The sequence below is a fragment of the Roseovarius sp. TE539 genome (genome assembly GCF_003298505.1).
In the GTDB taxonomy this organism is placed as follows: Bacteria; Pseudomonadota; Alphaproteobacteria; order Rhodobacterales; family Rhodobacteraceae; genus Roseovarius.
This window is the reverse complement of record NZ_QNGB01000003.1, coordinates 1-57,671: the sequence shown is the minus strand read 5'-3', so window position 1 is coordinate 57,671 and position 57,671 is coordinate 1. Positions and strand designations below refer to the sequence as shown.

Sequence of the window (57,671 nt, the reverse complement as noted above, 5' to 3'; positions counted from 1 at the left end):
GCCGCCAGGGTAGCCGCGGATCCGGCCGCCACCATCCAGCCCAGAACCTTGGGCGCGCGCAGCTTGTCGATCCACTGAAGCTGAAGCGACTGGTTGACCGTCTCGTAATAATGAAAGCCGATGGAACTGAGCATGGTGATTGTCAGGATACCGGCAAGCGAGGGGAACTGCGCGGTCAGCGCAGTTGCCACCCCCAGCAGGACCAGCGAGACGAGGCCGAGGACCTGCTCATGCATGAAGATGATGACCGCGATCACACCAACCGCCAGGAAGCCGGGAATTTCCCGCACCGTATGCAGCCAGCCGATATCCGAACCATCGAAGCCCGCCACCTCGATGACGAAGTTGTTTAGCAGAGCCGACCAAGTGGCGAAGGCAACAGGCATCGCCGCCGCCATCAGGAAGAGAAGCGTAACCGGCCGCCGCCAGAACGGCAGATCACGCGCATTGGCCAAGGGGAAAGTCCGGGTCATGCCCTTCCTTACGCCCAGCATACGGGAATGGCGAGGGTCTGATCTGGATCAATGACGCGGCCAACCCGTCGTGCAAGAAGGCCAACCGGCAAGGAAAGGCGGCTCATGGACCTTTTGGCACTTGTGGAACGAATCGGCGAGGCGCCGGCAGCGGCACTTCTGGGGCTTCTGACCGGCACGATTTTCGGGGTCGCGGCACAGCGGTCGCGTTTTTGTCTGCGCGCCGCCACGGTCGAGTTCGCACGCGGTCGGATGGGCGACAGGGTTGCCGTCTGGTTGCTTACCTTTTCCACGGCCATGGTCTGGGTGCAGGCGGCGGACCTGATGGGATGGATGCGCAGCGGCGATGCGCGCATCATGGCCGTCCCCGGAAGCTGGTCCGGCGCGGTGCTCGGCGGGCTCGTGTTCGGCATCGGCATGGTGCTGGCGCGCGGCTGTTCCGGGCGGCTTCTGGTTCTGGCGGCCACCGGAAACCTCCGCTCCCTCATCTCGGGCCTGATCTTTGCCGTGGTCGCGCAGATGAGTTTGGCAGGATGGCTGGCCCCCCTGCGCAATTCGCTTGCCGCGCTGTGGGTCACGGGCGGGGGCCAAAATCTCGATCTTCTGGCCGCGACCGGCCTGCCGCAGGCAGGCGGCCTGATACTCGGTTTGGGTTTCGCGGTGGTGGCCCTGGTGATCTCGCGCCGCAACAGGATCGGCGCATCACGCCTTGTCTTTGCATCCGGCGTGGGGTTCGCCGTGGCCGTGGGGTGGGTCGCGACATTCTCGCTTTCGCAGATTTCCTTCGAACCGATGCAGGTTGAAAGCGCCACGTTCACCGGCCCTTCGGCGAATACGCTGATGTTCTTTCTCGACCGGTCGGCAATCCTGGAATTCGACATCGGATTGGTTCCCGGTGTCTTTGTTGGTGCCTTCCTGGCGTCCATGATCGCCGGTGAGTTCCGGCTTCAGGGTTTTGACGGCCCCGCGAGCATGCGGCGCGCAATGACTGGGGCCGCATTGATGGGATTCGGCGGCATGCTGGCCGGGGGCTGTGCGATCGGAAACGGAGTGACGGGAAGTTCGGTTTTCGCGGGCACGGCATGGCTGTCACTGGTGGCAATGTGGGTCGGCGCCATGGCGACCGACTTTCTGGTCGACCAAAGCCGCGCGGGCCGGCAGGTGGCCTGACACCGCCACCCGATCTGGTGCACGGGGCCGGGCGGGCATGATCACCGGTGTTGTCGCCGGACCCACCCAAGCATCAGAAATGCCAATGACCGCGGGGGAATGGACCCGGCTTTGAACGCGCCGGGTCCGTCCTGCATGTCATTGCAACGGATTTCACTCACTCGGCTGTGGTGGTGGTGCCGCTCATGTAATTGGTCATGAAAGAGGGCTCTCCCAGCTTCTTCAGCAGGTCCAGTTGCAGATCCAGCCACTCCCAGTGGCCCTCCTCATCCTGGACGATTCGCTCGAAAAGGGCGCGGGTTCCGATATCGTCATTGTCGAAGGCTTCCCGTGCCGCACGGGTATAGAACTCGATCGCGCCCTGCTCCTCGGCCTTGTCAGCCTCGAACAGTTCCGTGAGGGTTTCCGCCTTCGCGGGCGTCTTTGACGGCTCCAGCCGGGGCGTGCCGCCCAGAAACATGATACGGTCGATGAATGATCCCGCATGGCCCAGCTCTTCCTGCATTTCATCGCGCATCCGGGCGGCCAGCTTGTCGATCCCCCAGTCCTCCAGCGTGTGAACATGCAGGAGATACTGATGCACCGCGGTAAGTTCCATCGAAAGCGCGGTCTGAAGATTCTCGATGCTTCCGGTTCTGTCTGCCATGCGAAATACTCCTCGTCGTTGAATCCGCGTTCCCGTCGAAGCTATTCAGCCCGCGAATCTTTACAACCGTGTGCGACCTTGCGTCACTCAGAAAAAGCTCTGCGGATCAATGTCCACGCTGAGCCGCAGTTGCGGCGGCAGGTTGAATTGCGCCACCCATTCCGAAACCGCCGCCTGAAGCGGTGCGCTTCTGGGCGCCCTGACCAGAAGCCGTACCCGGTGACGCCCGCGGATACGGGCAATCGGGGCGGGCGCCGGGCCGAACACCTGTGCGCCGGCCCGCTGAATCGGGCCGTCCTGCCGCGCCAGCCTGTTGCCCATGTCGAACACCGACTGCATGTCGGGCGACGAAAGGATGATCCCGGCCATGCGTCCGTAAGGCGGCATCCCGGCATGGCGCCGCTCCTCCGCCTCGGCACGCCAGAACCCGTCCTCGTCCCCCGACAGGATCGCGCGGATCACCGGATGTTCCGGCTGGAAGGTCTGCAACATGGCCACACCGCGCCTTTCGGCCCGCCCGGCGCGGCCCGCAACCTGCCGCATCAACTGAAACGTGCGTTCTGCCGCGCGCAGGTCAGATCCCTGCAATCCGAGATCGGCATCAATCACGCCCACGAGGGTCAGAAAGGGAAAATTGTGTCCCTTGGCGACAAGCTGTGTGCCGATGATGATGTCCGCCCCGCCGTCCGCGATTTGCCGGATACGGTCCTTGAGGGCGCGCGCCGAACCGAACAGATCGGAGGACAGAGTTTCGATCCGCGCATCGGGAAATGTGGCCGCCGCCTCCTCTCCCAACCGCTCCACCCCGGGGCCGACAGCGGCAAGCCGGCCCTCGGCCTCGCAGGAAGGACAATGCGTCGGGATCGGCCGTGTCTCACCGCATTGATGGCACACAAGCCGCGCTTGAAACCTGTGTTCCACCATCCGCGCATCGCAATGGTCACACCCGATCTGGTGACCGCAGGCCCGGCACAGAGTCACCGGCGCATAGCCACGGCGATTGAGAAACAGGAGCGCCTGCTCACCGGCCGCGATCCGCGCCTCGACGGCCCGTTGAAGGGTCGGTGAAATCCAGCGGTCCGCCGTCAGCTTGACACCACGCATGTCGACTGCGCGTATCTCGGGCAGGACCGCGTCGCCGAAGCGCGCGGCCAGTTCCAGCTTGTCGTATTTGCCGGCTTCCGCATTGGCCCAGCTTTCCAGGCTTGGGGTGGCCGAGGCCAGTACAACCCGCGCGCTGCACAGCGAGGCGCGCAACACCGCCATGTCGCGCGCGTTATAGAGCACGCCGTCCTCCTGCTTGTAGGAGCTGTCGTGCTCCTCATCCACGACGATCAGGCCCAGATCTCGGAATGGCAGGAAAAGGGCCGACCGCGCACCAACCACCACCTGCGCACCTCCCTGACCCACCATTTTCCATGCGCGGCGGCGCTCGGTCATGGTGACACCTGAATGCCATTCCGCCGGGCGGGCACCGAAACGGGCCTCGATCCGGGTCAGGAATTCGGCGGTCAGGGCGATCTCGGGCAACAGCACGAGCGCCTGCCGACCTTGCCGCAGAACCTCTGCCACGGCTTCCAGATAGACCTCTGTCTTGCCCGAGCCCGTCACCCCGCGCAGCAGCGTGGTGCCATAGACACCCGTCCGCACCGCGGCCCTGAGCGTCTGCGCTGCCTCCTCCTGCTCCGCGGTGAGCACCCTTGGCACACGGGCCGGATCAAGATGCGGGTAAGGACGGTCGCGCGGCGTGTCCTCCTCGCGCACCACGCCCTGCGCCACCAATCCCTTGACGACCGAAGTCGAAACATCCGCCGCCTCTGCCAGTTCCCGCATGGTGAAGGCCAGCCCGCCGTAATCCTCCAGCGTTTGCAGAACCCGCGAACGGGCCTTTGTGGCGCGGTCCGGCTGCCCCTCGCCCCGGCGATAGATCTTGCGCATCGAGGGTGGATCACCAAGGCCGGGCGCCCGCGTCGCAAGGCGCAGCATCGCCGGCATCGGCGTCAGCGTGTAATCGGCCGCCCGGCGCAGGAATTCCTGCATTTCCTCGCGCATCGGCGCAACGTCGAGAACCCGGATCACCGCGCGCACCTTGCTCAGGTCGAAATCGCCCCGGCCCGGCCCCCAGACAACACCCGGCACCTTGCGCGACCCGAGAGGGACTTCCACGAAAGCGCCGGGATGGCATCCGCCTTCCGGCGCCCGGTAATCCAGCAAGCGGTCCAGCGGCTGTGTCGTCAGCACGGCCACCAACGCGCCCGCGTCGTAGAAATCCGCGCCGTGACTTGTCACTGCGGCCTCCGTCAAAGGGGTTTCGGGCTCCCATCCTATGGGGTAAACGCATCGGGGAAAAACCCAAAGCCATGCAAAGGGGCATACCGAGATGAAATTTTTCGTAGATACTGCCGAGGTCGATCAGATCGCCGAACTCAACGAGCTGGGCATGGTCGACGGCGTCACCACGAATCCTTCCCTGATCATGAAATCGGGACGCGACATTCTTGAGGTCACAAAGGAGATCGCGGCGATGGTGGACGGCCCCGTGAGCGCCGAGGTGGTCGCGATCGAAGCCGACGCGATGATCGAAGAAGGGCGCAAGCTGGCCACCATCGCCGACAACATCGCGGTGAAGGTGCCGCTGACATGGGACGGGCTGAAGGCCTGCAAGGTTCTGTCGGGAGAGGGTAACATGGTCAACGTGACGCTGTGTTTCTCAGCCAACCAGGCGTTGCTTGCCGCCAAGGCCGGCGCCACTTTCATCAGCCCCTTCATCGGGCGGCTGGATGATATCAACCTGGACGGAATGGAATTGATTGCCGATATCCGGACAATCTATGACAATTTCGGGTTCGACACGCAGATCCTCGCGGCCTCGATCCGCAACGTGAACCACGCCTGCGACGCCGCACGCATCGGGGCGGACGTGATGACCGCTCCGCCCGATGTGATCCACAAGATGGCCGCACATCCGCTGACGGACAAGGGACTGGACGCATTTCTCAGCGATTGGGAAAAAACGGGGCAGAAAATACTTTAAGGACGTGCTATAAACCCCTGAACGAATTACAGGCCATCCCGGATACGACGCGTTGAGGTTCTGATGAGCAGCATACCCCAGATTGATGACACGATGCGCGAACGCATCATTGCACAGCCGGATGTCATCCTTGAAGATCAAGATCTTATGCGCGCCCTGATCGCGGCGAACGAGCGGTCCATGGGGGGCAACATCGTTGATCTCAGGGGGATCGCGATGGAACGGCTGGAGGCGCGGCTGGACCGTCTGGAAGACACCCACCGCAGCGTGATAGCGGCCGCATACGACAACCTGGCCGGCACCAACCAGGTGCATCGGGCAATCCTGCGGATGATGGATCCGGTCACTTTCGAGGGGTTCCTGACCGATCTGGGTGGCGAAGTTGCGGAAATCCTGCGGGTGGACAGCGTCCGGCTTGTGCTGGAGTCGGTCCAGAACGACGAGGATCCGGCGGTGCGCCGCATGGGGGATGTCCTTTCGATCGCGGAACCGGGGTTCATCGAGGATTATCTGGCCGGCGGAAACGGGGCACCACACCGTCCGGTTATCCTGCGCCAGACCAGTGAGGGCGAGAACCGCATTCATGGCAACAAGGCTGGCTTCATCCGTTCCGAAGCCTGCCTGCGGCTTGATTTTGGCGAGGGTCGCCTGCCGGGCATGCTGGTCCTCGGCGCCGAGGATCCGCATCAGTTCACACCCAAACAAGGCACGGACCTGCTGTCTTTCTTTGCCGGTGTCTTTGAACGGGCGATGCGCCGCTGGCTGTCATGATCTCGGCGGCCGCCCGCGATGCGCTGCAGGGTTGGCTGGATGCGCAGAAGGCTCTGCGGGATGTCTCTGCCAATACCATCGACGCCTACGCGCGTGACGTGGCAGAATTTCTTGCCTTCCTGACCGCGCACGAAGGCGCGCAACAGGGATTGGCACCGCTTTCCCGGGTGCGTGTCGGCGATATGCGCAGCTGGATGGCACATCAGCGTGGCCGGGGGATCGGCGCGCGGTCGCTGGCGCGCAAGCTCTCCGCGGTCAAATCCTTCTATCGTTGGCTCGCGGAGCGGGAAGGCTTCGATCCCACACCGGTGCTGACCACGCGCGCGCCGAGATATCAACGCAAGCTGCCCCGGCCGCTGGCCACCGACGCAGCGCGCGACATGATCGAAAACCTCGAACTTCAATCGCAGTCCCCCTGGATCGCGGCCCGTGATCAGGCCGTCGTGACATTGCTCTATGGCTGCGGCTTGCGGATTTCCGAGGCGCTTGGCCTTGATGGCGGCGTGCACCCGATGGGCGACTCGCTGCGTATTCGCGGCAAGGGCGGCAAGGAACGGATGGTGCCGGTCCTGGCCGTGGCTCAAACAGCGGTGGCCCGCTACGCCCGCTTGTGCCCACACCCGATAGAGCGTGGAAAGCCCCTGTTCTACGGGCTTCGCGGGGGCCGGCTGGGCGCCCGCGCCGTTCAACAGACCGTGGCCCGGACCCGCGCGCAGCTTGGCCTCCCCGCAAGTGCGACCCCACATGCGATGCGGCACAGCTTTGCCACCCATTTGCTGAATGCAGGTGGGGACTTGCGTGCCATACAGGAGCTTCTGGGCCATGCCTCCCTGTCGACCACGCAGGCCTATACCGAGGTGGATGGCGCACGGCTCGCGGATGTCTACGCGCGCGCGCACCCGAGGGCGTGATTGCGCCCCGCCGGGATTTCCGGCATGACGGACTCATGACACGTGAATTCAAGGCATTGGCGGTACACCTTCTTACCGCAACCGGGGCGGTTTTCGCCATGCTGGCGATGCTGGCCGCGGTGGACGAAAAATGGGACATGATGTTCCTTTGGCTGGTGATCGCCTTCGCGGTGGACGGGATCGACGGGCCTCTTGCGCGGCGTTACCTCGTGTGGGTCAACGCAAGGCGCTTCGACGGGGTGCTTCTGGACCTGATCATAGATTACCTGACCTATGTGTTCATCCCCGCCTTCGCGCTTTTCAAATCCGATCTGCTACCCGGATGGACCGGGTGGGTCGCGATCATCATCATCACTTATGCAAGTGCGATGTATTTTGCCGATACAAGCATGAAAACAAAGGATAATTCGTTCTCCGGCTTTCCTGGAGCCTGGAACATGCTGATCCTTGTCCTGTTCGCGACACAACCCAATTTCTGGCTGATCCTGTTCATTGTCACCGCGCTTTCAGTGACCATGTTCCTGCCGCTCAAGTTCATCCACCCTGTGCGCACCGCCCGCTGGCGGGCGCTTTCGCTACCGGTCGCCTTCGCCTGGACCTTTTTTGCCGGGTGGGCGGCATGGGTGGATTTCCACCCTGAAAGCTGGGCCCATTGGGGGCTGGTGACAACCTCGCTCTACCTGCTGTTCGCGGGTATCCTGCAGCAGCTTATCCCGGCCCGGCGGGTCTGAGCGTTCCGAACGGAATGAAGGGTTCTGACACGGGTCTTGAATGAACCCCTCCCCGGCCCAGGAACCGCGTTCATGATTCTCACAATACCGGCCACGGGGCGGTTCAGGCGTCATGCGCGCCCTCGGCCAGTCCCCTGACGAAATCCAGAACCTGCGCCGGGCTGTGCCCGTCACCGATCCTGCCCACGATCGCGGAGCCGACCACGGCACCATCCGCCACCGAGGCGATGTCGCGCGAGGTTTGAGGATCCCGGATACCGAAGCCAACGATCACCGGCAGGTCGGTCTGCGCCTTGATACGGGCCACCTCGGGGCCGACATCAGCGGCCTCCGCGGCCGCGGCACCGGTAATTCCGGTGATGGACACGTAGTACACGAATCCGCTGGTATTCTGCAGGACCTTGGGCAGGCGCCTGTCGTCTGTCGTCGGCGTTGCGAGGCGAATGAAGTTCAGCCCTTCCGCCTGTGCGGGAATGCAGAGTTCGTCATCCTCTTCCGGGGGCAGATCGACCACGATCAGACCGTCGATGCCCGCCGCCTTCGCATCCTTCAGGAACCGCCCCACGCCACGATTGTAGATCGGGTTGTAGTACCCCATCAGCACGATCGGCGTGATGTTGTCGTCCTTGCGGAATTCGGCCGCCATGGCCAGCGTCCTCTCCAGCGTCTGGCCGGCCTCAAGGGCGCGCTGTCCGGCGAGCTGGATCGTGGGTCCGTCGGCCATAGGGTCAGTGAAGGGCAGACCCAGCTCGATGATGTCCACGCCGGCACCGGGCAGCCCCTTCACCACCTCCAGCGACGTCTCGTAATCCGGGTCCCCCGCCATCACATAGGCGACGAAGGCTTTCCTGCCTTCCTGCTTCAGAGTGGCGAACTTTTCGTCTATCCGGGTCATCGGGCGATCCTTTGCCATGCGTCGCACCGATGTGCAGAAACGGCGCGGGAAAATCAATCCTCCGATTGCACGGAACGCCACATGCCGCGCCCGATTCGCCCCGGAACGACACGCGCTTGCACAGCGGCTTCGCGGCGCATAGAAGCGCGCCGAGGCAAACGGGAGACGACCGATGGGTTTCAGGATGGGAATCGTGGGGCTGCCCAATGTGGGCAAGTCCACTCTCTTCAACGCGCTGACGCGGACCGCCGCCGCCCAGGCCGCGAACTTTCCCTTTTGCACGATCGAGCCGAACGTCGGCGAGGTGGCAGTGCCGGACAGGCGGCTCGACCGGCTGGCCGAGATCGCCAGGTCGAAACAGGTCATCCCCACGCGCATGACCTTCGTCGATATCGCCGGGCTGGTGAAGGGGGCCAGCAAGGGCGAGGGGCTGGGCAACCAGTTCCTCGCCAATATCCGCGAGGTCGATGCGATCGCCCATGTGCTGCGCTGCTTCGAGGACGGGGACGTGACCCATGTGGAGGGCCGTGTCGATCCGGTCTCGGATGCCGAGACGATCGAGACCGAACTGATGATCGCCGATCTGGAAAGCATCGAGAAACGCCGCGCCGGCCTGGTACGCAAGCTCAAGGGCGGTGACAAGGAGGCGGTGCAGCAGGACAGGTTGCTGGCCGCCGCGCAGGCCGCCCTCGAAGACGGCCGGCCCGCGCGCGTGGTCGAGGTCGATGCCGAGGACACGCGCGCCTGGACCGGCCTTCAGCTTCTCACCACCAAACCGATCCTCTACGTGTGCAACGTGGACGAGGCAAGCGCGGCACACGGCAACGCCTTCTCGGCGCAGGTGGAACGCATGGCGTCCACCCAGGGCGCGGCAAGCGTGGTGATCAGCGCCCGCATCGAGGAGGAAATCAGCCAGCTCGACGCCGAGGAGGCCGGAATGTTCCTCGAGGAGATGGGGCTCGAGGAGCCGGGCCTCGACCGGCTGATCAAGGCAGGCTACGAACTCCTGCATCTTGAAACCTATTTCACCGTCGGCCCCAAGGAAACCCGGGCCTGGACGGTGCCGGCCGGCACCCGCGCCCCGCAGGCCGCCGGCGTGATCCACGGCGATTTCGAAAAGGGGTTCATCCGCGCCGAGACCATCGCCTGTGACGATTTCGTGGCCCTGGGCGGCGAACAGGCGGCCAAGGAAGCCGGCAAGATGCGCGCCGAGGGAAAATCCTACATCGTCAAGGACGGCGACGTCCTGCATTTTCTTTTCAACACCTGAACCGCCGTCGCGCGGCCCGCGCCCTTCATCTTTCCCCAAATACTCCCGCCGGTGGTGTCCCCTGGGCGCAAACTGCAGGCTGACGCCGATGAAAACCGGGTGCGCGCCTTCCGAGCGCGCCTTTGGCTCCGGGCCGGCGCGTGAGCAGGCCAGGTCATGGCCAGATCATGGTCGGTGCCCGCCTCTGTTGCCGTCATCGTGTGCCCCGGGTCGGGGTCGCCATGGCGGCGGGCACCACGGCGGTCTCACTATCGGCGGGCGCGCCCTTGCCCCCGGTCACGATGGGGGGTCCGGATCGGCGCGGGCGTGCGGCGTGGTTCCCCCGGCATGGGCCATCTCGTTTTCCCGGAATTCCGGGAGAACCTTGTCGATGAACAGTTGCAGGGAACGCTTCTGCTGCTCCATGTCCATGCCCATCGAGGCATAGTAGAGGAAGGCATCCACGCCGATACCCTCGTACATCCTGAGCTTCTCGGCGACCTGATCGGGAGATCCGAACATCAGGTTGTCCTCCAGCATCGCGGGATCGACACGGGCGTTGCCGTCAAGCTCTTCCAGAGGGACCTGCTCGGGGAAGCCGTTGATGACCTCGCCCTTTTTCATCATCAGGTTGCCGAACTGCCCCAGAACGTGGCGGACCGCGGCGATGGCGCTGCGCCGGTCCTCTTCGGTCTCGTAAACGGCGGTGTGGCGCATCAGCGCCCAGGTGCCGTCATAGCGGCCGCCATTCCTGGCGATCGAATCATCGAGCCGGGCGCGGTAGGTCTCGGCCTCCGAGAACGGCATGGTCAGCGGCCAGCTGAGGATGTTGCAGCCGTGCTTGACCGCGTAGTCGAAGGTGATCGGCGCGCGCGCCGCCACCCAGACCGGCACCTCGTCCTGCACCGGCTTGGGGCAGGACGTCGCGCGGGGAAACTGCCAGTATTCGCCGTTGTGTTCATGGTCGCCTTTCCACAACTCGCGCACCACGGGCAGCATTTCCTGCATGTAACGCCAGCTGTCCTTCTGATCGAGGCCGGGTTTCATCCGGTCGAACTCGCGCTGGTAGGCGCCCGAACCGATGCCGAATTCCAGCCGCCCGTCGCTGAGCACGTCGAGAAGCGCCGCCTCGCCGGCAAGGTTGATCGGATGCCAGTAAGCCGCATTCACAACACCCACGCCCAGCCGGATGTTGCGGGTGTGCTCCCCCCACCACGTCAGGATCTGGAAGGGGTTGGGCGCGATCGTCATCTCCAGCGCGTGGTGTTCGGCGGCCCAGGCGATCCTGAACCCGGCGGCATCGGCCATCTGCACCATTTCCAGCGTATGGTCGCGCACCGCGCGGATGTCCGTTCCGGGGGTCATACGCTCCATGTTGATCGCCAGATGGAATTTCATGTCGGATCTCCCTTGTGTCAGCGTGGCTGGAACGGGTTGGCCACCGGATCTTGCGATATGTTCATCCACACCGTCTTGGGCCGCGTGTAGTCATAGACGGCCTGAAACCCGCTTTCGCGGCCGTGGCCGGAATTCTTCATGCCGCCGAACTCGGCCACCGGCGAGATCGCGCGATAAGTGTTGACCCAGACGATCCCGGCGCGGACGGCACGCGACATCCGCAGCGCCCGCGCGCTGTCGCGGGTGAAGATGCCGGCGGCCAGCCCGTGCACCGTGTCGTTTGCCAGTTCCAGCGCCTCTTGCTCGGTCCGGAACCGCAGAACACTCAGAACCGGGCCGAAAAGCTCGGTGTCGACGATGCGCAGGTCCGGGCGCGGGCAGTCGAGGATCGTCGGTTCGTAGAACATCTCGCCGGCCGCCTCGGCGCGACGGCCGCCGCAGACAAGCCGCGCGCCTTCCTCCAGCGCGCGGGCGACCTCGCGCTCGATGGTCTCGAGCTGCCCGCGGGTGCAGAGCGGCCCCATCTCGGTGTCCTCGGCCATCGGATCGCCAATGCGGATACCGGTCGCGACCCGTTCCATCCGGGCAATGAAATCGTCGGCCACGTCCTCGTGCACGATGAGGCGCGAGCCGGCGACGCAGCTCTGGCCCGACGCCCCGAAGATCCCCGCCACGGCACCGTTGACGGCGCTTTCGATATCCGCGTCCCCGAACACGATGAAGGGCGATTTGCCGCCCAGTTCCAGGCTCACCTCGGCAAAGTTGCTGGCCGCGTTCATCAGCACGTGGCGTGCCGCCACGGGACCGCCGGTAAACGATATGCGTGCCACCAAGGGATGAGAGGTCAGAACTTTGCCGCAAGGGTCGCCATGGCCGGTCACGATGTTCACCACGCCATCGGGGATACCCGCCTCTGCAAGAAGCCTGCCGAATTCGAGGATCACCGCCGGGGCGTGCTCAGACGTCTTGAGCACGACGGAATTGCCGGCCGCCAGGGCCGGGCCGATCTTCACCGCTGCCAGGAAGAGCTGGCTGTTCCAGGGCACCACGGCGGCGATCACGCCAAGCGGCTCGCGGTTGGTGAAAACGAACATGTCGGGCTTGTCGACAGGCAGGGTATCGCCCGCGATCTTGTCCGCCGCCCCGGCATAGAAGTGGTAGAACTCGCTGATATACTTCGCCTGCCAGCGGGTTTCGCGGAACATCTTGCCGGTGTCGCGGGTCTCGACCTCGCCCAGATGCTCTGACCGGTCGGCCAGAAGATCGGCCAACCGACGCAGGCAATGGCCGCGCTCGGTGGCGCTCATCTTGGCCCATGGCCCCTCGTGACAGGCCCAGTGCGCCGCGCGCACCGCGCGGTCCACATCCTCGGCGCCGGCTTCGGGGACAGTCGCCCAGACCTCGCTCGTGGCCGGGTTCAAACTCGGGAAGGTCGCCCCGCCGGAGGCGTCGACCCATTCACCGTCGATCAGCATCTTGTAATCTTGCACCATTCGCCCTCCGAGCTTTCCGCGACCCAACGATCAGCCATACGCCGCCACATGCGGCTTTTCCGGGCCTGCGGTGCCGTTCGTGGCGGCCGCCGTCACCGAGATGGCGATCCCGTGCAGGGCGCTTATGCAGTTCCCCGCGGCGCCAGTCCGCGGACTCCCCGAACATCCTGTCCGTGCGGTGTTGCCGATCCGTCGGGACGCCGCCGAACGCTGCCACAGAATTTCAATTCCTGAAAACGAATTATTTTGCTGTATCGGTTCGGGAATTTCGAATTCTTGCCCGGTTGTGCATCATCTCGACTTCGATCTTCCCGGAAATCCCGGGGACCGGCGGCCCTGTCCTGCCCTCGAACAAGACGGGCACAATCCGATCCACGGAGACCACCCGTTTCAGGCCGCGGGAGGCGAAACCGGGCTGGCGATTCTTCGTCGGGCCGAGTCCGGGACAGCCCGGCATCGCGGTTTCGCCGCATCAGCGCGGTGTGCTGGCCGGAATACCGGAAACACGCCGGGTGCCCACCTGCCGGATTCCGCGCCAATCCAGTCCCGGCGGCAACGCTTCGCTTGAGATACGCGCAGGCGCGTTCTAGAGTTTTTGCAGTCGGGATCGGCGGGCTTCGGACCATTTGTTCCTTCACGCGCATGCTGCCATGCGCAGATGCCCTGCCAACCATTGAACGGAGGTGGATTTTGAAGTTTGCACTTGGGGGACTCGCCGCGTGTCTTCATCGGGGCGCCTTTTTGATGGTCATGGCCGTGCCGGCCCTTGCCCTGGCTTCGGAAGCAAGGCCCGACCGGGCCGACATCTTGCGAAAGCAGATGGAACAGTTCGAGGCCGTCGTACCGAAGACATCCATCGAATTGCAACCTTTCCGCGAAGAAATGACGGCCACCGGGCCGGATGGATTGCAACTCACCCTGACCTCGATGAATCCCGCAAACGATTGGTGGTACCTGCTTGAAGTCGAGCCAGCGGACTCGTGGCGCGACCGTGCCGCGGCATACCATATCGAGAACGCGGATCCGCAAAAGTGGCGCATCACCCTGAGTGGTGGCGGCAATCCCGAACTTGTCTTCCGGAGCGACAGCAGCCGACACGCCTGTCGTCCATGGGAAGAAAAGTCAGCGGAACTGGAAAAGGCGGAGGCGACCGGCCTGCCCTACGCGCCGATCTGCGGCGGCCGCGCCTATCTGCGCAACAGGGTCTCGGGGTCGCGCACGAGCCGCGAGGCGGTGGCCGAATTCCTGCGCGACAACGTGGTGTTCGGAGACAGCATCGTGAACATGATCAAGGGGGCCTTCTACGAGGATGCTTTCATGCAGTCGGGGCCGCTTCTGGACGGGGCCGAAGGCGGTGATGTCGCCGGGTCGCTGGGGCGGGCAAGGCTGGCCAGCCACCCCGTGATGCAGGCCTATTTCGGCTGGGATCTGGAAGGGACATCGAACGGCCGGATGGAGGCCGGAAGCTGGTACGCCATCAAGGATGCCCCCGGCATCTATGCCAGTGCAATGCAGCCGGGCATGATCCACCCCGACATCCTCAACCGGAGGGGCGAGACCAATTACCTCGATTCCGTCGAGCGACGGGCGGATGTCTACCTCGTGGCCTTTGATCTCGCCGAATTCGAGATCGGCTACGAGGTCGGGACCGACCACCCGCGCCTGGGCTGGTCATCCCGCCCACGCGGGGCCGGACGCAACTGGAACATTCCTGGTCCCGACGGCATAGACAGGTCTGATCCGCTGGTGCGGACCGGGATGCTGAGCCCGTCACTGACCGAGCGGGTGGCGGCCACGTTTACCGGCGGTTTCAAACGCGATCACGGTGCCTTCAAGTTCAGCGATTACGCGACGTTCAATCATGGCCACCACTACGGCTTCATGACCAAGGGCGTGATCCTCAGCAAGCTGCAACCCAATCTTTCGACCCTCTTCCTGATGGAGGATGGCAGCATCCACATGCGCACATGGACCGAGGCGGACCGCAAGCTTCTGCCGAAACTCCGTTTCGCCCGCCAGAACGGCGTTCCCCTGATCGCGCCCGATCCCGAAACCGGCAAGGGCGTGCCAGGGCGGTTCGTGCGCAGTTGGGGCGGCGGCAACTGGTCGGGTTCGGCCAACGCGGATCTTCGGACCTTGCGCGCGGGCGCCTGCATGAAGGACGTTTCTGGACGGCAGTTCCTGATTTACGCCTATTTCTCCACCGCCACGCCCTCGGCCATGGCACGCACCTTCCAGGCCTATGGCTGCCGCTACGCGATGCTTCTGGACATGAACTCGCAGGAGCACACCTACATGGCGCTCTACACACAGACAAACGGCGGGCTTAGGGCACGCCATCTGGTCAGCCGGATGTCCGCGGTCGATGGCCGCCGCCGTGATGGCACCCCCATCCCGCGTTTCATCGGCTATTCCGACAACAGGGATTTTTTCTACCTGCTTCGCAAATGACGGGAGATCGAGGATGTTGAAACTTGCTACAGCCGGGCTGGCCCTTGGCACGATGCTGACCTTCGCCGGGATCGCCAACGCGCAAAGCCTGAAAGCCAACAACGAAGCGATGTTCCGGGAGATGCAGGCGGCGCGCGGGCTGAGCAATGCGGAAATGTCGAAAATACGGGGCATATTCGCCGGATCGCGCTTTATCGGGCAGGGCAACCCGGCGGTGACGCGGCATCCGATGAGCCGCCAACAACTGGAGGCGAAACTGGGCACCGATCCGAAACGCTACTATCGCAATCCCGGATTCGAACGAATCTGCGGCGAGAGATACATGGCCCCGCTTTACGATCCGGCCATTGAATCGCCCGGCGACGCCGAGGTCTGCGTGGACATGTTCGAGTATCCCAACGTGCCCGGCATGTACCCGGTGACATGGGTGCGCGCCAAGGAAGCGGCCGAGCTTTGCTGGGCAGAAGGCAAACGCATGGGTGACGCCCACGAGTGGGAGGGTGCCGCGCATGGCGCGCTGACCGAGCCGGATTATTTCTTCGGCATGAGCGTGCAGGCGGCCCGGGCCCGCCACAATGCAAAATACCAGTCGTCGGCCCGTTACAGCATCGGCAAACAATGGCGGCGCGGGGTTTGCGCCACAGGCAGTCACAAATCCGGCAGTTGCAATGGCGGCAGTTTCACGGGGTGCGGATCAAACACCTATCCGGCCGGCAGCTTTCCGGGATGCAAGAGCCCCTTCGGCGTCTACGATCTTGACGGCAATGCCGCCGAACACATGAACCTTCCCCGGTCCCCGGCCGAGATGGCCAGCCGTGGCAGCCGCAAACTGGGCGTGACCGAGATGAAGGGAAGCTGGTTCATCTGGGACACCGTCCGCGCGCATACCCACTGGAGCCGCTGGCGCGCGCCCTATTGGCACGGAAGCCGGGTGATGGCCGGGCACAGCCATCGCAATTATCACTTGGGGTTCCGCTGTTTCAAGGACGTACGCTAGAGTGCGTTGCGCCGGATCGGAGTCCCCCGCCTGTCTCCGGACCGTTTCCGATTGAATGCAACACGCTACAACACGGTGGGCCGGGCCGGAAACGCGAAACGGCGGCCCGCGGCCGCCGTTGACGTTCGTGCTGCCCGCCATTCCGGGACGAGTGGTCAGTTGCCGGCCAATGACGCCATCAGGAGGCGCGGACCACGGATCGGACCTTCCCTGCTCACAAGCGCCGAATAGGCCGGGTCCGACATCAGCTGACGCAGATCCACGGCACGCCCGTCAAGATACGCCGTTCGGCTGACCAGACGGATACCGTGGCTGTAATCGGCATAGGCGGCGCCGTGCACGGTGCTGAGCGGCTGGATAGGCTTGCCGCCGGGCCGGTGCCAGCCATAGATCGCCACGCGGCTTGGATTGCGTGTGATACGGTTGGTCAGCACGAGATCCTTCTTGTGCCCCGAGATCAACGCCGTCGCCCCGGCGCCGGCGCGCCTGCGCTGACCCTCGACGGTGGCATTGTGCTTGACCAGATAAGCGGTCGACGTCATCCGCGGGCCCGGCGTCATCGGGCGGGGCGTCAGACGCAGATCAGCGGCACGGTAGATGAGATCAACCATCTGCGCCGTGGGCAAGAGCATGTCGAACCGCTCCGCGATGCGGGTGGCGGCGCGCAGCCCGAGCGGCACCCTTACAAAATCGCGGTTGCCGCCAAGCGCAAGGTAATCCGGCGTGACACAGAGTGTCAGGGTCGCGCGGCTGCCGTCACGCAGACGCCCGGTGACACTGACCGGGGCGAGACGGCGCATCGTGTCGGGCATGTTGCCGGACAGGATCTGCCCGGTCACGTGGCGGTCACGCACGGTGCCGCCGACCGAGGCAAGCTGTGCCATGAAGGCTGTGCCATCCGGGGCGTTTCCGGACCGGCGGGGCATGTCGCGGGTAAGACGGCGCGGACAGTTGCCCACGCCCTGCGCCAATTGCAGGGTTGGATCATGCAGCACCGGCGGTGGCGCGGTATCCGGGGCGCCATCACCGGCCTCGGGCGCCGTGGCCGCGGTAACAACAGCCTCCGCCGGTTCGGGGGCGCTGACCGTGACCGTGGTGTTCAGGCTGTCCGGACGCAGGCGCGGGCGCAGGGACGTGCCGAGCCCGGCCCGCCGTTCCTGGCCATCTTCCACTTCGGCCACGGGGGCCTCGACCGGGGACGGCGCGGCGTGCGCACCGTCGGAGGCGGCCGGGGCATCAAGCCGGGCCAAAAGCGTCTCCGGCACCAGGGTTTCCGGCCGCAGACGCGGCCGCGGACCGTCAAACGTGAACCGGTCGGGCCGCGCGGGCGGGACCACCGGCGGCGCCCCCGCGTAAAGCCGCGGCGGGTAGAAGGGCCGGGTCGCATTTCCAGCCATCGGTGCGTCGGGGCGCGGCGCGGCCATGTCCGGGCGCGATGCCTGCGGGCGCCGGATGGGCGTGACCTGCGGCAGATCGGGGGACACGCCGGCGCGCAGCGTGCCGACGATCCGCGGAGCGGCAGGCGCCAGCGCCGCAACGGGCCGCGGTTTCGTGATCTGCGTGTTTCCGGAGTTGAGGCCAATGACGAAGCCGCATCCCGCCAGTGCCAGACCAGCCCCGACGAGAATGGCGCGCGGGGCAACCGATACGGTGTGTGCGCGGGTCCGGGCGGCACGCGTGGCGCCTTTGATATCTGCGATGATTCTCATGACTGTCCCTCTATGAGTGAACACTTAACTTCACAATAAGGCAACGTCAGGCGTGAGCGGGGAACAGCCACAATGGCGGGAAACCGCCGTTCCGAGCGGATCCGGAGGCATGTCACGTGTTGGCGGACGGAGCATGGCACCGCCGCCCACGCCGCAGCCATGCGCCCTTGCCGCAAGGGTCGTGGCGAATTGGCGAATCGGCTTTCCACGCAGCGCCAGACACGGCAGACTGCGCACGAATCTGAACCAGGCGGGGGATTTCAATGCGTTTCCGGACACGAATTTCTTCGGCGATCCTGATCTGTCTCGGCGTGACGGCGCTGCCGGCGGTGGCCAGCGTTTCGATCGTAGACGCGGACAAACGCTGCCGGGAGGCCGCAGGTCCACCGGACGCCGGCACTCCCGTCAGCCGTGAGGCACTCGATGCCTATCTCGGCGCCTTGAGCGATGCGCGCGCTGCCTGCGAGGAGGCGATCACGCTTGATCCGCCGGCACCGGACGCCCTTTTCCAGGTCGGCGTGATCCGGCAACGCAGCGGCAAGCACGGCGAAGCCGTGGATCTGTTCGATCGCGCCGCGCAATCCGGCGTGGCGGCCGCGCATACCAAGCTGGGTGACTATTACAATTTCGGAATTGGCAGGATTGACGAGGATCTGGACCGTGCCATTGCCGAATATCGCAAGGCGGCCGAACAGGGCGATGCTGCCGGGATGACAACGCTTGCGATCATGTACCGACTCGGGCGCGGCGTGGAGCAGGATAATGCGAAGGCCCTGGACCTGCTGCGCGCAGCTTCGGATCAAGGCTATCATTTCGCGCAGGTGCGCCTTGCGGAAGTGATGCTCAACCCCGAGGGCATCCCCGCAGAGGAGGCCGAGGCTCTCGGACTGCCGGCCCCCGATCAGGCCACCCGTCTTCTGGGCCGCGCCGCGATACAGGGCAATCTATCGGCCGCGGTGGATCTGGCCGCGCTTTACGCCAATGACGAGAACGGTGTCGCGGCCAACCCGAACCTGCACGCGCTCTGGACCCGCCGCGCCGCGAAAGCCGGGATGCCCTCGGCGATCAGGACACTTGGCGTCATGCACGAGCAGGGCCATGGTGTGGATTACGACCCGGCCAAGGCCGCGGCGTTCTATGTCGAGGCCCTTGAAACCGGCAAGGTCGACATCGAGGGGCTGCGCGATGTCAATGGGTTGCCGCGGCAACGCTGGGACCGCGCGACCGCGATCGAATTCCAGAAGATCCTGATCGACCGCGGGCTTTACCGCGGAGCTCTGGACGGTATCGTGGGGTTTGGCACCAAGGCCGGAGCGCGCAAGCTGGCCGGCGACTGAAGGCCCCGTGCCTCAGATGCTGAGTTTTTTGAAAATCGCCTCCGGGATGTTGCGGATCACCAGCATGACAACCGCCCATACACCCTTGACGTAAATCACGTTGCGGCGCTTCTCGGCGGCGCGCGCGACCGCCACGGCAAGCGTTTCGGGGTCCGTGGTGAGTTTCTCGGGCAGGTCCAGCCCCTCGGTCATTCGGGTGGCAACGAACCCCGGCAGCACCGTAAGGACATGCACGCCCCGCCCCGCCAAACGGTTGCGCAGCCCCGAAAGGAAGGCGGTGAATCCGGCTTTCGCGGCACCGTAGACATAATTCGTGGCCCGCCCGCGATCCCCCGCCACGGAGCTTATACCGATCAACGTGCCGCTGCCGCGCGCCTCGAACAGGTTGGCGAGAAGCGCAAGGATGTTGGCCGGACCCTCGAAATTCGATCGCATCACTAGGGTCGCGGCGGCGGGATCGCGCTGGCTTTCGGCCTGATCACCCATGTAGCCCACTGCGCACACGGCGATCTGCGGCAGGGCCGGCAGCCCGTCAAGGAAGGCTTCGTGCGTGTCCGGCGCCAGAACATCGAAATCGTGCAGGCTGACGGTGACACCGTAGCGCAATTCCATGTCGGTCTTTTCCTGCGAAAGGCTTTGGGCATTGCGCGCTGCAAGTTGCACCGTGTGGCCCAGATCGGCGTACCGGTGGGCAATGGCGAGGCCGATATCCGATCGGCCCCCCAGAATCAGGACGGGTTGGTCGGTCAAATCTGCACCCTTTCGGATTGGCGTGATGAAAATTCCCGCACAAGCCCGGTGTCTTGCCGCATCGCCCGGAAGGCGGCGGCCCGCGGATCGGCGCTGTGCAGCGTGTTAGGTTTCAGGCGGCCATCCTTGGCAAGATAGAAGCGGCCACCATGCGCAACGGTTATCTCGTCGAGCCGCTCCATCATTGCGAGGCTGCGGCGGGACACGGGGAAATCCAGCGCCAGCGTGTACCCTTCCATCGGGAAGGAGAACCGGCTTTCCTGAGCGCCGAAGCGTTTGAGCACCGACAGGAACGCGCCCTGCCCGGCGGCGGCCACGGCATCGAGCAGGGAGCTCAGCCCCGCATACGATTCGGCCAGCGGCAGCACGCACTGAAACTGCACGAAGCCGCGCCGCCCGTAGATGCGGTTCCAGCCGAGAACCGAATCGAGCGGATAGAAGAATGGATCCCATCCCACATGGACGGTTCCGGCCTTGCGGCAGCCATTCCGGTAATAAAGCGCGTTGAAAGCCCGCATCGCGGCACGGTTGAGCACGAACCCCGGCAGATCGGCCGGCACGGTACGCGCCCGGCGCGCAGGCGGCCCATGCGGGCGGCGGGCAGCCCGTGGCGGCAACTCATCGAGCGCGGCATGCTCGCCCAGCATCACCAGCGATCGGCCCTGACGCGCGCCGGTGGACAGGCAATCTATCCATGCCACCGAATAGGTGGCGTCCTGCGCGGTCTCGAAGGTGTCCATCGTTGCCGCCAATGTCGGTGCGGGAAGTATGCGCTGCCGGATCCAGCCCGTCTCCACAGCGGTGAGGCGAACCGCGGCTCGTATTATCACACCGGTCAGACCCATCCCGCCAACCGTCCATTCGAACAACGCCTCGCCGGGACCTGTGCGGCGGATCTCTCCGCCGGGGCCGATTACCTCGATCCAGTCCACGAAATTTCCGAAACTGCCATCACAATGATGATTCTTGCCATGCACGTCCGCGGCGATCATGCCACCGATGGTGACGAACTTGGTCCCCGGCGTGACCGGCGGGAACCAGCCGCGCGGCAGAAAGGTGCGAATCACGTCTCCAAGGATCACTCCGGCCTCGGTGATCAGTTGTCCGGTCTCGGGATCGAAGGCGATCATGTGGTTGAAATGGCGCATCGAGATGGTGTTGGACGGGTTCATCGCGCTGTCGCCATAGGCACGTCCGTTGCCCCGCGCGATCCCCGGCCCGGCGTCCAGACACGCGCGCAGTTCCACCGCATCGCGCGGCGCGCTCAGGCGGCAATCGGCAACCGGATAACGCCCCCAGCCCGACAGTTTCACGGCGTCACCCCGCCAAGGCGGTCATCGGTGAAAACGTAGCGCCGGTCGAGGTTGTATTTCACCACGTAACCCACCGTCAGGCCGAGGACCGCGCCGGCCTCGCGCATCGGGTCGCTGCGCCAGATCCACCAGAACAGGGTCTCCGTCCCCCAGAAGATGCAGGTGGTGACCACGCCCATAGCGGTATAAAGCGCGAACTTGCGACCATGCGTGGCCAACCCGGTGGAAAGGTCGAGGAAGATCCAGCGCTTGTCGAGGACGTACTTGATCAGCAAGCCGGCGATGGTGCCCGCCCCGATCGCCAGCGCCAATGCCATGCCGGGCGACATCGGGCCGGACAGGGCAAGCACCATGCGCTGCACCGCGAGGTTTGCAAGCGTGGCAATCACCGCGAAGGCCGCGTAGCGCAGGATCAGGGTGCGGCGGCTCATGTCAGCGCCGCCCCGACCGCACAGGCGATCACCAGTAGGATGCAGATCTGGCTGGTCCGGTCCTTGACCGCGTAAACCACGGGATCGTCATCCATGCCGCCGCGATGCGTGACCATGACCATGTTGCTGATCCAGTAGAGCAGCACCAGGCAAATTCCCCACAGGACCGAGGGACGGCTGTAGATCTCCTGCACCGCAGGGGAATTGAGGTACAGCGCCATCACCAGCACCGAAACATAGCCGGCTGCCGTGGCCATCTGTGCCACAAGTGTCAGGTCGTCGGCGTGATAGCCCCTTCCGGCTGCTGAAAGTTGTCCGCGCACCGCGCTGTCGACCAGTTCCGCCTGCCGTTTCACCGCTGCCAGCGACAAAAAGAAGAAGATCGCGAAGGCGAGGATCCAGACCGAGAGTGGCAGGCCCGTGGCCACCGCCCCGGCAAGGATGCGAGTGGTGTACAGCACGGCCAGTGTGCAGATGTCTGCCACCACCAGCCGCTTGAGCCATAGCGAATAAAGCGTCGTGAGAATGAAGTACCCCAGCATCACCAGAACGAAGAGCGGCCCGAGCGTCAGCGCCACCGCCAACCCCGCAAAAAGCAGCGCCGGCGCCATCGCCGTGCCAAGCCGGATCGGCAGCGCCCCTGACGCCAGGGGCCGCCGGCATTTGCGCGGATGGGCGCGATCGGCCGTCAGGTCCAGCAGATCGTTGAGGATGTAAACGCAGGACGCCACCAGACAAAAGGACAGGAAGGCCAATGCGCTCTGCAGAGCGACGGCGGTCGAGAAATGATGCCCGGCCAGCATCGGCATGAAGACCAGAATGTTCTTGAGCCATTGATGCGGGCGCAAGGCCCGCAGGATCGCCCACGCCCCGCCCTCCGGCGCCGGCAAATGCTCGATCCGCCCGCCAAGCCCGTCGACCTGTCGGCGCAGACCGCGTCCGGCACCGGCTGTCACGGCCCGTCCGGCGCTCTTCCAGACGGGCAGGTCGGCACGGCTGTCGCCGATATAGGCATATCCCTTCGTGCCATACCGCTCGGTCAGGAACCGGGATTTGGCCGGCCCCTTGAGGTTGCGCTGTCCGTCGGAACCATGCGCCTCGTCGAAAAGGCCCAGATGCGCCGCCACCCTCTGAACGAGCCCGTCATCGGCGGCACTTACAAGAACCACGCGGCCCCCTGCACTGCGCCAGTTCCGCGCGTAATCCAGCACCGCACCGTTATAGGGCAGCGCCGCCGGGTCGTGATCGGCTGCTGCCGCCAACCGCCGCTTCAGCGCCGCCCGTCCGGTGGCAAGAGCCCGCAACGCCGCGAACGGTGTGCGCCAATCCCGCCCGAGTGCCGACCAGAAGCTTTCGAACAGCATGTCGGAATGGATCAGCGTACCGTCCAGGTCAACGACCAGCACACGGCATTTTCCCAGATCGTCTTTCAAAACAGCCCCTGTCCCGGTCCTTCGATACGCCCCACCGGATAACCTAGCACGCCGGACACAGGGCCGGAAGCCACGCGCCCTCCGCATGACCAAATTGCCACGCCGCCCGCCTCAGGCTTCGCCATCGCGCAACGCCTCGGTCGCGGCGCGGTCCACCTCCTGCTCCGCGCCGGGCTGCAGGACAACGCGGAAAAGCGCGCGCGCCTCGTCGGTGCCGTAGCGGCCAAGCCGCACATCGCGGGCCACCAGTTCGGGATCGCGGGCAAACGGATTGCCATAGCCGCCTCCGCCCGGCGTCGCGACCCGTACCCTGTCGCCGGGCGCGATCGGAATGTCCTGCTCCTTGGACAGGTGCGCGGGCGTGTAGGGGGCACCGCCGCGGATCACCGTCACCTCGTTCACCGCCCCGTCGGCACCGCCCAGCACACCCTGAGGCCCGGTGCGCCCGTGATCCATCACGAAGCTCGCCAGCGCATGACCGCGGCGCAGTTCCACCTCGTATTCAAGCCCGAACCCGCCGCGATACCGACCCGCGCCGCCCGATCCCTCGCGCAGCGCGTAGCGGTGGTAGAGCACCGGGAACGCCTGTTCCATTATCTCCACCGGCGGGGCCTTGGAGATGCCGATGGTGGAACACCCGTTGCTGAGCCCGTCGCCACCCGCGTTGCCGCCATAACCACCGCCAGATAGCTGATACATGACGAAATCGCGGGTCCGTTCCGGGTCGTGTCCGCCAAGGGCGAAGTTTCCGCTCGTTCCCGCGGGCGCGGCTGTGACGCGATCGGGCAGCGCCTCCACCAGGGCCACGAAGACCGCCTCGGCGATGCGCTGTGACACTTCGGCGGCGCAGCCCGAAACCGGGCGCGGATACTGCGCGTCGAGGAAGGTGCCCTCGATCCCGGTCACGCCCAATGGCTCGAACGCGCCGGCGCTGATCGGCACCTCGGGAAAGATATGACGCATGGCAAGGTAGACCGAGCTGAGCGTGGTGGCCCGGACCGAGTTCATGGGGCCTGCGCAGGGCGGGCTGGAGCCGGTGAAATCGAACTCCAGGTCCTCGCCCGCGCGGCTGACCGAAAGGCGGATCTCCAGTGGTTCGTTGACCACCCCGTCGCTGTCGATCCAGGCCGAGGCGCGGTGCGGCCCCTCCGGGATTCGCGCGATGAAACTGCGCATCTGTGCCGCCGCGCGACGGCGCAGTTCACCGATCGCCTCGGTCACGGTGTCATCGCCGTAGCGGTCGAGCAGCGCATCAAGCCGCGCCGCCCCCATCTCCAGCGCCGCCGCCTGCGCCTTGACGTCGCCGATGCGCTGATCCGCGACGCGGATGTTGGAACAGATGATCGCGTAGATCTCGGCATCCATCTCGCCGCGCTTGAAAAGTTTCACCGGCGGCAGGCGCAGCCCCTCCTGCTCCACCGCGGTGGCGGACGCGGAAAAGCCCCCGGGCACCGCGCCACCGGTATCCGGCCAGTGCCCGGTATTGCTGAGCCAGCACCAAAGCCTGTCGCCACGGTAGAAGGGCCGGGCAAAACGCACATCCATGAGGTGTGTGCCCCCCAGATAGGGATCGTTGACGATATAAATGTCCCCCGGCTCGGGCGGCCCGGCGCGGCCCGCGGCAATCATCCCGATCAGGGCGCGGGTGGAATATTGCATCGTGCCGACGAACACCGGCAATCCCCCTGCGCCCTGCGCGATCAGTGCCCCGTCGGCGGCATCATAGATTCCGTCGGAACGGTCGTTCGCCTCGGCGATCACGGGCGAGAAGGCGGCGCGGGAGAAGCTGAGATCCATCTCGTCGCAGACCTGCGCCAGACCGGCCTGGATGACGGAAAGGGTGATCGGATCAAGGCTCATGGTGCGTCTCCGACATGCACGATGATGTCGCCCTGCGGCGTCCCCTCGGCGCGGTCTCGGGGCGGAACCAGCAGCGTGGTGTCCATCTGTTCGATGATCGCCGGACCGTGCAGGTCGAAATCCAGCGGCAGGTGATCGCGCCAGTAGACGGGCGTGTCGTACCAGCCATCGCCGAACCGCACCCGCCGCCGGCCGGTCAGTGCGGCATCGAGGCTTGCCCCGCGACCGGCCGGATCAATCAGCGTCGAGAGGTCGAGCGGCGGGCGCGCCCCGATGACCGAGGTGTTGACGTTGACCACGATCGCGCCGATCCCGTCCAGCGCCACCCGGAAGCGTTTCCAGTAGGCGGCCTCGAAAAGCGATTGCAGGGTCGCGGCGTCCACGTCCGGGCGCTCCAGCTCGACGCGCAGCAGATGCGTCTGCCCGGCATATTGCATATCCACGCTGTAGAGGTGGCGCAACCCCGCGAGGCCCACCGTCTCGGCGGCGATCATGCGCTCGCCCTCGGCGGTCTGCCGGGCAAAGACGCGGGCCAGCGCGCCGGACTCCAGCGCCGCCAGCGGCGTGGTGACGGTGCGCACGAAATCATGCCGCAAATCAGCCACCACACAGCCAAGCGCGTTGGTGATCCCCGGCCGCGCCGGCACCAGCACACGCGGCACCCCCAGTTCCCGCGCCAGCGCCGCGGCGTGCAGGGGGCCGGCACCACCGAAAGCGAACAGCGCGAAATCCCTGGGATCGGCCCCCAGCGACAACGAAACCATGCGGATCGCACCCGCCATCGTGGTATCGGCCAGCCGGATGACCGCCTGTGCCGCCTCGCCCACGCTCACGCCCAGAGGACCGGCCAGACGCTCTTCGAAGACGCGCTCGACATCCGCCAGGTCAACACCGCCGCGCACCGCCAGCTTTCCGGGGTCCAGGCGCCCCAGTAGCAGGTTGGCGTCCGAAATAGTCGGATCTGTTCCGCCGCGTCCGTAACAGATCGGGCCCGGATCAGCGCCGGCGCTCTGCGGTCCGACCTCCAGCAGCCCGGCATCATTCACCCGCGCGATCGACCCGCCGCCGGCCCCCACGGTCCGCACATCCACCATCGGCACATGGATCGGCATGGCATATTCGATCTCGATCTCGCTCGAAACCGCCGGCTCGGCCCCGCGCACCAGTGCCACATCGGTCGAGGTTCCGCCCATGTCATAGGTGATCAGATCGTCGAGCCCCGCCGCGCGGCCGGTATAAGCCGCCGCCATGACTCCCGAGGCGGGCCCCGACATCACCGTCTTGGCCGCTTCCGATGTCACCAGCCGCGACGACACCATGCCGCCATTGCCGTTCATCACCAACACGTCGCCGCGATAGCCGCCCTCGGCCAGTTCCCCGGTCAGACGTCGCAGATACCGCGCGAGGATCGGCTGGACCGCGGCATTCACCGCCGCCGTCACGCCACGTTCGAACTCGCGCGATTCCGACAGGATGGCATGGCCGGTGGTGATGTGATCGTTGGGCCAGAACCCAGTCAGGAGCTCGGCGGCGCGGAGTTCGTGGGCGGGGTTTGCATAAGCATGAAGGAAATGCACCACAACGGCCTCGCACCCCGCGTCCAGCAGGCGCCGGCCCGCCGCCACCACCGCGCTCTCGTCCAGCGACGTCACGACAGTGCCGGCGGCATCCACACGTTCGGATACTTCGAGGCGCAGGTCACGCGGTATGATCGGCGAAAACTCCCCGAACATGCCATAGGGTTGCGGACGGGTGCGCCGGCCGAGTTCAAGAATGTCGCGAAACCCGGCGGTGGTTATCAGGCCGGTGCGGCTGAGCTTGCGTTCGAGCACCGCGTTTGTCGTTGTGGTGGTGCCATGCACCACGAGGCCAAGCGCCTCCAGATCGGATCCGGCCGACCGCAGCGCGTCCATCACGCCGTAAGCCTGGTTTTCCCAGGTTGTGGGAACCTTGGCGAGGCGGACCGCTCCGCTTGCCGGGTCGAACTGCACCAGGTCGGTGAAGGTCCCCCCCACATCAATGCCCGCAACCAGCCCCGAAGCCATCTTCGTCATGCGTGCCCGTTCCTTCCCGCGTTTCAGGATCGAGACTTGGCGAGGCCCGCCCGAAAGTCAACGCGCCTTTGCCGTCGGCATCAGCGTGTCCGTCCCGGCGTTGATTTGCGTCAAGGCGATTGCCGTCCGTCAGGTTTACCATCAATGTTCCATGCAGCGCCCGACGCGAGGAGGCCACCTTGACCAACCCCGATCATGAAGACCACAAGACCACGGTCATCGACATCCCGGAAGCGGTCGGCGTTTTCGACAGTGCCGAGGATCTTCAGGCGGCTCTCTACGATCTCAGGATGGTTGGAATTCATCATTCCGACATCAGCCTCCTTGCGGGCGAAAAGGCCCTGGAGGAGAAACTGGGCAAGGCCTACTGGCGCTCTGCCGACCTCGAAGACGACCCGAACGCGCCGCGGGCCCATTTCGTCTCGGAAGAAGCGGTCGGCGAACTCGAGGGCGCCATCGCCGGGGGATTCTTCTTTCTGGGCTCATACATCGCGATGGCCGCGATGCTCACCCCGGCAAGCACGCTGGCCGCGTCTATTGCGGCCATTGCGATCGGCGGAAGCCCGGCGGCGGTCATCGGAACGCTTCTGGCGCGCCGCGTCGGACAGAGGCACAAGGAGTACTACACCAAGCAGATCGAGCATGGCGGAATCCTCCTGTGGGTGCGTGTCCGCGACCGGGAGCGCGAGGATCTCGCCGTCAAGATCATGAAGGGCCATTCGGGACGCGACGTGCACGTCCATTCATGGAGCGAATGATCCCGAACGGACAAGCCAAGGGCCGCTGTCGCCGCGTGAACCCATCCTTCTGGCGCGGGCCCTGTCAGGACTGGCCTGCGGTCGCGGGGCACGGGGCATCCGGCACGACGCGGGAAATTCCGGTTTCGCCGGCGGTCAAAGCGCGTAAATTCGGACCATGTACCGAACGGGGAGGGGTTTAGTGCGCGCATCCATGATGATCACAGGGCTTGCCACGGCAGTTCCCGGGGCCGCAAATGCCCATGCGTCCGAACAGGGCTTCGTCCTGCTCCTGCCCACCGACATCTACATCACCGCTGGCGTGGCCAGCGTTGCGCTCACTGTTGTCCTGCTGGCGTTCCTGCCAGGGCCCACGGCAGCGGCGCTGTTTCGGGCCCTGCCGTTGTGGTCCGTGAGGCGGGCCCGGTTGCGCCATGTCAGCAGCTGTGCGTCGGCGCTTCTCGTGCTGGCGCTGGTGGCGGCCGGGCTTTACGGATCACGCGATCCGCTGGTCAACCCGCTGCCGCTCACGGTCTGGACTGTGTGGTGGATCGGGCTGGTCACGCTTCAAGGGCTGATCTTCGATCACTGGCGCTGGTCCAACCCCTGGACAGGGCCGGGCGCGGTCCTGTCGCGCATCACCGGAGAGCGCGCGCCGTTCCATTATCCACGGTGGCTGGGCCACGGGCCCGGAATCGCGGGCTTCCTGGCGTTCGCCGCGTTCCTCATGGCCGATCCGGCCCCGACGGACCCGGCACGCCTTGCAACGGTCGTGGGGGGATACTGGCTTTTTTCTCTCGGCGGTCTGGCGCTTTTCGGCCCGCGTTGGCTATTGCGGGCGGAGGCGCTGACAATTCTCATGCGGGCCTATCGGCGCATGGCCGTGATCGGGCGCGCCAACGGACGGATCTCGACGGGCCTTCCGGGCTGGCAGGTGCTGGCGGCACCGCCTGTCACACCGGGACTGGCGCTGTTCATCCTTCTCCTGCTCGGATCCGGCAGCTTCGACGGTCTGAACGAGACGTTCTGGTGGCTCGGGGTGCTGGGCCTCAACCCGCTGGAGTTCCCGGGGCGGTCGGCGGTCGTCGGACCGAATATCCTCGGGCTTGTCGCCGCCAACACGGCGCTGGTGGCGGTCTTTGCGCTGTCGATTGTCGCGGGCCTGCGCATCGCCGGTTCGCGGATGGCGCTCGTGCCGGCGTTTGCCCTTTTCGCACCCTCCATCCTGCCGATCGCCCTGGGCTATCATATCGCGCATTACCTCACCGCCGCCCTGGTGGAGGGGCAATACGTCGCCGCCGCGCTCAACGATCCGCTCAACACCGGCGCCGATCTTCTGGGGATCGGGCATGTTCACGTGACCACGGGATTTCTCAACACGCCCGGGCCGGTGCGCGCGATCTGGCTGTCACAGGCGGGCGCGGTGGTGATCGGGCACATCATCGCAATCCTGCTGGCACATGCGCTGGCCCTGCGCGCCTTCGGCAGCAACCTGCGCGCGGTCCTCAGCCAGGCGCCGCTGGCGGCGTTCATGGTCGCCTATACATTCTTCGGGCTATGGCTTCTGGCTTCGCCGCGCGGGCTGTGACACGCAAAAAACTGGACAAGCGGCGCCAGTCTCCGCACAGTTCCACGCAAGAGGGCTGTGCCAGGGCTCCGCCATTCGTTCAACATGGGAGAAATCCGTCATGACCGAGAATTCCAGCACCAGGACCACCACATCACGCCGCGGCGCGATCCGCACACTGGCCGGCGCCGCCGCCGGCGCGGCAACCATGCCCTTGTGGGCGCGCTACACCCATGCCCAGAGTGCCGAACCGATCCGCATCGGGTTCCAGGTGCACCGCACCGGCATCGGTGCCGCCTACGGACGCTGGTACGACCGGACCACGCAGGCCGCCGTCAAACTGATCAACGAAGGCGGAGGCATCAACGGCCGCCCCGTCGAGATCGTGGCCGAGGATGATGGAACCGATCCCAAGCGCGGCGCCGAGGTGGTCGAGAAATTCGCCAATCAGCATGGCTGCGACATCGGGTTCGGAACCCTTTTCTCACACGTGGTGATCGGCTCCGCTCCGCGCGCTGGAGAGTTGAAACTGCCCTATTTCGTGGTGTCGGAAGGGCATCACGTGGCCTCGGGGATGCTCAACCGCTATACGCTGCAGCCGGGTATCACGGATGTGAAGAGCCAGGTCCAGGCGATGGCGCCCTATGTCACTCAGAACCTGGGCAAGAAAGTCACGATGGTGTTTCCCGATTTCGCCTTCGGCCACGATCACCGCGATTTCTTCACCGAAGCGGTGAAGCGCGAGGGCGGAGAGGTTCTGGCCCATATCGCCATCCCGCCGGCGGAAACATCCTTCACCAAGTACTTTCCGAAAATCCCGCGCGAAACCGAGGTACTCTATCATGTCATGGTCGGGCCTGCCGTTCTGACCTTCGTGAAGGAGCTGGGCGAGTTCTTCGGGCCGCAACGCCCGGAAATGTTCGGCTTCATCGACAGCCTCGAAGCCGTGGCGATGGACAGCCCCGGCCTCGAATACCTGGATGGCACCTATTTCTGGGAAGGCATGCCGCGCCATGTGCAGGCGGACCAGTCGGACCACGACAAGTTCTACCGCGATGCCGTCGGCGTGGACGATCGCGGCGCCTCGGTCAGCGATCCGACCGACATTTCAACCTATGCGCACATGTTCGGCTGCTGGGAAACGCTTCACGTCGTCAAGGAAGCGATGGAAACCGCGGGCTATGCCGGACCGGGCGATCGCGCCGCGCTGGTCGAGGCCGTCGAGGCGATGACCGACATGCCCCACAGCCGCGCCCACCCGCAGGGAGCAAAGGTTTTCAATGGAAAAACCCACCAGGTATTCGGGCACCAGTACATATCCAGGGTCGAGGATGGCAGATTGGTAAAGGTCCACACGACCTCGATCGAGGACACATACTATCCCGACGAGGTGGATTACACCACGCGGGCGCTCTGAATTGGGGATGGCACGGCGAACGCCCTTCGCACGGGGCGATCAAACCGCTCTTTCGCGAAGAAACCGTTACGGAAAGTTCTGAAAACACATGGATTTCGGGCCCTATATCCTTCTCGCCTCGCTGGAAGGGGCGGTGACGGCAGCGGTGCTTGCGCTGACGGCGGTCGGGCTGAGCCTCGTTTTCGGTGTCATGCGCGTGGTCAACATCGCGCATGGCGAGTTCTTCATGCTGGGCGCGGTGATTGCCTGGTGGGTCGCGCAATCCATGGGCGGGCACCCGGCGGTCGGATTCGCCGCCGCACTGGTGATCGCCCCGCTTGCCGTTGCCGCCATCGCCGTCGCCGCGGACATGACCATACTCAAACGTCTGGACTATGACCCGGAACGCACCATCGTCGCCACGATCGGATTGCTTTACATAATCCAGCAGGTCACGCTGATGACCTACGGCCCCGACGCACGCCCTGTGGAAGCACCATTCGACACACGTCTTGCGATACCTTGGATCGAGCGCGGTGAGGGCGGCTGGCAACTCTACTGGCCCTGGGGCCTCGGCACCACCAGTTACAAGCTGGCGGTGATCGGCGCGGCGGGGGCGGTCCTGATCGGCGTTTGGCTTCTGATGTCGCGCACTCGCATCGGGCTGGTGATGCGTGCCACGCAGATGGACCGTGACATGGCGTTGGCCTTCGCCATCCCGGTGGAAAAGGTGTATGCCCTCGTCTTCGGCCTCGGCGCGGGGCTCGCGGCCCTCGGGGCGGTGCTGATCGTGCCGATCCAGCAGGCTCATTACCTGATGGGCGCCGATCCGCTGCTTCTGAGCTTCATCGTGGTGATCATCGGTGGCCTTGGCAGCCTGCCCGGCACGGTCCTGGCAGCCGTGTTTATCGGGCTCAGCGACGGGATCATCTCGGTCTTCTTCTCGCCCACGCTGGCCAAGATCCTGGCGACGCTCCTGGTCGGGATGGTGCTGGTATTCCGCCCGCAAGGGCTGTTCGGATCACGCGCGGCATGAGCGCCGCACGCCGGTCCCTCGCCCTGCATGGCGGACTCATCGCGTTGCTCTTCGCGTTGCAGTTCGTGTTGCCGGACTACCACCACGGCAACCTCGCGCGGATCATGGTACTGGCCAGCTACGCCGTGGGCTACAACATCCTTTTCGGCTATACCGGCCTTCTGAGCCTCGGGCACGCGTTGTTCTTCGCCGCAGGCATGTACGGCATGGGGCTGACCATCCAGCATCTGGGCTTCACGCCGGCCCCTGCACTGGTGGCCGGGCTCGTGACGGGGATCGTCGTGTCGGCGGGGCTGGCGCTGCTGGCGCTGCGCACCTCCGGCGTGGCCTTCATGATCGTGACGCTGATGTTCGCGCAGGCCGGATACCTGACGATCCTCTATTTCGGGGAATACACGCGCGGCGACGAGGGCTTCGTGATCCAGCAGGCCGAACGCGTTCTCTGGGGCATCGACCTGAGCGATCCTACCAACCGCTATTTCGCCGCGCTGATCCTGTTCGCCATCTGCCTCATGACCTGTTTGCACCTGGTGCAACGCCCCTTCGGCAAGACGCTGGTGGCGGTCCGGGAAAACGAGGAGCGGGTGCGCATGCTGGGCTACGACACATTTGCGCACAAGCTCGGCGCGATGATCGTTTCGGGCACCATCTCGGCGGCGGCGGGGGCGGTCTACGGGCTGCTCTTCGGCTACGTCGGCGCCAGTTTCGCAAGTGTGCAATACTCGATCTTTCCCCTGCTCTGGGTACTTCTGGGCGGGGCCGGCACCGTGCTCGGGCCGTTCATCGGTACGCTTTTCATGTTCTACCTGATCGATTTTTCCTCCGGCATCACGACCGCCTACATGCTGATCGCCGGGGTGGCGCTGGTGGTGCTTACGCTGTTCGCGCCGCAGGGCCTGACCGGCGAACTGCGCCGCCGGCTCTGGAGGTGGCTGCCATGACGCTGCTGTCCACGCGGGGATTGTCAAAGCATTTTGCCGGGCTGCGCGCTGTCGAGAACGTGGATTTCGACCTGCCCGAAGGCGAAGTCCGCGCACTCATCGGCCCCAACGGCGCGGGAAAGACCACGCTGGTGGGAATGATCTGCGGGCGGATCACGCCCTCGGCCGGGCGCATCGCCTTCGACCGGGCCGACATCACCGCATTGCCGGCCCACCGTCGCATCCGGCGTGGCATGGCCTACACGTTCCAGATCACCTCGGTCTTCGCGCGCCTGCCCGCCCGCGAGAACGTGGCGCTGGCTGCGCGCCGCCGCCTGCGCGGCGCCGAGGCCGACGCGGTCGTGCACGAGGCGCTTGACCGTGTCGGATTGCTGGACCGGATCGACCAGGAGGCCGGCGATCTGAGCTACGGGCATCAGAGGTTGCTGGAAATCGCCATGGGGCTGGCGCAGGCCCCCCGTCTGCTGATCCTCGACGAGCCCACCCAGGGCCTTTCGGAAAGCGAGATCGCCGGGTTCACCGCATTGCTGCGCGACCTGGCCGGGCGCACGACCGTGCTGCTGATCGAACACAACATGAGCGTGGTGATGGAAACCGCCGACCGCGTGACCGTGCTGGACTACGGCGCAGTGCTGGCCGAGGGCACACCGGCGGAAATCCACGAGAACGCGGCGGTGCAGGCCGCCTATCTGGGGACCGGCTGATGCTCGAGATCGACGCGATCGATGCCGGTTACGGGCGCGCGCAGGTGCTACGGCAGCTTTCCCTGACGGTGCGCAGCGGCGAGATCCTGTGTCTGCTGGGGCGCAACGGCGCGGGCAAGACCACCACCATGAAGGCGGTCATGGGCTTGTTGCCACTGATGGGTGGCAAGGTGACACTGGACGGCACCGAAACCAGCAGCCTGCCCCCCCATGAGGTGCCGCGCACCGGTATCGGCTATATTCCACAGGGCCGGCGCCTGTTTTCCGGGCTGACGGTGGCGCAGAACCTGGAAATCGGAATGCGCGCCCGGCGCAGCCCGCCGCAGACCCGCGAGCAGGTGCTGGAGCTTTTCCCGCGGCTGCGCGAACGGCTGGGTCAGCAGGCCAACACCCTGTCCGGTGGCGAGCAGCAGATGCTCGCCACCGCCCGGGCGCTCTGCCTGCGGCCCAAGGCGCTGTTGCTCGACGAACCGACGGAAGGCTTGCAACCCACGATGATCGAGGCGATCCGGCAGGTGATCGTGAAAATGCGCGAAACCGGCGTGGCAGTGCTTCTGGTCGAACAACGGGTCGATGCTGTCCTTTCGGTGGCCGACCGCGTCGCTTTCATCGAAAACGGACGCAACGGGGAAACCCTGCCCGCCGAGGCATTGCGGGCCGATCACAGCATCGTCGAACGTTATGTCGGGGTGTAACGCCCCGGACTCCGCGTGCGTCGTCCCTTTGGCGGTCACCCCGGAAGCGCCCCGGGCCATGCAGCGCGTGGCATTTCGGCTCTGGAAGGAAACCGGACGGCGCGGGTTGTTGACAGTCATGCACGGGGTGCCGCACCATTCCCCGAAAGCCGGACCGGCCGGTTTCGTTCAGGGAGGATGACCTTGGCCGCATATCACCGGCCCGCCACGATCGAAGAGGCGCTTTCCTGCCTGGACTCTGATCCTGTAACGATCGCGGCAGGCTGCACCGATCTTCTCGCCGCGACCGGGAGCAGAGAGCTCACCGGCAACGTTCTGGATATCACCGGCATCAAGGCGTTGCGCCATGTTCGCAAGGAAGCCGGGGACGTCTTGATCGGGGCCGCCGCCACCTGGTCGGACGTGATCGCCGCGGATCTGCCGCCCTCTTTCGACATGCTCAAGCAGGCGGCCCGCGAGGTCGGCTCAGTGCAGATACAGAACGCGGGCACCGTGGCCGGCAATATCTGCAACGCCTCGCCCGCAGCTGACGGCATGCCATGCCTGCTGGCGATGGATGCCGAGGTGGTGACGCGCTCGGCCGCGGGCGGCCGCGTGCTTGCGCTGGCGGACTTCGTGACCGGCCCCCGCCGCACCGCACTGAGCGCCGGCGAACTGGTTACAGCCATCCGCATTCCCGCCACCGCGACCGGCGGGCGCAGCCGTTTCCTGAAGCTGGGCGCGCGCAGATACCTGGTAATTTCCATCGCCATGGTTGCGGCAAGGCTGGAAATCGTGGACGGCCGCGTGATCCACCCGGCCCTGTCTGTCGGAGCTTGCGGACCGGTCGCCACGCGTCTGGCGACCCTGGAGGAGGCGCTGGAAGGGCAGCCCGCCGATGCCCGCCTTGCAGCGCGGGTGACCTCCGATCTGGTGGCGCCTGACCTGTCGCCGATCGCCGATATCCGCGCCGATGCCCCCTACCGCCTCGAAGCCGCAACCGAGTTGCTGCGCCGTGCGCTTACCGGTCTTGTGGCACCGGAAGCGGAGGCGGCGGCATGAACAAGGCGCTGGACACCCTGACCCTCACCGTGAACGGCACCTCCCGCAGCCTGCCGGCCGCACCGGGGCGGCGCCTTTCGGAAGTGCTGCGCGAGGATCTGGCGCTCAGGGGCACCAAGGTTGGCTGCGATGCGGGCGATTGCGGGGCTTGCACCGTGCTGCTCGACGGCGCGCCGGTTTGCGCCTGCCTGACTCCGGCGGCTCAGGTCGCCGGGCATGCAGTGACCACGGTCGAGGGGCTTGCGGATGGTGCGCTCGGGGCTGCATTCCTGCGTCACGGCGCGGCGCAATGTGGAATCTGCACACCGGGGATGCTGATGGCCGCCGCAGCGCTTCTGGCACGCAACCCTGCCCCGGACCGGGCGGAAACCGAAGAGGCGCTCGGCGGGGTGCTGTGCAGGTGCACCGGGTATGCAGGCATAATAGAGGCTGTGCTTGACGCGGCACCGGGCCCCGCCACGGACCCGCCGGCCGCCGGCCATGCCGTGGGCGCCTGTATAGAACGCATCGACGGTGGCCCGAAGGTAGACGGCACCGAAAGATTCGGGGCCGATCATGCCCCCGACGGCACGCTTCTGGTGCGGGCGCTCCGCGCCCCCTCGGCACCGGCCGCGTTCACGTTCGGGGACATTTCCCGTTGGTGCGCTGCGCAGGCCGGGCCGGTTCACGTCTTTACCGCATCCGACATCCCGGGCGAAAACCGCTACGGCGTGATCCCGCCTTTCGCCGATCAGCCCGCTTTGGCCGAAACCCATGTGCGCCTGCGCGGTGAGGCGGTCGCGCTGATCGCCGGGGAGGCGGCAATCGTCGAAGCGCTGGATCTGTCCACGTTCCCGATCACCTGGAGCGATATGAACGGCAAGGCGCCGGTGCATGCCGACCGTCCCGACGACATACTGATCACCGGCCGCGTGTCACGCGGCGATGCGGCCACCGCGATTGCCGGGTCCGCCCGGGTTGCCGAGGCGACGATGCGGACCCCTTATATCGAGCACGCCTATATCGAACCCGAGGCCGGCGCGGCCTGGATCGAAGACGATACGCTCGTGATCAGGGCCTGCACCCAGGCCCCGGTGATGGACCGCGACGATACCGCCCGCGTGCTGGGGCTGCCGCCCGCGAAAGTGCGGATCATTCCAGCGGCGGCGGGGGGTGGTTTCGGTTCCAAGCTGGATGTCTCGCTGCAGCCGCTGATCGGCCTTGTCGCACTCCGCACGGGACGGCCTGCACGCATGATCTGGTCCCGCGCGGAATCGATGACGGCCAGCACCAAACGCCACCCGGCACGGATGTCCGCACGGGCCGGAATCGATGCCGACGGCCGCCTCACCGGGATGGTCTTCGAGGGGGATTTCGATACCGGCGCCTATGCCAGCTGGGGGCCCACCGTGGCGGGGCGCGTGCCGGTGCATGCATCGGGCCCCTATTTCATGCCCACCTATAACGCCGAGGCCCGCGCGGTCCACAGCCACGGCCCCGTGTCGGGCGCGTTCCGGGGTTTCGGCGTGCCGCAGGCGGCAATCCTGCAGGAAACCCTTTTTGACGATCTGGCGCTGAGCGCGGGACTGGACAGGTTGGCGTTCCGGCAGCTCAATGCCCTCCGGGACGGTCAGGCAACCGTCTGCGGTCAGGAGTTGCAGGGGGTGGGAATCGGCGCCTGCCTCGAGGCGCTGGAAGGCCCCTGGACGGCGGCGCTGGACCGTGCCGAGGCGCGGAACCGTCCGGACGGCCCCCTGCGCCACGGGGTCGGGATCGCCTCGTGCTGGTACGGCTGCGGCAACACCGCGCTGCCGAATCCCTCAACGATCCGGGTGGGGATCACGCCCGACGGGCGGTTGCGCCTGCACCAGGGCGCCACCGATATCGGACAGGGAGCGAACACCGTGATCACCCAGATCTGCGCCGATGCGCTCGGCCTGCCGGTGACGGCGTTCGAACTCGTCGGTCCTGACACCCGTCTCACGCCCGATTGCGGCAAGACCTCCGCCTCGCGGCAGACTTACGTCACCGGCAACGCCGCGCTCGCGGCCGGTCGCGCGCTCAGGGCGCGGATCCTCGCCCTGGCCAATACCGGGCCGGACGCGGAAATCACGCTGGAGGGAGACACGCTCGTGGTGCGCGACGGGCGCACCGAGCGGCGGATCGCGCTTTCGGGCATCGCTGCCGACGCGAACGGCTACGCGCTTGCCGCCGAGGAAAGCTACGATCCGCCGACCACTGCGCTTGATGAAAACGGGCAGGGTGCGCCCTATGCCGTTTACGGTTACGGTGCGCAGATTGCCGAGGTCACCGTCGACATCTCGCTTGGCACAGTGCGCGTCACCCGGATGACCGCCGCCCACGACCTGGGCCGGATCATCAACCCCCTTCTGGCCCGCGGGCAGGTCGAGGGCGGTATCGCGCAGGGCCTTGGCATGGCCCTGATGGAGGAATATGTTCCCGGCCGGACCGAGAACCTGCATGATTACCTCATTCCGACAACCGGGGACATGCCGCGCATCGACACGATCCTGCTGGAAGTGCCGGACCCCGAAGGCCCCATGGGCGCCAAGGGGCTGGGCGAGCATGTACTGATCCCCACCGCGCCGGCAATCCTCAACGCCATCCGCCACGCCGCGGGCGCGCGGATCACGCAGCTTCCGGCACTGCCGCACCGGGTTTTGGCCGCGATCGGCGAGGCGCGGAAATGACCGACCGGACCGACCGCATCCGCGAGGAGAAGATCCGCTGCGATGCGTGCCCGGTGATGTGCTACATTGCCCCCGGCAAGGTCGGCGCCTGTGATCGCTACGGCAACGAGGATGGCCGCATCGTCCGCTGCGACCCGCTGACCATACTGGACCGCAGGGTGCAGGCCGGGGGTGAGGTCCGCCCCTTCCTCAAATCCGAATGGGACGGCCAGATCGTGGGTAACGACGACGTTTTCGTCTCGGGCGTCGGGTCGGGCACCACCTATCCCGATTACAAACCCGCGCCCTTCATCGTCAGCCGCGAGGTCGACGGCGCCGATTTCGTCACCGTGGTGACCGAGGCGATCTTCTCCTACTGCGGGGTCAAGGTGAAGATCGACACCGACCGTCACCTTGGCGAAGAAGCCACGACGGTGCGCTGCGAGGGCGAGGCGATCGGCCATGTCACGACCTCCGAATACGGCTCGCAGATGCTTTCGCTCGGGGGGGTGGAGCACCTCACCGGGGGCACCAAGCCCGAGGGCCGGGTGACCTGTGACGCGCTGCTGCGGCTGTGCAACCGCGAGGCGGTGGAGCTGGCCATCGATGGCGGCGCCAGCGTGATCGTGCAGGCCGGGCAGGCGCCGATCGTCGATGGCCACCGCGAGGAACGCATGCGGGTGGGCTGCGGCTCGGCCACCATCGGGATGTTCGCCGCGCAATGGCACGGGCTCGTGGACGAGGTCGTGGTGGTGGACGATCACATCACCGGCGTGGTCAGCGAACACCAGGCCGGCAAGGTGCTGGACTGGCCCGATACCGGCATACGGATCAAGGGCCGCCGTTCCACCCCGGGGCGCTATTTCCAGGTCGCGCAGCCGGGGCGCGGCTGGGGCGGTACCGATATCGAGGATCCGCTGACCATCCTCAATCCCTGGCTGGCAAAAAAGGGCGCGCGGCCCGGGCTGACGCTGCTGATGGTCTCCACCACCGGTGAGCAATGGGGCTATTACGTGCTCGATGACGATCTGGTGCCGCAGCCCGCGCCGTTGCCCGAGGCGCTGAAACCCTCCGTTGATCTTATCGCCGAGAACTGCGAGCCGGCACTCTGTTCTGTGCTCTTCGCCGCCGGGGCAGGCGGATCGCTGCGCTCCGGCGTGACGCGGAACCCGGTCAAGCTGACCCGGTCGGTCCATGCCGCGGACACGCGCGTCACCTGCGGGGGCGCCCCGGCCTATATCTGGCCCGGCGGCGGCATCACCCTGATGGTGGATGTGACCGGAATGCCCGAAGGCTCGTTCGGATACGTGCCCACCCCGGCACTCGTCGCGCCGCTGGAATTCACCCTGCGACGGGCGGATTACCGAACCTTAGGCGGGCATGACGCGGCAGTGCGGAGCATCGCGGACATCCTTGAACACGGCGGCGAATACGGCACCGATGTGCGCGCCGTGGGACCGCCCGGGGCGCGCGGGGAATGACCGGCCGTGCACAGGCGGTGTGGTTGCCGGACGGCCAGCGACTGCATCTTCATCATGGCCCCATCGACATGATCGTCGGCATCGACGGGCCGGGGCGCCGGGCCGCCTTCGAACGGGCGGTGGAGCGCTTCTCCACACTGCTCGATGAACTGGTGGCCGAACTGCCGCGCCTTCGCTCTGCCCATGGCACCCCGCCACGGGGCGAAACCGCACAGCTCATGCACGAGGCCGTGCGCCCTTTTGCCGATCGCTTCGTCACCCCCATGGCTGCCGTCGCCGGCGCCGGCGCCGACACAATTCTTGCCGCAACCCTGGGCGGTGCCGGTATCGACAAGGCGTATGTGAATAATGGCGGCGACACGGCCTTTTGCCTTCGACCGGGCCGCAGCATCGAGGCCGCCGTCGCCACGAATCCGCCGGCACGGGTGCGCATCGCGCATCATGACCCGGTGCGCGGCATCGCCAGCTCGGGCTGGCAAGGGCGGAGCCATTCCCTTGGCATTGCCGACAACGTGACCGTACTTGCGCGTACCGCGGCGCAGGCCGATGCCGCCGCAACCCTGATCGCCAATGCCGTGGACCTGCCCGGTCACCCGGCCATCATCCGGACCCCGGCAACTGACAGCGCCCCCGACAGCGATCTCGGACGCCGCCGCGTGACCACGCATGTCGGGCCGCTCTCGCCGGCCGAGATATCGCACGCCCTCGCACGCGGCTCTGCCTATGCCCATCACCTGGTATCTCTCGGTCTTGTCTCCGGTGCCGCTCTGATGCTGCAAGGGCAATGCCGCCTAGCCGGGCATCTCCCCCTGATCCACACGAAGGACACAGCCAATGCCTGACTTCACCCTGCGCAAGACTGCCCTGTTCCTTGAGGACATCCACCATGACGGCGGCCCGCCCGCGGATCACCCGCGCCGACGCGCGGCCATCGCGGCGCTGGTGGCCAATCCGTTTGCGGGCAGTTACACCGCCGATCTGCAACCGGCGATGGAGGATCTCAAGCCACTGGGGATGATGATGACGGACCGGCTGATCGAGGCGATGGGGGGCAGCAGGGGAATCGACGGTTATGGAAAGGCCGCGATGGCCGGGGCAGACGGAGAGCTGGAGCATACCGCGCTCTGGCACGTGCCGGGTGGCTACGCGATGCGCGAACGGCTGGGCGCCGCGAAGGCGATCGTCCCTTCGGCGATGAAACAGGGCGGCCCCGGCACCCGCATCGACGTGCCGCTGGGGCATGCCAACGCCGCCTATGTCCGCAGCCATTTCGACGCGATGGAAGTGGGCCTGCCCGACGGTCCGCGCGCGGGCGAGCTCCTCTTCATCCTCGCCATGAGCCGCGGCTGCCGCATCCATGCGCGCATGGGGGGCCTTGCGGCCGAGGAGGTTGCAGGCAAGGACGGTCTGCGCTGAACATCCGGCCGCGCCCGGGCTCTGCCGCTGCGCCCCCGTCCCTCAGCCCCGCATCGCGGCCCGCGCCGCGCGCTGCCGCGACAGTTGCACCGCCAGGATACCCCCCATGATCACGACTACGCCAATCATATCATTCGCGCCAAGCGATTCTCCCAGAAGGACAGCGGCTATGGCCACGCCAAGGAACGGGTTGAGGAAGTGAAACGTCGCCGCCCGCGTCGCCCCGATGCGCTGGACCAGCATGAACCACACCAGCGTGGCCGCCAGACCCGGAACAAGCGTCGTATAGACAAAGGCCGCGACAAGGGGCCAACTCCACGCGATCTCGATCGTCTCGGTCGCAACCGCCACCACGCCCAGCACCGCCGCGCCGACCAGCATCTGCAACCCTACCACCATGAGGAAATTCCCGCCCGAGGTGGCCCCGCGCACCGCCAGCGTCGCGAAGGTCAGCGCGATCACCCCCAGAACGCACAGCCCCAGCCCGTAAAGATCCACGCCACCCTGAAGCCGCGCGCCCATGATGATCACCACGCCCGCTATCCCCGCCACCAGCCCGGCAATCCCCAGCAATGGCAGGCGCTCTCGGAAAAGAGCCCAGCCAGCGAAAGCCACCAGCAATGGCATGGTCGAGGCGATGATCGCCGCAAGAGAGGCCTCGACAGTCTGCATCGCTACGAAGTTCATCCCGAGGTAAAGTGCATTCTGACAGACACCGAAGACGATAGTCGCCCGCCACTGGCCCCGCGTCAGCCGCCACGATTGGCCAAGCGCCCATGCGATCAGCACCCCCAGAAGCCCTGATATCAGGAACCGCAGCGCGAGTGCACTGACCGGCGGGGCCGCCGCCACGATGATCCGTGCCGAGGAAAAGGCACTCGACCACATGACGGCAAAGGCCAGCCCCATCAGGATCGCGCGAATGTCCATCAATCCACTCCCGGAAATTGAAAAAGGGCCGCCCCGCGGAGCGACCCTTCCCGAAACGGGTAAGGAATACAAGTTCAGTCGTTGACGCTGTCCTTGAGGGCCTTGGCGACGGTCACCTTTACCACTTTGTCGGCCTCCTTGCGGATCTGCTCGCCGGTGGCCGGGTTGCGCACCATGCGCTCGGGACGCTCGCGGCAATAGAACTTGCCGACCCCGGGCAGGGTGACGGCCCCGCCGTTGGACACCTCACGGGTGATCACGGAAATGATCGCATCAAGCGCGCCGCCTGCGGATTTCTTGTCGCTTCCCATCTCGTCGGCAAGTGCGGCAACGAGCTGGGTCTTGGTCATCGGTTTCGCCATTTTATGGTCTCCTTAAACTGCCCGAGAATTGGGCCTCACCCATTCATTTTAACGTCATGTAGTGGCCAAACACAACAAATAGCATGGGAAAACAGATCATTTTCGTTGATTTTGTGGCTCACGACACGCGGTCAAAGGAAAGCGGTCTCCTCGAAACTGCGTAATTTGCGGCTGTGGATCCGCTCCAGCGGCATGCGCCGCAGGGTTTCCATAGCGCGGATCCCGATCATCAGGTGCCGCGCGACCTGCGTCTTGTAGAAATCGCTGGCCATGCCGGGCAGTTTGAGCTCCCCGTGCAGTGGCTTGTCGGAGACGCACAGAAGCGTGCCGTAGGGCACCCGGAAGCGGAAGCCGTTGGCGGCGATGGTGGCACTTTCCATGTCCAGCGCGATGGCCCGCGACTGGCTCAGCCGCTGGACCGGGCCGGACTGATCCCTCAGTTCCCAGTTGCGGTTGTCGAGGCTGGCCACCGTGCCGGTTCGCATCACCCGCTTGAGGTCATATCCCTCCAGACGCGTTTCCTCGGCCACGGCTTCCTGCAGGGCGATCTGGATCTCGGCCAGTGCCGGCACCGGTACCCATGTGGGCAGATCGGCATCAAGAACCCCGTCCTCGCGCAGGTAGGCATGCGCAAGAACGAAATCGCCAAGGTTCTGCGAATTGCGCAGCCCGGCGCAATGACCGACCATGATCCACGCATGCGGGCGCAGCACCGCGATGTGGTCCGTTGCCGTCTTGGCGTTCGAGGGACCAACACCGATATTGACCAGCGTGATCCCCGCAGCCCCCTCGCGCTTCAGGTGATAGGCGGGCATCTGCGGCAGTTTCTCCGGCATCGCGATCGTCGCCTCCGGGTCCGTGATCTCCACGTTGCCGGTGCTCACGAAGGCGGTGTAGCCGCTGTCCGGATCAGCCAGAACACGCCGTGCATAGGCCTCGAACTCGGCAACGTAGAACTGGTAATTCGTGAACAGGACGTGATTCTGGAAATGGCCCGGATCCGTTGCGGTGTAGTGCGCCAGCCGCGCCAGCGAATAATCCACCCGCTGGGCCGAGAACAGCGCCAGCGGCCCGATCCCGTCATCGCTTGGCACATGGGTGCCGTTGACGATGTCGTCATTGGTGGTTCCGAGGTCCGGAACGTCGAAAACGTCGCGCAGGGTGAAGGCGGCCGCACCATCTTGCGGCACGGAAATACCAGCCTCGTTGGCCACCGCGAAATGCACGGGCATCGGCGTTTCCGACACCCCTATGCGCACCGGCACGCCATGATTCTCGATCAAAAGGCCGATCTGTTGTTCCAGGTAGTTGCGGAACAGCCCGGGGCGCGTGATCGTCGCCGCATGGGTGCCGGGCTCCGCGACATGGCCGAAGCTGAGCCTGCTGTCGACCTGCGCGAAGGAACTGGTGGTCACGCGGATCTCGGGGTAGAAGGCGCGCACCCGCTGTGCGGGCGGCCCCTTGGCCAGTGCCTCTGAAAACCTCTGGCAAAGGAACTGCGCCGCACCCTCGTAAAGCCTTTCCAGCCGCTCGACAGCGGCGGCGGCTTCGGTGAACACCTCCGTGCCGGGAAGATCGGGCGTAATCGCGCCATCGTGACCACCAGGCGCCTGCAATGGTTCACGATGCCGCATTCCTCGCCCCCTTACCCCTGGTTCAATCGCGTGGCTGCGCCACATACTTTCTTTTGCAATACAGGGGCGCTGCCCCTCTTGCCCTGCGTGCAATTCACCCCGGGATATTTCCGGCCAGAAGAAGTCCGGGCACCGCGTCTTTCATCTTTCCCGAAATACTCCCGCCGGAGGCGTACCCGGACCACTGCCGGAGGTTGACACGCCTTCGGACGAGGATCAACCTGGGTCATTCCGGATCGTGAAAGGGCTTTCGAACATGGATTACGAGACAGTCAGTCCGGCCGAATTCGGGGCTTCGCTAAAGGGCATCGGGCTCAATATCCTGGTACGCGACGTACCCGCGCAGGTCGGCTTCCTCGTCGACGTCTTCGGTATGCAGGGCCACCGCGTGAGCCGGGATTTCGCGATCATCACCTATCACGACTGTGTCGTGCAGTTGCATGCCGATCACACCTATGCCGGGAACCCTCTGCTCGGGCTTCTGCCCGAAACCCCGCCACGCGGGGCCGGCGCGGAATTCCGGCTTTTCCATACCGATCCGGACGGTGCCACGGACCGGGCCGGGAGGCACGGCGCGCATATTCTGCACCCGCCAGCCGACAAGCCGCATGGCCTGCGCGAAGCGGTCATTCTTTGCGCCAATGGATATGCCTGGGTTCCATCGCGCCCGCTTTGACAGGGCCGCCGGAAGGCCACCGGGAAAAATCCGGAAAACCTCGCCGCGAAGCGTTTGACATCCGCCACGATCCACCCTGAGACTGCGCCTGCAAGCAAAGGGAATCCTCCGAATGACCGTCACCCCCCTCAAGCCCAACATGGATCACTGGTCCGACCGCGTCGATCTGGCCGCGGCCTTTCGCTGGACCGCGCGGCTGAACATGCACGAGGCCGTCGCCAATCATTTCAGCATTGCGGTGAACGCGGACGGGACAAGGTTCCTCATGAACCCCAACCAGATGCATTTCGCACGTATCCGGGCATCGGACCTGATCGAGGTGGACGCCAACGACCCCGGCACTCTGGACAAGCCGGGCGCGCCCGATCCCACTGCCTGGGGTCTGCATGGCGGATTGCACCGGCATTGCCCCCACGCCCGTTGTGCGATGCATGTCCATTCGATCCATGCCACTGTACTGGCCTGCCTAGAAGACAGTTCCCTGCCGCCCATTGACCAGAACTGCGCCACCTTCTTCGACCGCCACGTCATCGACGACGGCTACGGCGGGCTGGCCTTCGAGGAGGAGGGCGAACGCTGCGCCCGGCTTTTCGACGACCCCCGCAAAAAGGTGATGATCATGGGCAATCACGGTGTCATGGTGATCGGGGATACCGTCGCCGACACGTTCAACCGTCTCTATTATTTCGAGCGCGCCGCCGAGACATACATCCGCGCCCTGCAGACGGGCCGGCCCTTGCGTGTGCTGTCCGAAGCGGTGGCCGAGAAGACCGCGAAAGAACTCGAGGAGTATCCGGGTCAGGCCGAGCGCCATCTTGCCGAACTCAAGGCCATACTCGATGCCGAAGGGGCCGACTACGCCGCCTAGACTTCACAACAAAATCACGGGAGACGAACATGACGCAAACCGAGGTCCCGCTTGCGGACAACGGGCTATACGCACCGCTTGGCGGTGGAGAAACATATTTCAACTACCATTGGCTGCGCGATGCCTGCCCCTCCACGATCGACCCGCAGACGCGCGAGCGTGTCTTCGATGTCACCGCTCTCACGGCGGCGCCGACGGCGAGGAAAGCACGTGTCGCTGATGGTATTCTGGAAATCGACTGGGCCAACGAGGATCATGTCACGCGCCTGCCCCTAGACAGGCTGGAGGCGTTCGCGGCCAACGGGCAGAAACCCGATCCTGCCGATCTGCCGCGCACCCTGTGGTACGCCGGCCATCACGGGAATTTCCGGCGCATCCCGCAGACCGAGGTGGAAGGCAACGATACAGGCCGGGCCAGACTGGCGCGCGCGCTGATCGAGGAGGGTGTCGCGCTGGTCACGGGAATGGAGGACAGCGACGAAAGCCTTACCCGGCTCGTCAATTGCCTTGGCCCTGTCACACCCACGGCGGAGGGGCATTACTTCGAGGTCCGGCTGGAAATCGAGCCGACGAACCTTGCTTTCACGGCCGGCCCGCTGGAGATGCACACCGATCTGCCGGGCGAGGAGATGGCACCGGGCGTGCAGTTCCTGCATTGCCGGGCGAACACGGTCGAGGGGGGACGCAGCCTGTTTCTGGATGGCGCCGCGGTGGCCGAAGCGCTGCGCGCTGAGGACCCGGGGGCGTTCGACCTGCTGGTCACGCATTCGATTCCGTTCTTCTATCGCCACGACGGCTGGGATTATCGCGCCCGCCAGAAGGTGATCGAGCTCGATGCGCGCGGCAACGTGTCCGGGGTCACGATCTCGCAGCACCTGCAGGAGGACATGGACCTGCCGCAGGAGGTGCTGGATTCCTACTACCCCGCCTTCTGCAAGTTCATCCGCATGATGCAGGACGACCGTTTCGTGTGCCGGTTCCGCCTCAACGCGGGCGAGTGCATCGTCTTCGACAACCACCGGATTGTCCACGGGCGCGAAGGCTTTTCCGCCGAAAGTGGCGCGCGGCACCTGCGCGGTTGCTACACCGACCGTGGCGCGACCTGGAGCACTTACCGGACGCTGGCGAACAAGGGGGCGGCCTGAGGCGTCGGGCGCGGGCCGGTCAACCGGCCCGCAGCCCCGTCTTCACGAGCAGCCCCTTGCGCTTGGCCTCGTGGTAATATCCCCGAGCGTACCACATGATCGTCGCATCCGGGTCACCCCCGGCCACGATATAGGCTCCGCGCAGGTACTTCACCGCGTATTCCAGGTTCGTCTCGGCATTCAGAAGGTTTCCGGGCGGACCACGGAACCCCATGCTCCGCGCCGTCTGCGGATGGATTTGCAACAGGCCGTAATAGGGGCCGTTTCGGGCGCCGGGGCGATGCGCGCTTTCGCGGATCGCCAGCTGGTGAACGAGGCCGCGCGGCACGTCGTAGTGATCCGCGTAGCGGTTAATGAGCCGACGCAAGGCCGGCGTTTCGTTGGGATGAAGCGGCGGCACTTTCGGGCCCGCGCTGCTCGTGGACAAGCGCCTTTCACGGGTTTCCCGGCCTCCGGAACATGCGGTCAGCGCGGCGGCCCCCGCCATGAGGACCAGGCAACGACGACTGAAACGGGGCATGGTCCCTCCTGATCATGCGACAGGTACGTCCTGGCCCATTCCGACACAAGGCGCCAGCACCGGCCGCGCATGTCGGCGAAACGGCGCCGAGCCACCACACCGCTTGCCAAAGACGTCCGCGTTTTACATTAGGAGGCATGACCAAGACACTTCTTTCCTTCGGACACGGCTACTCGGCCCGGGCGCTCGCGCGGCGTCTCCGGCCACATAGCTGGTCGATCCACGGAACCACCCGCTCGCCCGGGAAGACCGCGGCACTGCGGGACGAAGGCGTGACACCGCTGATCTTTCCCGGCAACGACATCAGAGCGGCGCTTGAGGGGGCCACGCATCTGCTGATCTCCGCCGGCCCCGATGCCAAGGGCGATCCGGTGCTGCGCGAATGCCGCACGGCCATCGCCGCCGTCGCGCCGCGCCTGGAATGGGCCGGGTACCTGTCGACTACCGGGGTTTACGGCGATCATCAGGGCGGCTGGGTGGACGAGGACACGCCACTTACTCCCTCGACGGAACGCGGTCGGCTGCGCGTCGCGGCCGAGGCGGAATGGCAGGCGATACCCGGCCTACCGCTGCATATCTTCCGCCTGGCGGGAATTTACGGACCCGGGCGCGGCCCGTTCGAGAAGGTGCGCCGCGGCTCCGCGCGCCGCATAATCAAGCCCGGGCAGGTCTTCAGCCGCATCCATGTGGAGGACATAGCACAGGTGCTGGCCGCCTCGATCGACAGCCCCGATCCGGGTGCGGTCTATAACCTCTGCGATGACGATCCGGCACCGCCGCAGGACGTGATCGGCCATGCCGCGGATCTTCTCGGCCTGCCCTTGCCACCGGAGGTGGATTTCGACGATGCGGACATGTCGCCGATGGCGCGCAGTTTCTATGCCGAATCAAAGCGCGTCAGTAACGACCGCATCAAGCGCGATCTCGGCGTCGCGCTGCGCTACCCGTCCTACCGCGACGGGCTCGCGGCGCTGCTGGAAGAATCCGGCTAATCCCCGTTCTACCAGCTGCTCAGCGCCGCACGCTTCCAGGTGTCCGTGGCCACGCAGACATATACGTAATCAGCGTCCCAAGCGATTTGCCCGGCGGCCCCGCTGTCCGAAGCACTGCCTGGCGTGCGCGGCTGAGTCACGCGCAGGCTGTCGCCCTCAACCTCCAGCGCCGCGGTACGCGCGCCCTGCGGAAACCGCGCTAGCCCGGTTGACGCCTCGGCCACCACCGCCTGCCGGAAGATGGCGCCGTCATCGCTGACCTTGATCTCGAAATCATCCCCCCCGGTGAGCCCCATCTCGGCCCGGCCGGAAAACCCTGTCTGAAACAGAAGGCTGGCGGTATCGCCCGGCGCGGCCTTGTTGATCTTCAGCTGGTGGTCCGCGCCGGCATGGTTCAGCAGCACCGCGGGCGCTGACACTGCAAGACGGTTCGTCTCGTCCGGCGCCGCGCCGCCGATACCCAGTTGCGCCGCCAGGAGCGTGCTTTCAGAGGGGGCGCGCCACACATTGCCATCATGGGTCAATGTCTCGCCCTCTTGCAGAACATGTACGCGCCAGCCTCCGCTCGGGGTGGTGAACTGCCAGCCATCCGCGGCGAACAACGCGATGTCACCCGCACGCCCGGCCCACGCCCCGGACGCCCCGCTACCAACGATATGGCGGTCTCCGATCTGTGGCGTGGCGGGCGGGGCTGCCCTGTCACGGTCAATCACCGCGGCCTGTACAATAACATCCAGATGGCGCAGCGCCTCGTTGTGGGTGACATGCTTCTGCGCCTGCGAAGGCATGATGAACGGCATCGAGAGGACGGGCGAAGTATCGGTCATGGGGCGCTCCGGAGCTGATTTGCGCTGCACGCTAGGCCGGGGTGGTTTACGCTCCGTATCGGCACCGTGCGGGATCACCGGTCAAAGGAAATCATCCGCCCAGATCGACGAGGCCGCAACCCCTGTCAGCGTCACACCCTGTCCCGGATCCGAGTTCAGACGCAGCACCGTATCCCCCGCGACCTGAAGGATGGCGAAATCGTCCTGATCAAGCCCGGCGTCGATGAAATCCAGCTTGTCAACTCCGTCCTCCCAGTCGCCGATGCGATCCTGCCCGAAATTCGTGTCCTCAAAAATGAACCTGTCCGCACCGTCACCACCGATCAGGAAGTCATCACCGCGGCCCCCGAACAGGCTGTCATCACCACCACCACCGTGCAGCGTGTCGTCGCCCCCCCCGGCGCGGATCAGGTCATTACCGTGGTACCCGCTGATCGCGTTCTCTCCGGCGTTACCTCTGAGCGTGTCAGCGAAACGCGAGCCGAAGACATCCTCGATCGAGATCAGGGTGTCACCCGCCGCATGGCCCTCTCCCGAGGCCATGCCCGCCCTTACGTCCACGAACAGCGGGCCGCTCGCGTTGAAAAAGCTCGCCATGTCCCGGCCGGTTCCGCCATCGAGGGTGTCCGCCCCGCGCGATCCCAGTAGTGTGTCGGCGCCGGCCCCGCCTTCCAGCGTATCGTCGCCGGAAAGCCCGTTCAGAACGTCGTCACCCGCCCTGCCGCGCAGGATGTTGGCCTGACCGTCGCCGATCAGGGCATCGTCGAAGGCGGATCCGGCCACATCATCGACGCCGACAAGATCATCACGACCGATCATCGCCGCCACCGCCTCCGCCGCACCCGCAAAATCCACAGCCACACGCGGTTGCCAGTCAGCGTCCAGAAGATCTGCGCCTGCTCCACCAACAAGGCTGTCATCGCCCCCCAGACCACGTAGCGTGTCGTTACCGGCCAAGCCGGACAGGGTATCGTTACCGGCGCCACCGGTCATGCTGTCTGCTCCGGGACTGCCATTCCCGGAAATTCCCGCCGGCCCGGCATCCTGTCCGTCGCCATCGTCCGGGTTGCCGCCTTCAACGGGCATGCCTCCATCATTCGGGCCATCACCGGAATCTGTATTGCCGCCGGGATCAGGGTCGCCACCACCGGCACCGTCATCAGTACCCGGGTCGCCACCCCCGTCGGACGTGCCACCATCGTCCGGGCTGTCGCCGGAGGCCGGACTGCCGCCGGGATCGCTTCCGGAGTCCTGTTCACCACTTCCATCGCTGCCGGTTCCATCCGCCCCGTCTGGACCGCCGGTGACGTCAAGCACCACTTTCAAGCGGTCGGTTGTCACCAAGCCACCCTCCACGAAATCCGCCCGGTCCAGGGCGCCGCCTCCAGCCTTTCGGACGATGATTTCCTCTTCGAGGAAGGATATCCGCGCGCCCCAGGGCGTCGCGCTGACGATCACATCATCGAAATCCCTGACCGGTGCCAGCCCGGTCAGGTCAAGCCGGTCCAGACCGGGCTCGAAATCCATCACCCGGTCAGATTCCCCGTCACCGGACAGGATGAAGACATCGGCGCCGGCCCCGCCCCGAAGGGTATCCTCCCCGGCGCCGTCCATAAGGACATCGCGCCCCGCACCGCCCGAAAGGCTGTCGTTGCCCGCACCGCCGGCCAGCACATCACTGCCGGCAGTGCCATCAAGGGCCAAGCCGTTGTCATCCGCGGCGCGCACCACACCCGCCGGAAGGCCCGTCACGTTGAATTCAACCAGATGCGGTGCCTGCTGGGTCGCCACCCAGATGCGCAATCCCCCATTCGACGCCGCGCTCACGGCGATATCCGTAATGCCGCCAAGCGGTACTCCGATCGTCGCCGCCACGCTTTCGAGATGGTGAAGCCGCCCGCCGGGAAGAATCTCGAACAGGCTCAGCCCGCTGTCGCGTCCCGCCGCGATCGCGTAGCCGCGCCCGCCGACCTCGATCACTTCCAGATGCGCCGCATCCGAAAAACGGGTGTCACGGTTGTCGAGGACATGATCCGTCATGATCAGCGCGCCATCCGCCTCCACCGAAAACACGCTCAACGAACCGCTGCCCGACGCGGCGGCGACAAGGTAGGGCACACCATCCACCTTGACCGCCCCGAGCGCGCCGGGCTGCGCGATGCCCGGACTCCGCGATGTCGCCGCAAGATCGGCGACATGCGTGACAGCGCCCCCGGGCTCCAACCGGAAGGCACTGATCATGTCTTCCCAGCCGAACGCGGCGATTCCATAGGTGCCATCCGCGGTCTGCACCGTCTCCACGGCGGTCACACGGGCCTGGTGCAGGGGATCGCCCGTCGCCACCGGAACCACGTCCGTGACCTGCCCCTGCGCGTCCATCCGCAGAACCGTAAGCCCACCGTCGCGGCGTCCGGCGAATCCGGCCATCTGCACACCCTGCGAGACCATCGACACCGTCGAGATAACGCGCATGTCCAACCCCGAAACGGTGAGATCCCGCACCGGCCCGAACCCCGTTCCATGCCAGTCCACCCGCACCATACCGGCCGAGGCCAGCCCCGCCAGCCAAAGGCCGCCATCCGGCAGCGGCACGATGTCCGTCGATTCCAGTTGCAGGTAACCCTCACCGATTTCCCAACGGTCCAGCAGCCGCGCCGCGCCGCCGGACACGTCATAGGCACTTAGCCATCCGCCGCCGCGCGCGGCGGAGATCAGCACAGGCCCTGACGGTCCCGCGATCACCATCAGATCGGTCAAGCCGACAAGCGGCGCGGCATCCCCTCCCACAGGGGCCGACGCCTCAAGGCGCAGCTCTGCCATGTCTCACCCCGGTTTTCTCCCACCGGGACGGATCATCGCGGACGTGCCTTAATGACGGCTGTCGCAATTATGGCCTGTTTATGGATGTTACCGGGGATTTAAGATAATTCGGCGCGCACCGGGCCTTGGCGCGTGACAGGCATGGCCCCGCTTGCTATCAGCCCATCGAAGGCAGGACAGGAGGGCCAGTGTGAGGATCACCGGCACCGAACTTCCCGGCGTGCTGCTGCTTGAGCCCGCGCGTCATGGCGACAGCCGCGGATTCTTCAGCGAAAGCTGGAATCGCCGCACGCTTGCGGAACACGGTATCACGCTGGATTTCGTGCAGGACAACCATTCCCTTTCCGCTGCCGCAAACACCCTGCGCGGCCTGCATTTCCAGGCACCGCCGCATGCGCAGGCCAAGCTGGTGCGCTGCGGCCACGGGGCGCTTTTCGATGTGGCCGTCGATATCCGCCGGGGGTCTCCCACCTTCGGACACTGGACCGGCCGCGAGCTGAGCTTCGAGAACGGCCTTCAGTTGCTGATACCGGCAGGTTTCCTGCACGGCTTCGTCACCCGTCAGCCCGAGACCGAGATCGTCTACAAGTGCTCCGATTACTACGCGCCGGGATGCGACCGCGCGGTTCGGTGGGACGATCCGGAACTTGGTATCGACTGGAACCTGCCCGCCCCGCCCGTTCTGTCCGACAGGGACGCCGCCGCCCCGCGCCTGCGCGACATCGAAAGCCCGTTCACCCATGACGGATAATGGCCCGCTTCTGGTAACCGGTGGTTGCGGCTTCATCGGCTCGGCGGTGATCCGGCTGGCCGTTGCGCGTGGCCGCGCGGTGGTCAATCTCGATGCCCTGACCTATGCTGCCTGTACCGCGAACCTCAACAGAGTGGCCGACAATCCTCTCTACACCTTCGAAAAGGCCGATATCCGCGACCGCCCCGCGCTCGACCGTATCCTCACGCGGCACGCGCCGGGCGCAATCATGCATCTCGCCGCCGAAAGCCATGTCGATCGCTCCATCGACGGGCCGGCCGCCTTCGTCGACACCAATGTCGCTGGCACCGCCACGCTGCTCGAAGCCGCGCGCGCCCACTGGGAAAGACGCGGACGCCCCGAGACCTTCCGCTTTCACCACGTCTCCACCGACGAGGTCTTCGGCGCGCTCGGCCCTTCCGGCCGCTTCACCGAAACCACGCCTTACGCCCCGCGCAGCCCCTATGCCGCCTCCAAGGCCGGCAGCGATCACCTGGTGCGGGCCTGGCATGAAACCTGGGGCCTGCCGGTGGTGATCTCGAATTGCGGCAACAACTACGGACCCTACCAGTTCCCCGAAAAGCTGATCCCGGTCACGATTCTGAATGCCCGCGCGGGCCGGACGATCCCGGTGTACGGACAAGGCGAGAACGTGCGCGACTGGATTCATGTAGAGGACCATGCCGAAGCGCTGCTCGAGGTGCTGGCGCGCGGGCACAACGGCACAACCTATCTTGTCGGCGGGCAGGGTGAGGCGCGCAACATCGACATTGTGCGGCGGATCTGCTCGGCCCTGGACGCGCTGCGCCCGGCGGGCGCACCACATGACCGCCTGATCACCTTCGTCGCGGATCGCCCCGGCCACGACCACCGCTATGCCATCGACGCCACGCGCCTGCACACCGAACTGGGCTGGAGCCCGCGCACGCCGCTGTCTGACGGGCTTTGCGCCACGGTTGAATGGTATCTGCAAAACGAAGAGTGGTGGGGCGCCCTGCTGGACCGGCCCGGCGTCGGTGAAAGGTTGGGGCGGGGATGAAACTTCTTGTTTTCGGGCGCACCGGGCAGCTTGGCCGCGCAATTCGGGCGCAGGCCGCCACTGCGCCGGGCCTGGCGCTCACCGCGCTCGGCCGCGATGCCGCGGACCTCGCCCGTCCCGAAGTCTGCGCCGCCGCCATCTGCGATGCGGCACCCGACGCGGTGATCAACGCCGCGGCCTTTACCGACGTGGACGGTGCCGAAGACGACCCCGCACGTGCGCACCGGATCAACGCCGAGGCACCGGGGGCCATGGCCCGCGCCTGCGCCGCACGGCGCATTCCCTTCGTGCATGTTTCCACCGATTATGTCTTCGACGGCTCGGGCACGGCACCGCATGCGCCCGATACGCCCACTGCCCCGCTCAACACCTACGGCCGCAGCAAATCCGCCGGCGAGGACGCGGTGCGCGCCGCCGGCGGCCCGCACGCGATCCTGCGCACGGCCTGGGTGTTTTCCGCGCACGGGCAGAATTTCGTCACCACGATGCTGAATCTTGCGGCCAGGCATCATGGCTTGCGCATCGTGGCCGATCAGGTGGGGGGCCCCACCCCGGCGGATGCGCTTGCCGCCGCCTGCATCGCCACCGCCCGTCAACTCGCCGCCGATCCGGGCAAAAGCGGCACCTATCATTACGCCGGCACGCCCGAAGTTTCCCGGGCGGATTTCGCGCGCGCGATCTTCGCGCAGGCCGCGCTCGACTGCGCGGTCACGGGCATCCCGACCGACCAATACCCGACCCCCGCGCCTCGGCCGCTCAATTCCCGTCTCGACTGCACAGCCACCGAAACCGCTTTCCGAATTGCGCGCCCCGACTGGCACGCAGCCCTCGACGATATCATTTCCCGGATTCCGGACAGTACGGAGTGACGACATGACAAGCCGCAAGGGCATCATCCTCGCCGGTGGCAGCGGCACGCGGCTGCACCCGATCACACGCGGGATCTCCAAGCAGCTCCTGCCGGTCTACGACAAGCCGATGATCTACTACCCGCTTTCGGTGCTGATGCTGTCCGGTATCCGCGAGATCGCGATCATCACCACACCGGAAGATCAGACGCAATTCCAGCGCCTCCTGGGTGACGGCGCACAATGGGGCCTTGCCTTCACATGGATTTCCCAGCCTTCTCCCGATGGTCTGGCACAGGCTTATGTCCTTGCCGAGGATTTCCTCGATGGCGGACCGTCGGCGATGGTGCTGGGCGACAACATCTTCTTCGGTCATGGCCTTCCGGAGATGCTGGCCCGCGCCGATGCGCGCACCCATGGCGGCACCGTCTTCGGCTACCACGTGGCCGATCCGCGCCGCTACGGCGTTGTCGGCTTCGACGATGATGGCACCGCCCTCTCGATCATCGAGAAACCGGAAAGACCGGCCTCGTCCTACGCTGTCACCGGGCTCTATTTCCTTGACGGGACAGCCCCCTCACGGGCACGCGCCGTCACGCCCTCGTCCCGGGGCGAGCTTGAAATAACTGCTCTTCTGCAAAGCTACCTCGACGAGGGAGCACTCGGTGTGGACCTCATGGGCCGCGGCTACGCCTGGCTCGATACCGGCACCCATGGCAGCCTTCTGGACGCGGGAAATTTCGTCCGCACCCTTCAGGAACGGCAGGGCCTCCAGGCCGGTTGCCCCGAAGAGATCGCCCATGCGCGTGGCTGGATCGACAACGCCGCCCTGCGCGCCACCGCCGAGGAAATGGGCGCCAAGACGGCCTACGGTCGGTACCTCCTCTCGCTTCTCGGCAACACCTGAACAGGCGCCGCCCCCGCCGCTTGCCTCGCCCGTGCGGCGATGCTTTAACGGACAGGCACGAACCGGAGCCGCCCGATGGTCGAAATCGCCACCCGCGTATACAATCACAAGTGGAAAATCGATCCGATCGTCCGATCCCTGATCGACACCGATTTCTACAAGCTGCTGATGTGCCAGTCTGTCTTTCGCAACAGGCCCGACACCACGGTGACCTTCAGCCTGATCAACCGCACAACCTCGGTGCCGCTCGCCAATCTGGTGGACGAGGGCGAACTGCGCGAACAGCTCGACCATATCCGCTCTCTCTCGCTCAGCCGTGGCGAAAGTACCTGGATGCGCGGCAACACCTTCTACGGCAAACGGCAGATGTTCACACCCGAGTTCATGGACTGGTTCGAAAGGCTCCGCCTGCCGCCCTATCACCTCGAACGCCGCGGCGATCAGTACGAACTGACCTTCGAAGGCCCCTGGCCCGAGGTCATGCTGTGGGAAATTCCCGCGCTCTCCGTGCTGATGGAATTGCGATCACGCGCTGTCCTCGACGACATGAAGAAATTCGAGCTTCAGGTCCTCTATGCCCGCGCCATGACAAAGCTGTGGGAAAAGGTCGAACGCTTGCGCAGCGTCGAGGGCCTGCGCATCGCCGATTTCGGCACCCGCCGCCGCCATTCCTTCCTGTGGCAGGACTGGTGCGTGCAGGCCATGCGCGAAGGGCTGGGCCCGGGCTTCGTGGGCACCTCCAACTGCCTCATCGCCAAGAACCGCGACCTCGAGGCGATCGGCACCAACGCCCACGAGATGCCGATGGTCTATGCCGCGCTCGCCGACACCGATGCCGAACTCGCGCGCGCGCCCTACGAGGTGCTCAGCGACTGGCACGAGGAGCATGACGGCAACCTGCGCATCATCCTGCCCGACACCTACGGCACGAAAGGGTTCCTGGAAAACGCGCCCGACTGGCTGGCGGGCTGGACCGGCATCCGCGTCGACAGCGGCGACCCGGCCGAAGGGGCCGAGACGGCCATCGCCTGGTGGAAGTCCCGCGGCGAGGATCCGCGCCGGAAACTGGTGATCTTCTCGGACGGGCTCGACGAAGAGAAGATCATCGCCCTGCAAAGGCAGTTCTCGGGGCGGGTGCGGGTGAGCTTCGGCTGGGGCACGCTGCTGACCAACGATTTCCGCGGCCTGACCTCGGGCGACCGCCTGGCGCCCTTCAGCCTCGTGTGCAAGGCCGTCGCCGCCAACGGCCGGCCCACGGTCAAGCTCTCCGACAACCCCCGCAAGGCCATGGGCCCGGAAGACGAGATCGCCCGCTACAAGCGGGTGTTCGGCGTGGGCGAGCAGGAACGGATGGAGGTTGTGGTTTGAAGATTCTCATTGTTACCATTGGATTGAGAAGATGGCAGAAACAAAGAAAATAGAAGCTCGGGAAGCCCAATCTCTACTAGAACGTCGAGAAAGCCATTTTTTGGATTTCAAGGCTAAGGAGGCTGGTCCCGCGAAACTGACGAAGGCAGTTTCCGCATTTGCGAACTCTGCTGGCGGAGAGTTAATCATTGGTATTGAGGAGGTCGAAAATCTGAGCGGAGGCGAAAGGATATGGAGTGGATTCGCTGATGAGGAGGATGCGAACGGCCTCCTGCAAACCTTTGCATCTCAGGACCCTTTGGGAAACATTATTCAAACGACATTTATAGAGTGTCAGGATTTACCCGGGATCGTTTTATTTGTGACGATTCAAAAGTCCCAGCAAGTGTTAATGGCCAACAATGGGAAGGCCTATGTGAGGAAAGGTGCCCAAAGCTTGCCGGTTTCTGGTGATGCTCTGGATAGATTAAAATTTGATAAAGGCGTTGTTTCCTACGAAGATGAGAAGATCAACACCGATTATGAGGAAGTAACAAATTCAGAAACCATTATTGAGTTTTTGATAGATACCGTTCCAACGGGGGAGCCCGTGGAATGGCTTGAAAAGCAAAGACTGCTTGTAGATAATCAACCAACTGTAGCTAGTGTTTTGCTTTATTCAGACACTCCTCAGTCGCTTTTGCCAAAGCGGAGTGCTGTAAAAATTTTAAGATACCGCACAAAAGATGACGCTGAAAGAGACTATCTCGCTGGTAACCCTGAGACAATAGAAGGGCCAATTTATCACCTGATTTACAATGCGGTTGCGAGAGTTCGAGAGGTTATTGAAGGTATAGAAAAACTTGGCCCTGAAGGAATGGAGAAGATTTCCTATCCAGAAGAGGCGCTGCATGAGTTGCTGACAAACGCAGTTCTACATAGAGATTATAGCATTCCTTCTGACGTGCAAGTGCGGATATTTGATAACAGAATTGAGATCGAAAGCCCAGGACAACTCCCGGGGCATGTTTCCATTCAGAATATTGAGCGGACTCAATTTGCAAGAAACCCGAAGATTGTCAGACTAGTTGTCGGATCCCGGAAGGTAGTATGGCCGTTTCCTGAACAGGTCGGGCTTGAGTTTGTGCCAGTCTTTCATCGCCTGCAAGGGCGTCTTGCTGCCCAGGGCTGATTGCGGGAGCTGCTGGTTGTAGAG

49 protein-coding genes and 2 pseudogenes (1 of these 51 running past the window's edge) are annotated in these 57,671 nt (G+C 65.2%); 31 read left to right on the top strand and 20 right to left on the bottom strand.

Annotated features, from left to right (window positions below):
• Nucleotides 1–473: the 5' end (the start) of an MFS transporter gene (locus DQW77_RS02720; RefSeq protein ID WP_113256794.1), read on the bottom strand. The gene continues 760 nt to the left of window position 1, outside the view; only the first 473 of its 1,233 coding nucleotides appear in the window; its start codon is at nt 471–473; its stop codon lies off the left edge, out of view.
• 105 nt (nt 474–578) lie between these two features.
• On the opposite strand from DQW77_RS02720, the gene DQW77_RS02715 reads away from it, so the two are divergent.
• Nucleotides 579–1,643 carry a YeeE/YedE family protein gene (locus tag DQW77_RS02715; protein WP_113256656.1) on the top strand — a complete coding sequence of 355 codons (1,065 nt, stop codon included), beginning with the start codon at nt 579–581 and terminating at the stop codon, nt 1,641–1,643.
• A gap of 157 nt (nt 1,644–1,800) precedes the next feature.
• Here DQW77_RS02715 and DQW77_RS02710 read toward each other — a convergent pair whose 3' ends face one another.
• Both DQW77_RS02710 and DQW77_RS02705 read right to left on the bottom strand, forming a co-directional pair.
• Nucleotides 1,801–2,289, bottom strand: coding sequence for a bacterioferritin (locus tag DQW77_RS02710; RefSeq protein WP_113256655.1), 489 nt, complete (start codon nt 2,287–2,289; stop codon nt 1,801–1,803).
• Between the two features lie 87 nt (nt 2,290–2,376).
• On the bottom strand, nt 2,377–4,578 hold the full coding sequence (locus DQW77_RS02705; RefSeq protein ID WP_113256793.1) for a primosomal protein N': 2,202 nt from the start codon (nt 4,576–4,578) through the stop codon (nt 2,377–2,379).
• A gap of 91 nt (nt 4,579–4,669) precedes the next feature.
• Here DQW77_RS02705 and fsa point away from each other — a divergent pair, with 91 nt between their 5' ends.
• The 4 genes from fsa (at nt 4,670) to DQW77_RS02685 (ending at nt 7,736) form a co-directional block, all read left to right on the top strand.
• On the top strand, nt 4,670–5,323 hold the full coding sequence (fsa, locus tag DQW77_RS02700) for a fructose-6-phosphate aldolase (protein WP_113256654.1): 654 nt from the start codon (nt 4,670–4,672) through the stop codon (nt 5,321–5,323).
• 63 nt (nt 5,324–5,386) lie between these two features.
• Nucleotides 5,387–6,094 carry a DUF484 family protein gene (locus DQW77_RS02695; RefSeq protein ID WP_113256653.1) on the top strand — a complete coding sequence of 236 codons (708 nt, stop codon included), beginning with the start codon at nt 5,387–5,389 and terminating at the stop codon, nt 6,092–6,094.
• Nucleotides 6,091–7,005, top strand: coding sequence for a tyrosine recombinase XerC (locus tag DQW77_RS02690; RefSeq protein WP_113256652.1), 915 nt, complete (start codon nt 6,091–6,093; stop codon nt 7,003–7,005). Before DQW77_RS02695 ends, DQW77_RS02690 begins: the two co-directional genes overlap by 4 nt.
• Nucleotides 7,006–7,040: 35 nt before the next feature.
• Nucleotides 7,041–7,736 (top strand): phosphatidylcholine/phosphatidylserine synthase, encoded by a 696-nt coding sequence (locus tag DQW77_RS02685; RefSeq protein ID WP_113256792.1) that lies wholly within the window; start codon nt 7,041–7,043, stop codon nt 7,734–7,736.
• Between the two features lie 103 nt (nt 7,737–7,839).
• Here the strand turns inward: DQW77_RS02685 and trpA are convergent, their stop codons facing one another.
• On the bottom strand, nt 7,840–8,631 hold the full coding sequence (trpA, locus tag DQW77_RS02680; RefSeq protein WP_113256791.1) for a tryptophan synthase subunit alpha: 792 nt from the start codon (nt 8,629–8,631) through the stop codon (nt 7,840–7,842).
• Between the two features lie 172 nt (nt 8,632–8,803).
• On the opposite strand from trpA, the gene ychF reads away from it, so the two are divergent.
• Nucleotides 8,804–9,901 carry a redox-regulated ATPase YchF gene (gene ychF, locus DQW77_RS02675; protein ID WP_113256651.1) on the top strand — a complete coding sequence of 366 codons (1,098 nt, stop codon included), beginning with the start codon at nt 8,804–8,806 and terminating at the stop codon, nt 9,899–9,901.
• Nucleotides 9,902–10,177: 276 nt separating this feature from the next.
• Here ychF and DQW77_RS02670 read toward each other — a convergent pair whose 3' ends face one another.
• Together DQW77_RS02670 and DQW77_RS02665 are read right to left on the bottom strand one after the other, a co-directional pair.
• Nucleotides 10,178–11,278 carry an LLM class flavin-dependent oxidoreductase gene (locus tag DQW77_RS02670; protein WP_113256650.1) on the bottom strand — a complete coding sequence of 367 codons (1,101 nt, stop codon included), beginning with the start codon at nt 11,276–11,278 and terminating at the stop codon, nt 10,178–10,180.
• 17 nt (nt 11,279–11,295) lie between these two features.
• Entirely contained in the window at nt 11,296–12,771 is a 1,476-nt protein-coding gene (locus DQW77_RS02665) for an aldehyde dehydrogenase (RefSeq protein WP_113256649.1), read from the bottom strand.
• Nucleotides 12,772–13,461: 690 nt separating this feature from the next.
• On the opposite strand from DQW77_RS02665, the gene DQW77_RS02655 reads away from it, so the two are divergent.
• Nucleotides 13,462–15,222, top strand: a complete 1,761-nt coding sequence (locus DQW77_RS02655; protein WP_147094918.1) for a hypothetical protein — start codon at nt 13,462–13,464, stop codon at nt 15,220–15,222.
• Between the two features lie 13 nt (nt 15,223–15,235).
• On the top strand, nt 15,236–16,219 hold the full coding sequence (locus DQW77_RS02650) for an SUMF1/EgtB/PvdO family nonheme iron enzyme (protein WP_113256646.1): 984 nt from the start codon (nt 15,236–15,238) through the stop codon (nt 16,217–16,219).
• Nucleotides 16,220–16,374: 155 nt separating this feature from the next.
• Here the strand turns inward: DQW77_RS02650 and DQW77_RS02645 are convergent, their stop codons facing one another.
• Nucleotides 16,375–17,928 carry a hypothetical protein gene (locus DQW77_RS02645; RefSeq protein WP_113256645.1) on the bottom strand — a complete coding sequence of 518 codons (1,554 nt, stop codon included), beginning with the start codon at nt 17,926–17,928 and terminating at the stop codon, nt 16,375–16,377.
• A 263-nt stretch (nt 17,929–18,191) separates the two neighbouring features.
• On the opposite strand from DQW77_RS02645, the gene DQW77_RS02640 reads away from it, so the two are divergent.
• Nucleotides 18,192–19,265, top strand: a complete 1,074-nt coding sequence (locus DQW77_RS02640; protein ID WP_113256644.1) for a tetratricopeptide repeat protein — start codon at nt 18,192–18,194, stop codon at nt 19,263–19,265.
• A 12-nt stretch (nt 19,266–19,277) separates the two neighbouring features.
• Here the strand turns inward: DQW77_RS02640 and DQW77_RS02635 are convergent, their stop codons facing one another.
• The 6 genes from DQW77_RS02635 to DQW77_RS02610 form a co-directional block, all read right to left on the bottom strand.
• Nucleotides 19,278–20,015: an SDR family oxidoreductase gene (locus DQW77_RS02635; RefSeq protein ID WP_113256643.1), complete on the bottom strand. Its 738-nt coding sequence runs from the start codon at nt 20,013–20,015 to the stop codon at nt 19,278–19,280.
• Nucleotides 20,012–21,328 carry an FAD-binding oxidoreductase gene (locus tag DQW77_RS02630; protein WP_113256642.1) on the bottom strand — a complete coding sequence of 439 codons (1,317 nt, stop codon included), beginning with the start codon at nt 21,326–21,328 and terminating at the stop codon, nt 20,012–20,014. The genes DQW77_RS02635 and DQW77_RS02630 overlap by 4 nt, the downstream gene beginning before the upstream one ends.
• On the bottom strand, nt 21,325–21,759 hold the full coding sequence (locus DQW77_RS02625) for a GtrA family protein (RefSeq protein WP_113256641.1): 435 nt from the start codon (nt 21,757–21,759) through the stop codon (nt 21,325–21,327). Before DQW77_RS02625 ends, DQW77_RS02630 begins: the two co-directional genes overlap by 4 nt.
• Complete coding sequence (locus DQW77_RS02620; protein WP_258523647.1) at nt 21,756–23,192, bottom strand: UbiA family prenyltransferase; 1,437 nt, start codon at nt 23,190–23,192, stop codon at nt 21,756–21,758. The genes DQW77_RS02625 and DQW77_RS02620 overlap by 4 nt, the downstream gene beginning before the upstream one ends.
• Before the next feature lie 111 nt (nt 23,193–23,303).
• Nucleotides 23,304–25,052 carry a hydantoinase B/oxoprolinase family protein gene (locus tag DQW77_RS02615; protein WP_113256639.1) on the bottom strand — a complete coding sequence of 583 codons (1,749 nt, stop codon included), beginning with the start codon at nt 25,050–25,052 and terminating at the stop codon, nt 23,304–23,306.
• Entirely contained in the window at nt 25,049–27,106 is a 2,058-nt protein-coding gene (locus DQW77_RS02610; RefSeq protein WP_113256638.1) for a hydantoinase/oxoprolinase family protein, read from the bottom strand. Before DQW77_RS02610 ends, DQW77_RS02615 begins: the two co-directional genes overlap by 4 nt.
• 179 nt (nt 27,107–27,285) lie before the next feature.
• On the opposite strand from DQW77_RS02610, the gene DQW77_RS02605 reads away from it, so the two are divergent.
• The 12 genes from DQW77_RS02605 (at nt 27,286) to DQW77_RS02550 (ending at nt 40,789) form a co-directional block, all read left to right on the top strand.
• Nucleotides 27,286–27,864 (top strand): hypothetical protein, encoded by a 579-nt coding sequence (locus tag DQW77_RS02605; RefSeq protein ID WP_113256637.1) that lies wholly within the window; start codon nt 27,286–27,288, stop codon nt 27,862–27,864.
• A 181-nt stretch (nt 27,865–28,045) separates the two neighbouring features.
• Nucleotides 28,046–29,431 carry a hypothetical protein gene (locus tag DQW77_RS02600; RefSeq protein WP_258523646.1) on the top strand — a complete coding sequence of 462 codons (1,386 nt, stop codon included), beginning with the start codon at nt 28,046–28,048 and terminating at the stop codon, nt 29,429–29,431.
• A 100-nt stretch (nt 29,432–29,531) separates the two neighbouring features.
• On the top strand, nt 29,532–30,827 hold the full coding sequence (locus DQW77_RS02595) for an ABC transporter substrate-binding protein (RefSeq protein ID WP_113256635.1): 1,296 nt from the start codon (nt 29,532–29,534) through the stop codon (nt 30,825–30,827).
• 88 nt (nt 30,828–30,915) lie between these two features.
• Nucleotides 30,916–31,842: a branched-chain amino acid ABC transporter permease gene (locus DQW77_RS02590; RefSeq protein WP_113256634.1), complete on the top strand. Its 927-nt coding sequence runs from the start codon at nt 30,916–30,918 to the stop codon at nt 31,840–31,842.
• Nucleotides 31,839–32,783 (top strand): branched-chain amino acid ABC transporter permease, encoded by a 945-nt coding sequence (locus DQW77_RS02585; protein WP_113256633.1) that lies wholly within the window; start codon nt 31,839–31,841, stop codon nt 32,781–32,783. Before DQW77_RS02590 ends, DQW77_RS02585 begins: the two co-directional genes overlap by 4 nt.
• Nucleotides 32,780–33,487, top strand: a complete 708-nt coding sequence (locus DQW77_RS02580) for an ABC transporter ATP-binding protein (RefSeq protein ID WP_113256632.1) — start codon at nt 32,780–32,782, stop codon at nt 33,485–33,487. Before DQW77_RS02585 ends, DQW77_RS02580 begins: the two co-directional genes overlap by 4 nt.
• On the top strand, nt 33,487–34,182 hold the full coding sequence (locus DQW77_RS02575) for an ABC transporter ATP-binding protein (protein ID WP_113256631.1): 696 nt from the start codon (nt 33,487–33,489) through the stop codon (nt 34,180–34,182). Before DQW77_RS02580 ends, DQW77_RS02575 begins: the two co-directional genes overlap by 1 nt.
• Nucleotides 34,183–34,359: 177 nt before the next feature.
• Nucleotides 34,360–35,223: a xanthine dehydrogenase family protein subunit M gene (locus DQW77_RS02570; protein WP_220124940.1), complete on the top strand. Its 864-nt coding sequence runs from the start codon at nt 34,360–34,362 to the stop codon at nt 35,221–35,223.
• Nucleotides 35,220–37,913, top strand: coding sequence for a molybdopterin cofactor-binding domain-containing protein (locus DQW77_RS02565; protein ID WP_113256630.1), 2,694 nt, complete (start codon nt 35,220–35,222; stop codon nt 37,911–37,913). Before DQW77_RS02570 ends, DQW77_RS02565 begins: the two co-directional genes overlap by 4 nt.
• Complete coding sequence (locus DQW77_RS02560) at nt 37,910–39,373, top strand: 6-hydroxynicotinate reductase (RefSeq protein ID WP_113256629.1); 1,464 nt, start codon at nt 37,910–37,912, stop codon at nt 39,371–39,373. The genes DQW77_RS02565 and DQW77_RS02560 overlap by 4 nt, the downstream gene beginning before the upstream one ends.
• Nucleotides 39,370–40,215: a UPF0280 family protein gene (locus DQW77_RS02555; RefSeq protein WP_113256628.1), complete on the top strand. Its 846-nt coding sequence runs from the start codon at nt 39,370–39,372 to the stop codon at nt 40,213–40,215. Before DQW77_RS02560 ends, DQW77_RS02555 begins: the two co-directional genes overlap by 4 nt.
• Nucleotides 40,208–40,789: an amino acid synthesis family protein gene (locus DQW77_RS02550; protein ID WP_113256627.1), complete on the top strand. Its 582-nt coding sequence runs from the start codon at nt 40,208–40,210 to the stop codon at nt 40,787–40,789. The genes DQW77_RS02555 and DQW77_RS02550 overlap by 8 nt, the downstream gene beginning before the upstream one ends.
• Before the next feature lie 42 nt (nt 40,790–40,831).
• Here DQW77_RS02550 and DQW77_RS02545 read toward each other — a convergent pair whose 3' ends face one another.
• From DQW77_RS02545 to DQW77_RS02535, 3 genes are all read right to left on the bottom strand, one after another.
• Nucleotides 40,832–41,719 carry a DMT family transporter gene (locus tag DQW77_RS02545; RefSeq protein ID WP_113256626.1) on the bottom strand — a complete coding sequence of 296 codons (888 nt, stop codon included), beginning with the start codon at nt 41,717–41,719 and terminating at the stop codon, nt 40,832–40,834.
• A gap of 74 nt (nt 41,720–41,793) precedes the next feature.
• Entirely contained in the window at nt 41,794–42,081 is a 288-nt protein-coding gene (locus DQW77_RS02540; protein ID WP_113256625.1) for an HU family DNA-binding protein, read from the bottom strand.
• 131 nt (nt 42,082–42,212) lie between these two features.
• The gene (locus DQW77_RS02535; RefSeq protein ID WP_113256624.1) at nt 42,213–43,715 is read right to left on the bottom strand and encodes an AMP nucleosidase; all 1,503 of its coding nucleotides are present in this window, start codon (nt 43,713–43,715) and stop codon (nt 42,213–42,215) included.
• Between the two features lie 256 nt (nt 43,716–43,971).
• Between DQW77_RS02535 and DQW77_RS02530 the strand changes: the two genes are divergently transcribed.
• The 3 genes from DQW77_RS02530 (at nt 43,972) to DQW77_RS02520 (ending at nt 46,404) form a co-directional block, all read left to right on the top strand.
• Nucleotides 43,972–44,391 (top strand): glyoxalase/bleomycin resistance/extradiol dioxygenase family protein, encoded by a 420-nt coding sequence (locus DQW77_RS02530; protein ID WP_113256623.1) that lies wholly within the window; start codon nt 43,972–43,974, stop codon nt 44,389–44,391.
• A gap of 112 nt (nt 44,392–44,503) precedes the next feature.
• Nucleotides 44,504–45,259, top strand: a complete 756-nt coding sequence (locus DQW77_RS02525) for a class II aldolase and adducin N-terminal domain-containing protein (protein ID WP_113256622.1) — start codon at nt 44,504–44,506, stop codon at nt 45,257–45,259.
• A gap of 29 nt (nt 45,260–45,288) precedes the next feature.
• Nucleotides 45,289–46,404 carry a TauD/TfdA family dioxygenase gene (locus DQW77_RS02520; protein WP_113256621.1) on the top strand — a complete coding sequence of 372 codons (1,116 nt, stop codon included), beginning with the start codon at nt 45,289–45,291 and terminating at the stop codon, nt 46,402–46,404.
• A 19-nt stretch (nt 46,405–46,423) separates the two neighbouring features.
• Here DQW77_RS02520 and DQW77_RS02515 read toward each other — a convergent pair whose 3' ends face one another.
• On the bottom strand, nt 46,424–46,924 hold the full coding sequence (locus DQW77_RS02515; protein ID WP_113256620.1) for a lytic transglycosylase domain-containing protein: 501 nt from the start codon (nt 46,922–46,924) through the stop codon (nt 46,424–46,426).
• 137 nt (nt 46,925–47,061) lie between these two features.
• Here DQW77_RS02515 and DQW77_RS02510 point away from each other — a divergent pair, with 137 nt between their 5' ends.
• Complete coding sequence (locus DQW77_RS02510) at nt 47,062–47,916, top strand: SDR family oxidoreductase (protein ID WP_113256619.1); 855 nt, start codon at nt 47,062–47,064, stop codon at nt 47,914–47,916.
• A gap of 8 nt (nt 47,917–47,924) precedes the next feature.
• Here the strand turns inward: DQW77_RS02510 and DQW77_RS02505 are convergent, their stop codons facing one another.
• Both DQW77_RS02505 and DQW77_RS02500 read right to left on the bottom strand, forming a co-directional pair.
• Complete coding sequence (locus DQW77_RS02505; protein ID WP_113256618.1) at nt 47,925–48,743, bottom strand: DUF2793 domain-containing protein; 819 nt, start codon at nt 48,741–48,743, stop codon at nt 47,925–47,927.
• A gap of 81 nt (nt 48,744–48,824) precedes the next feature.
• Nucleotides 48,825–51,563, bottom strand: a complete 2,739-nt coding sequence (locus DQW77_RS02500; RefSeq protein WP_113256617.1) for a calcium-binding protein — start codon at nt 51,561–51,563, stop codon at nt 48,825–48,827.
• 190 nt (nt 51,564–51,753) lie between these two features.
• Here DQW77_RS02500 and rfbC point away from each other — a divergent pair, with 190 nt between their 5' ends.
• The 6 genes and pseudogenes from rfbC to DQW77_RS02470 all read left to right on the top strand — a co-directional run.
• Complete coding sequence (rfbC, locus tag DQW77_RS02495) at nt 51,754–52,314, top strand: dTDP-4-dehydrorhamnose 3,5-epimerase (RefSeq protein ID WP_113256616.1); 561 nt, start codon at nt 51,754–51,756, stop codon at nt 52,312–52,314.
• Nucleotides 52,304–53,353: a dTDP-glucose 4,6-dehydratase gene (gene rfbB, locus DQW77_RS02490; RefSeq protein ID WP_113256615.1), complete on the top strand. Its 1,050-nt coding sequence runs from the start codon at nt 52,304–52,306 to the stop codon at nt 53,351–53,353. Before rfbC ends, rfbB begins: the two co-directional genes overlap by 11 nt.
• Complete coding sequence (gene rfbD / locus DQW77_RS02485) at nt 53,350–54,222, top strand: dTDP-4-dehydrorhamnose reductase (RefSeq protein ID WP_113256614.1); 873 nt, start codon at nt 53,350–53,352, stop codon at nt 54,220–54,222. Before rfbB ends, rfbD begins: the two co-directional genes overlap by 4 nt.
• 4 nt (nt 54,223–54,226) lie before the next feature.
• On the top strand, nt 54,227–55,108 hold the full coding sequence (gene rfbA / locus DQW77_RS02480; protein WP_113256613.1) for a glucose-1-phosphate thymidylyltransferase RfbA: 882 nt from the start codon (nt 54,227–54,229) through the stop codon (nt 55,106–55,108).
• A 75-nt stretch (nt 55,109–55,183) separates the two neighbouring features.
• Nucleotides 55,184–56,476 carry a nicotinate phosphoribosyltransferase gene (pncB, locus tag DQW77_RS02475; RefSeq protein ID WP_113256612.1) on the top strand — a complete coding sequence of 431 codons (1,293 nt, stop codon included), beginning with the start codon at nt 55,184–55,186 and terminating at the stop codon, nt 56,474–56,476.
• 31 nt (nt 56,477–56,507) lie between these two features.
• Nucleotides 56,508–57,533, top strand: a pseudogene (locus DQW77_RS02470) (RNA-binding domain-containing protein); the annotation flags it as partial.
• Nucleotides 57,534–57,539: 6 nt separating this feature from the next.
• Here the strand turns inward: DQW77_RS02470 and DQW77_RS18450 are convergent.
• A pseudogene (locus DQW77_RS18450) lies at nt 57,540–57,671 on the bottom strand (IS481 family transposase); the annotation flags it as partial.

Coding starts and splice junctions, on each gene's coding strand:
- DQW77_RS02715 (WP_113256656.1), top strand. CDS start 579: ATGGACCTTTTGGCACTTGTGGAACGAATCGGCGAGGCGCCGGCAGCG.
- DQW77_RS02710 (WP_113256655.1), bottom strand. CDS start 2,289: ATGGCAGACAGAACCGGAAGCATCGAGAATCTTCAGACCGCGCTTTCG.
- fsa (WP_113256654.1), top strand. CDS start 4,670: ATGAAATTTTTCGTAGATACTGCCGAGGTCGATCAGATCGCCGAACTC.
- DQW77_RS02695 (WP_113256653.1), top strand. CDS start 5,387: ATGAGCAGCATACCCCAGATTGATGACACGATGCGCGAACGCATCATT.
- DQW77_RS02690 (WP_113256652.1), top strand. CDS start 6,091: ATGATCTCGGCGGCCGCCCGCGATGCGCTGCAGGGTTGGCTGGATGCG.
- DQW77_RS02685 (WP_113256792.1), top strand. CDS start 7,041: ATGACACGTGAATTCAAGGCATTGGCGGTACACCTTCTTACCGCAACC.
- trpA (WP_113256791.1), bottom strand. CDS start 8,631: ATGACCCGGATAGACGAAAAGTTCGCCACTCTGAAGCAGGAAGGCAGG.
- ychF (WP_113256651.1), top strand. CDS start 8,804: ATGGGTTTCAGGATGGGAATCGTGGGGCTGCCCAATGTGGGCAAGTCC.
- DQW77_RS02670 (WP_113256650.1), bottom strand. CDS start 11,278: ATGAAATTCCATCTGGCGATCAACATGGAGCGTATGACCCCCGGAACG.
- DQW77_RS02665 (WP_113256649.1), bottom strand. CDS start 12,771: ATGGTGCAAGATTACAAGATGCTGATCGACGGTGAATGGGTCGACGCC.
- DQW77_RS02650 (WP_113256646.1), top strand. CDS start 15,236: ATGTTGAAACTTGCTACAGCCGGGCTGGCCCTTGGCACGATGCTGACC.
- DQW77_RS02645 (WP_113256645.1), bottom strand. CDS start 17,928: ATGAGAATCATCGCAGATATCAAAGGCGCCACGCGTGCCGCCCGGACC.
- DQW77_RS02640 (WP_113256644.1), top strand. CDS start 18,192: ATGCGTTTCCGGACACGAATTTCTTCGGCGATCCTGATCTGTCTCGGC.
- DQW77_RS02625 (WP_113256641.1), bottom strand. CDS start 21,759: ATGAGCCGCCGCACCCTGATCCTGCGCTACGCGGCCTTCGCGGTGATT.
- DQW77_RS02615 (WP_113256639.1), bottom strand. CDS start 25,052: ATGAGCCTTGATCCGATCACCCTTTCCGTCATCCAGGCCGGTCTGGCG.
- DQW77_RS02610 (WP_113256638.1), bottom strand. CDS start 27,106: ATGACGAAGATGGCTTCGGGGCTGGTTGCGGGCATTGATGTGGGGGGG.
- DQW77_RS02595 (WP_113256635.1), top strand. CDS start 29,532: ATGACCGAGAATTCCAGCACCAGGACCACCACATCACGCCGCGGCGCG.
- DQW77_RS02590 (WP_113256634.1), top strand. CDS start 30,916: ATGGATTTCGGGCCCTATATCCTTCTCGCCTCGCTGGAAGGGGCGGTG.
- DQW77_RS02585 (WP_113256633.1), top strand. CDS start 31,839: ATGAGCGCCGCACGCCGGTCCCTCGCCCTGCATGGCGGACTCATCGCG.
- DQW77_RS02580 (WP_113256632.1), top strand. CDS start 32,780: ATGACGCTGCTGTCCACGCGGGGATTGTCAAAGCATTTTGCCGGGCTG.
- DQW77_RS02575 (WP_113256631.1), top strand. CDS start 33,487: ATGCTCGAGATCGACGCGATCGATGCCGGTTACGGGCGCGCGCAGGTG.
- DQW77_RS02570 (WP_220124940.1), top strand. CDS start 34,360: ATGACCTTGGCCGCATATCACCGGCCCGCCACGATCGAAGAGGCGCTT.
- DQW77_RS02565 (WP_113256630.1), top strand. CDS start 35,220: ATGAACAAGGCGCTGGACACCCTGACCCTCACCGTGAACGGCACCTCC.
- DQW77_RS02560 (WP_113256629.1), top strand. CDS start 37,910: ATGACCGACCGGACCGACCGCATCCGCGAGGAGAAGATCCGCTGCGAT.
- DQW77_RS02555 (WP_113256628.1), top strand. CDS start 39,370: ATGACCGGCCGTGCACAGGCGGTGTGGTTGCCGGACGGCCAGCGACTG.
- DQW77_RS02550 (WP_113256627.1), top strand. CDS start 40,208: ATGCCTGACTTCACCCTGCGCAAGACTGCCCTGTTCCTTGAGGACATC.
- DQW77_RS02545 (WP_113256626.1), bottom strand. CDS start 41,719: ATGGACATTCGCGCGATCCTGATGGGGCTGGCCTTTGCCGTCATGTGG.
- DQW77_RS02540 (WP_113256625.1), bottom strand. CDS start 42,081: ATGGCGAAACCGATGACCAAGACCCAGCTCGTTGCCGCACTTGCCGAC.
- DQW77_RS02535 (WP_113256624.1), bottom strand. CDS start 43,715: ATGCGGCATCGTGAACCATTGCAGGCGCCTGGTGGTCACGATGGCGCG.
- DQW77_RS02530 (WP_113256623.1), top strand. CDS start 43,972: ATGGATTACGAGACAGTCAGTCCGGCCGAATTCGGGGCTTCGCTAAAG.
- DQW77_RS02525 (WP_113256622.1), top strand. CDS start 44,504: ATGACCGTCACCCCCCTCAAGCCCAACATGGATCACTGGTCCGACCGC.
- DQW77_RS02520 (WP_113256621.1), top strand. CDS start 45,289: ATGACGCAAACCGAGGTCCCGCTTGCGGACAACGGGCTATACGCACCG.
- DQW77_RS02515 (WP_113256620.1), bottom strand. CDS start 46,924: ATGCCCCGTTTCAGTCGTCGTTGCCTGGTCCTCATGGCGGGGGCCGCC.
- DQW77_RS02510 (WP_113256619.1), top strand. CDS start 47,062: ATGACCAAGACACTTCTTTCCTTCGGACACGGCTACTCGGCCCGGGCG.
- DQW77_RS02505 (WP_113256618.1), bottom strand. CDS start 48,743: ATGACCGATACTTCGCCCGTCCTCTCGATGCCGTTCATCATGCCTTCG.
- DQW77_RS02500 (WP_113256617.1), bottom strand. CDS start 51,563: ATGGCAGAGCTGCGCCTTGAGGCGTCGGCCCCTGTGGGAGGGGATGCC.
- rfbB (WP_113256615.1), top strand. CDS start 52,304: ATGACGGATAATGGCCCGCTTCTGGTAACCGGTGGTTGCGGCTTCATC.
- rfbD (WP_113256614.1), top strand. CDS start 53,350: ATGAAACTTCTTGTTTTCGGGCGCACCGGGCAGCTTGGCCGCGCAATT.
- rfbA (WP_113256613.1), top strand. CDS start 54,227: ATGACAAGCCGCAAGGGCATCATCCTCGCCGGTGGCAGCGGCACGCGG.
- pncB (WP_113256612.1), top strand. CDS start 55,184: ATGGTCGAAATCGCCACCCGCGTATACAATCACAAGTGGAAAATCGAT.